This is a genomic window from Leucobacter chromiireducens subsp. chromiireducens (assembly GCF_016758255.1).
GTDB lineage: Bacteria > Actinomycetota > Actinomycetes > Actinomycetales > Microbacteriaceae > Leucobacter > Leucobacter chromiireducens.
Window position 1 is genome coordinate 173015 of record NZ_QYAD01000003.1, and the last position, 56981, is coordinate 229995.

Annotated in this window: 51 protein-coding genes (2 of these 51 running past the window's edge); 22 read left to right on the forward strand and 29 right to left on the reverse strand. The window is 67.6% G+C overall.

Annotation, left to right across the window (positions count from 1 at the left end):
• A protein-coding gene (locus D3226_RS09570; RefSeq protein ID WP_337248960.1) for a M20 family metallo-hydrolase crosses the window boundary here: on the forward strand, nucleotides 1-1217 show its 3' portion. It extends 67 nt beyond the left edge of the window; the window shows 1217 of its 1284 coding nt (coding positions 68-1284); its start codon lies off the left edge, out of view; its stop codon occupies nucleotides 1215-1217.
• A 44-nt stretch (nucleotides 1218-1261) separates the two neighbouring features.
• Complete coding sequence (locus D3226_RS09575; protein ID WP_202382320.1) at nucleotides 1262-2749, forward strand: amidase; 1488 nt, start codon at nucleotides 1262-1264, stop codon at nucleotides 2747-2749.
• Nucleotides 2750-2757: 8 nt separating this feature from the next.
• On the opposite strand, the gene D3226_RS09580 is transcribed toward D3226_RS09575, so the two are convergent.
• The 3 genes from D3226_RS09580 to D3226_RS09590 all read right to left on the reverse strand — a co-directional run bounded on the left by D3226_RS09580 (nucleotide 2758) and on the right by D3226_RS09590 (nucleotide 5200).
• Nucleotides 2758-3162: a plastocyanin/azurin family copper-binding protein gene (locus D3226_RS09580; RefSeq protein WP_202382321.1), complete on the reverse strand. Its 405-nt coding sequence runs from the start codon at nucleotides 3160-3162 to the stop codon at nucleotides 2758-2760.
• A gap of 46 nt (nucleotides 3163-3208) precedes the next feature.
• Nucleotides 3209-4648 carry an NAD(P)H-quinone dehydrogenase gene (locus D3226_RS09585; protein ID WP_202382322.1) on the reverse strand — a complete coding sequence of 480 codons (1440 nt, stop codon included), beginning with the start codon at nucleotides 4646-4648 and terminating at the stop codon, nucleotides 3209-3211.
• Between the two features lie 75 nt (nucleotides 4649-4723).
• Nucleotides 4724-5200, reverse strand: a complete 477-nt coding sequence (locus D3226_RS09590; RefSeq protein ID WP_202382323.1) for an SIP domain-containing protein — start codon at nucleotides 5198-5200, stop codon at nucleotides 4724-4726.
• A 207-nt stretch (nucleotides 5201-5407) separates the two neighbouring features.
• Here D3226_RS09590 and D3226_RS09595 point away from each other — a divergent pair, with 207 nt between their 5' ends.
• From D3226_RS09595 to D3226_RS09605, 3 genes are all read left to right on the forward strand, one after another.
• On the forward strand, nucleotides 5408-8248 hold the full coding sequence (locus D3226_RS09595) for an aminotransferase class I/II-fold pyridoxal phosphate-dependent enzyme (RefSeq protein WP_420029092.1): 2841 nt from the start codon (nucleotides 5408-5410) through the stop codon (nucleotides 8246-8248).
• Between the two features lie 74 nt (nucleotides 8249-8322).
• Nucleotides 8323-9696, forward strand: a complete 1374-nt coding sequence (locus D3226_RS09600; RefSeq protein ID WP_202382324.1) for an amino acid permease — start codon at nucleotides 8323-8325, stop codon at nucleotides 9694-9696.
• A gap of 10 nt (nucleotides 9697-9706) precedes the next feature.
• On the forward strand, nucleotides 9707-10513 hold the full coding sequence (locus D3226_RS09605) for a purine-nucleoside phosphorylase (RefSeq protein ID WP_202382325.1): 807 nt from the start codon (nucleotides 9707-9709) through the stop codon (nucleotides 10511-10513).
• On the opposite strand, the gene D3226_RS09610 is transcribed toward D3226_RS09605, so the two are convergent.
• On the reverse strand, nucleotides 10510-10704 hold the full coding sequence (locus tag D3226_RS09610; protein ID WP_202382326.1) for a hypothetical protein: 195 nt from the start codon (nucleotides 10702-10704) through the stop codon (nucleotides 10510-10512). The genes D3226_RS09605 and D3226_RS09610 overlap by 4 nt on opposite strands.
• Between D3226_RS09610 and D3226_RS09615 the strand changes: the two genes are divergently transcribed.
• The gene (locus D3226_RS09615) at nucleotides 10703-12007 is read left to right on the forward strand and encodes a flavin monoamine oxidase family protein (RefSeq protein ID WP_202382327.1); all 1305 of its coding nucleotides are present in this window, start codon (nucleotides 10703-10705) and stop codon (nucleotides 12005-12007) included. The two genes, D3226_RS09610 and D3226_RS09615, sit on opposite strands and share 2 nt — an antisense overlap.
• A 111-nt stretch (nucleotides 12008-12118) precedes the next feature.
• Here the strand turns inward: D3226_RS09615 and D3226_RS09620 are convergent, their stop codons facing one another.
• The 8 genes from D3226_RS09620 to D3226_RS09655 all read right to left on the reverse strand — a co-directional run bounded on the left by D3226_RS09620 (nucleotide 12119) and on the right by D3226_RS09655 (nucleotide 20112).
• Entirely contained in the window at nucleotides 12119-13732 is a 1614-nt protein-coding gene (locus D3226_RS09620; RefSeq protein ID WP_202382328.1) for an amidohydrolase, read from the reverse strand.
• Nucleotides 13733-13745: 13 nt separating this feature from the next.
• Nucleotides 13746-14108 carry a cupin domain-containing protein gene (locus D3226_RS09625; RefSeq protein WP_202382329.1) on the reverse strand — a complete coding sequence of 121 codons (363 nt, stop codon included), beginning with the start codon at nucleotides 14106-14108 and terminating at the stop codon, nucleotides 13746-13748.
• Between the two features lie 71 nt (nucleotides 14109-14179).
• Complete coding sequence (locus D3226_RS09630) at nucleotides 14180-15550, reverse strand: NAD(P)/FAD-dependent oxidoreductase (protein ID WP_202382330.1); 1371 nt, start codon at nucleotides 15548-15550, stop codon at nucleotides 14180-14182.
• Between the two features lie 110 nt (nucleotides 15551-15660).
• Entirely contained in the window at nucleotides 15661-16689 is a 1029-nt protein-coding gene (locus D3226_RS09635; protein WP_202382331.1) for an ATP-binding cassette domain-containing protein, read from the reverse strand.
• Nucleotides 16673-17479, reverse strand: a complete 807-nt coding sequence (locus D3226_RS09640) for an ABC transporter permease (RefSeq protein ID WP_202382332.1) — start codon at nucleotides 17477-17479, stop codon at nucleotides 16673-16675. The genes D3226_RS09635 and D3226_RS09640 overlap by 17 nt, the downstream gene beginning before the upstream one ends.
• Complete coding sequence (locus tag D3226_RS09645; RefSeq protein WP_202382333.1) at nucleotides 17479-18360, reverse strand: ABC transporter permease; 882 nt, start codon at nucleotides 18358-18360, stop codon at nucleotides 17479-17481. The genes D3226_RS09640 and D3226_RS09645 overlap by 1 nt, the downstream gene beginning before the upstream one ends.
• 3 nt (nucleotides 18361-18363) lie before the next feature.
• Entirely contained in the window at nucleotides 18364-19479 is a 1116-nt protein-coding gene (locus D3226_RS09650; protein ID WP_202382334.1) for an ABC transporter substrate-binding protein, read from the reverse strand.
• Nucleotides 19480-19527: 48 nt separating this feature from the next.
• Nucleotides 19528-20112, reverse strand: a complete 585-nt coding sequence (locus D3226_RS09655; RefSeq protein ID WP_202382335.1) for a helix-turn-helix domain-containing protein — start codon at nucleotides 20110-20112, stop codon at nucleotides 19528-19530.
• A gap of 368 nt (nucleotides 20113-20480) precedes the next feature.
• Here D3226_RS09655 and D3226_RS09660 point away from each other — a divergent pair, with 368 nt between their 5' ends.
• A complete protein-coding gene (locus D3226_RS09660; RefSeq protein WP_202382336.1) occupies nucleotides 20481-21887 on the forward strand; it encodes an MFS transporter in 1407 nt (468 codons plus the stop codon).
• Nucleotides 21888-22043: 156 nt separating this feature from the next.
• Here the strand turns inward: D3226_RS09660 and D3226_RS09665 are convergent, their stop codons facing one another.
• The 4 genes from D3226_RS09665 to D3226_RS09680 are packed head-to-tail and all read right to left on the reverse strand — an operon-like array spanning nucleotide 22044 to nucleotide 26084.
• Nucleotides 22044-23225 (reverse strand): ABC transporter ATP-binding protein, encoded by a 1182-nt coding sequence (locus D3226_RS09665; protein WP_202382337.1) that lies wholly within the window; start codon nucleotides 23223-23225, stop codon nucleotides 22044-22046.
• 5 nt (nucleotides 23226-23230) lie between these two features.
• Nucleotides 23231-24016, reverse strand: coding sequence for an ABC transporter permease (locus D3226_RS09670; RefSeq protein WP_202382338.1), 786 nt, complete (start codon nucleotides 24014-24016; stop codon nucleotides 23231-23233).
• Nucleotides 24016-24933, reverse strand: coding sequence for an ABC transporter permease (locus tag D3226_RS09675; RefSeq protein ID WP_202382339.1), 918 nt, complete (start codon nucleotides 24931-24933; stop codon nucleotides 24016-24018). The genes D3226_RS09670 and D3226_RS09675 overlap by 1 nt, the downstream gene beginning before the upstream one ends.
• A 5-nt stretch (nucleotides 24934-24938) precedes the next feature.
• Nucleotides 24939-26084: an extracellular solute-binding protein gene (locus D3226_RS09680; RefSeq protein ID WP_202382340.1), complete on the reverse strand. Its 1146-nt coding sequence runs from the start codon at nucleotides 26082-26084 to the stop codon at nucleotides 24939-24941.
• A gap of 303 nt (nucleotides 26085-26387) precedes the next feature.
• On the opposite strand from D3226_RS09680, the gene D3226_RS09685 reads away from it, so the two are divergent.
• Nucleotides 26388-27614, forward strand: coding sequence for a flavin monoamine oxidase family protein (locus D3226_RS09685; protein ID WP_202382341.1), 1227 nt, complete (start codon nucleotides 26388-26390; stop codon nucleotides 27612-27614).
• 28 nt (nucleotides 27615-27642) lie between these two features.
• On the forward strand, nucleotides 27643-29112 hold the full coding sequence (locus tag D3226_RS09690) for a helix-turn-helix domain-containing protein (protein ID WP_202382342.1): 1470 nt from the start codon (nucleotides 27643-27645) through the stop codon (nucleotides 29110-29112).
• A 45-nt stretch (nucleotides 29113-29157) separates the two neighbouring features.
• Here D3226_RS09690 and D3226_RS09695 read toward each other — a convergent pair whose 3' ends face one another.
• Complete coding sequence (locus D3226_RS09695) at nucleotides 29158-30297, reverse strand: AAA family ATPase (RefSeq protein WP_202382343.1); 1140 nt, start codon at nucleotides 30295-30297, stop codon at nucleotides 29158-29160.
• Nucleotides 30298-30640: 343 nt separating this feature from the next.
• On the opposite strand from D3226_RS09695, the gene D3226_RS09700 reads away from it, so the two are divergent.
• Entirely contained in the window at nucleotides 30641-32440 is a 1800-nt protein-coding gene (locus D3226_RS09700) for a phospho-sugar mutase (RefSeq protein WP_202382344.1), read from the forward strand.
• Nucleotides 32437-33357 (forward strand): ADP-dependent NAD(P)H-hydrate dehydratase, encoded by a 921-nt coding sequence (locus tag D3226_RS09705; RefSeq protein WP_202382345.1) that lies wholly within the window; start codon nucleotides 32437-32439, stop codon nucleotides 33355-33357. Before D3226_RS09700 ends, D3226_RS09705 begins: the two co-directional genes overlap by 4 nt.
• A gap of 21 nt (nucleotides 33358-33378) precedes the next feature.
• Here the strand turns inward: D3226_RS09705 and D3226_RS09710 are convergent, their stop codons facing one another.
• The 6 genes from D3226_RS09710 to sdhC form a co-directional block, all read right to left on the reverse strand.
• Nucleotides 33379-34680, reverse strand: coding sequence for a thymidine phosphorylase (locus D3226_RS09710; RefSeq protein ID WP_202382346.1), 1302 nt, complete (start codon nucleotides 34678-34680; stop codon nucleotides 33379-33381).
• A gap of 167 nt (nucleotides 34681-34847) precedes the next feature.
• The gene (locus D3226_RS09715) at nucleotides 34848-35825 is read right to left on the reverse strand and encodes a YihY/virulence factor BrkB family protein (RefSeq protein ID WP_202382347.1); all 978 of its coding nucleotides are present in this window, start codon (nucleotides 35823-35825) and stop codon (nucleotides 34848-34850) included.
• Between the two features lie 38 nt (nucleotides 35826-35863).
• Nucleotides 35864-36628, reverse strand: a complete 765-nt coding sequence (locus tag D3226_RS09720; RefSeq protein ID WP_202382348.1) for a succinate dehydrogenase iron-sulfur subunit — start codon at nucleotides 36626-36628, stop codon at nucleotides 35864-35866.
• Between the two features lie 3 nt (nucleotides 36629-36631).
• Complete coding sequence (sdhA, locus tag D3226_RS09725) at nucleotides 36632-38464, reverse strand: succinate dehydrogenase flavoprotein subunit (protein WP_202382349.1); 1833 nt, start codon at nucleotides 38462-38464, stop codon at nucleotides 36632-36634.
• Between the two features lie 44 nt (nucleotides 38465-38508).
• Nucleotides 38509-38952, reverse strand: coding sequence for a succinate dehydrogenase hydrophobic membrane anchor subunit (locus D3226_RS09730; protein ID WP_202382350.1), 444 nt, complete (start codon nucleotides 38950-38952; stop codon nucleotides 38509-38511).
• Between the two features lie 15 nt (nucleotides 38953-38967).
• Nucleotides 38968-39384, reverse strand: coding sequence for a succinate dehydrogenase, cytochrome b556 subunit (sdhC, locus tag D3226_RS09735; protein WP_202382351.1), 417 nt, complete (start codon nucleotides 39382-39384; stop codon nucleotides 38968-38970).
• Nucleotides 39385-39583: 199 nt separating this feature from the next.
• On the opposite strand from sdhC, the gene D3226_RS09740 reads away from it, so the two are divergent.
• The gene (locus tag D3226_RS09740) at nucleotides 39584-40714 is read left to right on the forward strand and encodes a mannose-1-phosphate guanylyltransferase (RefSeq protein ID WP_202382352.1); all 1131 of its coding nucleotides are present in this window, start codon (nucleotides 39584-39586) and stop codon (nucleotides 40712-40714) included.
• On the opposite strand, the gene D3226_RS09745 is transcribed toward D3226_RS09740, so the two are convergent.
• Nucleotides 40711-41427 carry a PDC sensor domain-containing protein gene (locus tag D3226_RS09745; RefSeq protein WP_337248961.1) on the reverse strand — a complete coding sequence of 239 codons (717 nt, stop codon included), beginning with the start codon at nucleotides 41425-41427 and terminating at the stop codon, nucleotides 40711-40713. The genes D3226_RS09740 and D3226_RS09745 overlap by 4 nt on opposite strands.
• 35 nt (nucleotides 41428-41462) lie before the next feature.
• Nucleotides 41463-42269 (reverse strand): GntR family transcriptional regulator, encoded by an 807-nt coding sequence (locus D3226_RS09750; RefSeq protein WP_202382353.1) that lies wholly within the window; start codon nucleotides 42267-42269, stop codon nucleotides 41463-41465.
• Nucleotides 42270-42450: 181 nt separating this feature from the next.
• Between D3226_RS09750 and D3226_RS09755 the strand changes: the two genes are divergently transcribed.
• From D3226_RS09755 to D3226_RS09770, 4 genes are all read left to right on the forward strand, one after another.
• Nucleotides 42451-43530 (forward strand): ABC transporter ATP-binding protein, encoded by a 1080-nt coding sequence (locus D3226_RS09755; protein WP_202382354.1) that lies wholly within the window; start codon nucleotides 42451-42453, stop codon nucleotides 43528-43530.
• Between the two features lie 88 nt (nucleotides 43531-43618).
• Entirely contained in the window at nucleotides 43619-44797 is a 1179-nt protein-coding gene (locus D3226_RS09760) for an ABC transporter substrate-binding protein (RefSeq protein ID WP_202382355.1), read from the forward strand.
• A 167-nt stretch (nucleotides 44798-44964) separates the two neighbouring features.
• On the forward strand, nucleotides 44965-45849 hold the full coding sequence (locus D3226_RS09765; RefSeq protein WP_202382356.1) for an ABC transporter permease subunit: 885 nt from the start codon (nucleotides 44965-44967) through the stop codon (nucleotides 45847-45849).
• A 28-nt stretch (nucleotides 45850-45877) separates the two neighbouring features.
• On the forward strand, nucleotides 45878-46687 hold the full coding sequence (locus tag D3226_RS09770; RefSeq protein WP_202382357.1) for an ABC transporter permease: 810 nt from the start codon (nucleotides 45878-45880) through the stop codon (nucleotides 46685-46687).
• A gap of 33 nt (nucleotides 46688-46720) precedes the next feature.
• Here D3226_RS09770 and D3226_RS09775 read toward each other — a convergent pair whose 3' ends face one another.
• A complete protein-coding gene (locus D3226_RS09775; RefSeq protein WP_202382358.1) occupies nucleotides 46721-47503 on the reverse strand; it encodes a TetR/AcrR family transcriptional regulator in 783 nt (260 codons plus the stop codon).
• Nucleotides 47504-47651: 148 nt separating this feature from the next.
• On the opposite strand from D3226_RS09775, the gene D3226_RS09780 reads away from it, so the two are divergent.
• The 3 genes from D3226_RS09780 (at nucleotide 47652) to D3226_RS09790 (ending at nucleotide 52278) form a co-directional block, all read left to right on the forward strand.
• Nucleotides 47652-49061 (forward strand): amino acid permease, encoded by a 1410-nt coding sequence (locus tag D3226_RS09780; protein ID WP_202382359.1) that lies wholly within the window; start codon nucleotides 47652-47654, stop codon nucleotides 49059-49061.
• A gap of 135 nt (nucleotides 49062-49196) precedes the next feature.
• Nucleotides 49197-50822 (forward strand): amidohydrolase, encoded by a 1626-nt coding sequence (locus D3226_RS09785; protein WP_202382360.1) that lies wholly within the window; start codon nucleotides 49197-49199, stop codon nucleotides 50820-50822.
• A gap of 40 nt (nucleotides 50823-50862) precedes the next feature.
• On the forward strand, nucleotides 50863-52278 hold the full coding sequence (locus tag D3226_RS09790; protein WP_337248962.1) for an APC family permease: 1416 nt from the start codon (nucleotides 50863-50865) through the stop codon (nucleotides 52276-52278).
• 76 nt (nucleotides 52279-52354) lie between these two features.
• Here D3226_RS09790 and D3226_RS09795 read toward each other — a convergent pair whose 3' ends face one another.
• Nucleotides 52355-53188 carry a biotin--[acetyl-CoA-carboxylase] ligase gene (locus D3226_RS09795; RefSeq protein WP_202382362.1) on the reverse strand — a complete coding sequence of 278 codons (834 nt, stop codon included), beginning with the start codon at nucleotides 53186-53188 and terminating at the stop codon, nucleotides 52355-52357.
• Between the two features lie 248 nt (nucleotides 53189-53436).
• Here D3226_RS09795 and D3226_RS09800 point away from each other — a divergent pair, with 248 nt between their 5' ends.
• From D3226_RS09800 to D3226_RS09810, 3 genes are read left to right on the forward strand one after another with little or no spacing between them, the layout of a single operon-like run.
• Complete coding sequence (locus tag D3226_RS09800; protein WP_202382363.1) at nucleotides 53437-55044, forward strand: carboxyl transferase domain-containing protein; 1608 nt, start codon at nucleotides 53437-53439, stop codon at nucleotides 55042-55044.
• Nucleotides 55041-55355 carry a hypothetical protein gene (locus D3226_RS09805; protein ID WP_337248963.1) on the forward strand — a complete coding sequence of 105 codons (315 nt, stop codon included), beginning with the start codon at nucleotides 55041-55043 and terminating at the stop codon, nucleotides 55353-55355. The genes D3226_RS09800 and D3226_RS09805 overlap by 4 nt, the downstream gene beginning before the upstream one ends.
• A gap of 39 nt (nucleotides 55356-55394) precedes the next feature.
• The gene (locus D3226_RS09810; RefSeq protein ID WP_202382364.1) at nucleotides 55395-56081 is read left to right on the forward strand and encodes an NUDIX hydrolase; all 687 of its coding nucleotides are present in this window, start codon (nucleotides 55395-55397) and stop codon (nucleotides 56079-56081) included.
• A gap of 16 nt (nucleotides 56082-56097) precedes the next feature.
• Here D3226_RS09810 and D3226_RS09815 read toward each other — a convergent pair whose 3' ends face one another.
• The gene (locus tag D3226_RS09815) at nucleotides 56098-56625 is read right to left on the reverse strand and encodes a hypothetical protein (protein ID WP_202382365.1); all 528 of its coding nucleotides are present in this window, start codon (nucleotides 56623-56625) and stop codon (nucleotides 56098-56100) included.
• 159 nt (nucleotides 56626-56784) lie between these two features.
• A protein-coding gene (dgt, locus tag D3226_RS09820; RefSeq protein WP_202382366.1) for a dGTP triphosphohydrolase crosses the window boundary here: on the reverse strand, nucleotides 56785-56981 show its end. The gene runs 1417 nt beyond the window's last position; 197 of the gene's 1614 nt are visible here — the last part of the coding sequence; its start codon lies beyond the right edge, outside the window; it ends in the stop codon at nucleotides 56785-56787.

The window sequence follows — 56981 nt, forward strand, 5'->3', positions numbered from 1 at the left end:
ACTTCCACGAGGTTGCGACGATCGGCGCGACGCCCAACAACGGCGTTGACCGCCAGGCAGCAACACCCGAGGATCGTGAAACTCGCGAGTGGTTCCGCGCTTTCGCCGAGCAGCGCGGCTGGGAGGTGCGCGTCGATGGCATCGGCAACCAGTTCGCCCTCATCGAGCTCGTGCCCGGTGCGCCCTACGCGCTGCTCGGCTCTCACCTCGACTCGCAGCCACTCGGCGGACGTTTCGATGGGGCATACGGGGTGATCGCCGGGCTGCACGCGGCCGACCGTCTCGCCACGCGCCTCGCAGGCGACGCGGGCGCTGCGCCCAGCCTCAACCTCGCCGTCGTCAACTGGTTCAACGAGGAGGGCGGACGTTTCGCCCCCTCCATCATGGGCAGCTCCGTCTTCGCGGGGCTCAAGGACGAGGCCGAGATGCTCGCGGTGCAGGATCTGCGCGGCGTCACCGTCCGCGACGCCCTCGAGTCCATCGGGTATCTCGGTTCCGATGCGCGCCCGGAGATTGCCGCCTACGCCGAGATCCACATCGAACAGGGGCGCATCCTCGAGCGCGAGGGCCTGCCCATCGGCGCGGTCGATGCGAGCTGGCACACGCAGAAGCTCGACATCGAGGTGCTCGGTGAGCAGTCGCACACCGGCGCAACGCTGATGGGTGATCGCCACGACGCCCTGCTCGGCGCCGCGAAGGTGATTCAGCGCGTGCACGAGGTGACCGATCTCTTCCCGCCGGAGACCCTCGTCTCCTCCGTGGGCCAGCTGACCCTCGAGCCGAACTCGCCCATCGTCGTTGCGCGGCGCGTGCACCTGGTGGCCGATCTGCGCGCGGATGAGCGTGAGGTGGTGCTCGCCGCGCGGGAGCGGATCCTGAGCGACATTCGTGAGATCGAGGCAGAGCACGGGCTGGTCATCCACGCGCGTGACTTCGATGTGCGCGAGAACCAGTTCTACCCCGAGGCGGGCTTGGCCCTCGCGGAGGACGTCACCGCCGCGCTCGGCCACGACGCCCGTCGCATTCGCACGATGGCGGGCCACGACTCGGTCGCGATGAACCGTATCGCGCCCACCGTGATGCTGTTCATCCCGTCGGTCGACGGCGTGAGCCACTGCGAGCGCGAGTTCTCCCGCGACGAGGACATGGCGGTAGGTGTTGAAGTGCTCACCGAGGTCGCGTGGCGCCTCGTCCACGGGGCGCTCCCCCGCAGCTAATCGCCCCGCCCGCTTCCTCGCTCCCCCACGTTTCGGAGAAACTCATGTCGCTCACCGCTTCTGATCAGGCCCTCACCACGCTCGACGCCCAGGCCGCCCGCGCGCTCTTTCGCTCGGGTGAGTTGCGTCCCAGCGAACTGCTCGACGCAACGCTCGAGCGAATCGCTGGAGCGAATGGCGACCGAGAGAGCGGGATCAATGCCTTCACCGAGGTGCTCGCCGATGAAGCACGCGCGCAGGCAGCGCGAGCCGATACCCAGTGGGCGGAGGCGCGTGCGGCGGGGGTGGAGCCGCCGGCGCTTCTCGGGATTCCCGTGGCCACGAAAGAGAAGCACGGAATCGCGGGGCGCACAGTGAGCCAGGGACTCGCGGTACACCGGGGGCAGCTTGCTGCCGCGCATCATCCCGTGGTCGAGCGTGTGCTCGGTGCTGGCGGGATCATCCACGCGCGCACCACGTCGCCCGAATTCTCGTGCGCCACGGTGACGCACTCACCCGAGTGGGGTGTCACGCGAAACCCGTGGAACCTTGCCGCGTCGCCCGGCGGGTCCTCCGGCGGTGCCGGGGCCGCCCTTGCCGCCGGGATGGCGACTCTGGCAACCGCCTCCGACATCGCAGGGAGCACCCGCATCCCCGCAGGCTTCACGGGGACCGTCGGCTACAAGGCACCCTATGGTCGGATTCCCGGGCTGCCGCCGCTCGCCGGCGACTGGTACCGCGGAGACGGGCCGATGGCGCGCACGGTCGCGGACACGGCGCTTTTCGCTGGCGTGCTGAGCGGACGCCATGCCGTGGACCACGGTTCGTTCGGGGAGTCGCGTCCTCCCGTTCCCGCTGGCGGACTGCGCGGTGCCGCGGGGGTGGCCGGGCTGCGCATCGGGCTCAGCGTCGAGCTGGGCGACTATCCGGTTGCGGCCAGTGTGCGCGCGAACACAGAACGCGTCGCGGCGGCGCTCGAAGCTGCCGGAGCGGTGATCGTGCCCGTCGCGCTGCCCTGGACCACCGAGCGTATTTCTGCGACCACGTTTGCGCACTTCGGTCACATTCTCGGCCCGGCAATGGCCGAGATCACCGCGGGCACCGAAGACCTGCTCGCCGCGTACACGGGCCAGTTCATCGCCGATGCGGCCCGGGCAAGCGCCGGGATTTCCCTGCCGCAGTCGCTCGCACTCGATGCGACGCTGCAGGCAGAGCTCGCGTCGGCCATGCAGGGGCTTGATGCACTCCTTACCCCGACGCAGGCCGTCGAGATGCTCGACGCCGCCGGTGACTACCTGAATGGCATCGACACCGTCGACTCGGCGGGCCGCACTGTGCACCTCGCGCACTACTGGGAGGCGCACATGACGAGCCCGTTCAACGTGGCGAACCGCTGCCCGGTGCTCTCGGTGCCGAGCGGCATCTCGTCCGTGGGAGTGCCCACCGGCGTGCAGGTCGTGGGGCACCCGTTCGACGAAGCGACCGTGTTTGAGGTCGGTGCGGCGATCGAGGAGCTCACGGAGATGCCGGAGTTCCCGGCCCTCAATCGCTGACCCCAGTCCTAGGGCGCGACCGCCACCCGCACCACGCCCGTCATCTCGGGATGGATCGAGCAGAGGTAGTCGTAGTCGCCCGCCTCCTCGAAGAGGTGCGTGTAACTGCCCGTCTGCTGCAGCTCGGAGACGAAGCTGCCGTCTTTCGCGACCACGTCGTGCTCCATGCTGCCCTCGAACACCCAGCGCACCGCCTGGCCCGGCTCGATCTCCACCTCGCGCGGCTCGTAGCGGTTGTCGATCGCGCGCACCGTGATCGCGGCCTTCACCTTTTCGTCGGAGGGCACCACCTCGGGCTTCGACGGCGCACAGCCGCTCAGTGCGCCCGCGGCGCCCAGCCCAATGAGGCCAGCAACCCCGCCGAGCAGCCGGCGGCGCGAAACCGTGGTCGTTCCGATCGAGGTGCGTGACATGCGTGATCCTTCTCGTTCGTGGGTGGTGCCGCGGGCAGCGCCCCGGCTAGTGGCGGTGCAGAGCGCGCGCGGCGTCGGTGATCGCGCCCGTCATCGACGGGTATACCGCGAACGCGGAGGCGACCTGGTCGACGGTGAGCCGGTGCTCAACCGCGAGCGCCAGGGGGAAGATCAGCTCGCTCGCGCGGTGCGCAACGATCACGCCACCAATCACCGTGCCGGAGGCCTCCCACGCGAACAGCTTCACGAAGCCGTCGGTGAAGCCGATCATCTTCGCACGCGGGTTCACGCTGAGCGGGATCGTGTGCGAGATGGCCTTCGCCACATCCGCGTTGTCGGCCAGCGTGCGCTCGTTCCAGCCCACCGTCGCGATCTCGGGGTACGTGAACACGTTTGCCGCGACATTGCGCAGGTCGATCGGACGCACGAAGTCACCGAGCGCGTGCATAATGGCCGTGCGGCCCTGCATCGAGGCGACCGAAGCCAGCGGGTAGAAGTCGGTGCAGTCACCGGCGGCGTAGATCGACGGGACCGCGGTGCGCGCCACCTTGTTGACCTGGATGTGGCCGCTGTCGGTGAGCGTCACGCCGGCTTCTTCGAGTCCGAGCCCCGCAGTGTTCGGGATCGAGCCGACCGCCATCAGGCAGTGCGAGGCCTCGATCGTACGGCCGTCCTCAAGCTCAACGAGCACGCCCGCATCGGTGCGCGTCACGGTGGTGGCGCGCGACTTTGACATCACGTTCATGCCGAGTCGTGCAAACTCGCGCTCAATCACCGCGGCGGCGTCTGGGTCCTCGCCGGGGAGCACCTGCTCGCGGCTCGACACGAGCGTCACTTCAGCGCCAAGCGTGCGGTACGCGTTGGCGAACTCGGCCCCGGTGACACCGGATCCGACCACCACCAAGTGCTCAGGGATCGCGTTCAGGTTGTAGAGCTGCTTCCAGGTGAGGATGCGCTCACCGTCCGGCTTCGCGGAGTCGAGTTCGCGCGGGCTCGCACCCACCGAGACCACGATCGTGTCGGCTTCGATCCGATCGAAGTCCGTGCCTTCGCCCGCGGCGGCCGTCGAGACGAGCACCGCGTTCGGCCCGTCAAGGCGCCCCTCGCCCTGCACCACGCGCACGCCTGCGTCTTCGAGTGTGCGCAGCATGTCGACCGACTGCGAGCCGGCCATCGCGAGCAGGCGCTTATTCACTGCGGCGAGATTGACCGCGATCTCGGGGCGCACGGGCTTCCCGTCGCCGCCCGGCACGAACGCCTGCACGCCGAGCTTGCCCGAATCGCGCACCGCCTGCACCGCGCCGGCCGTGCCGATGAGGCTCTTCGAGGGCACCACATCGGTGAGCACCGCGGAACCGCCAACTCCGGCCGCTTCGATCAGCGTGACCTCGGCGCCGAGCTGCGCGCCTGCGAGCGCCGCCTCGTAGCCGCCGGGACCCCCACCCAGCACCGCGATCCGATGCTTCCGTTCATACGCTTTCGCCATGCCCTCAGTCTACGACCCGGCGGAGGCTTCGTGGCCACCGCGGTCAGTGAGCAGGGAGCCGCGATCCGCCCGCGCTCAGGCTTCTGCGCGCGCGCAATCCTGCGAGCAGGATCCGGGCCACCGCTTCTCCACGCGCCGGTCGAGCGCGGTCCAGTAGTTCTGCATCACGGGGCTGGTGCGTGCGCCAGTCCAGAGCTGGATGTTGCGCACCGCTTCGCTGTCAGCCCAGAGCCACTCGTCGAGCCACGCGTCGACGGCTGCGGCGAGCGCCTCTCCGCGGCGGCGGCCAACGCCGGGCCGGGGGCTCTCTTCGCGCTCTTCGCGACACAGCCAGGTGACGCCCACGTGTTTGGGGAGTGGGAGATCCACAATCTGGATCGGCGAGAACACCTCGACGAACACCTGCCCGTAACTGGACTCGGGGAGGGCGCGCAGCCAGGTGCGCAGCGCCGGCAAATCAGACGCATCACCCGCGGCGAGCACGCAGTCGATGCCGGCGGGGTCGACAACCGTCACCGCGTTCGGGCGGTCGGCAGGATCAGAAACACTCACACGCACTAGCTTAGGGCATCCTTACCAACATCGGGTGATCTCTCGGCGAACGGTCAGCCCGAAGGATCCCAGGCTGGATGACGCCCCGCGACACCCACGTTCCCGCCCCGGCATCCGGAAGCGCCTATGATCGACGGTCAAGGGCGCGCCAGGCAGCGCCCCGCCCCTGAGGCTCGCACAATGAAGTCAGTAAGGACAGGCACACCGATGACGAGGACCGAATCTCCCTACGACATGTCAGCGGACGCGTTCCGGCGCGGCCTCGGAACCATTGACATGGCGATTACGGGATCGATTCCCCTGCCCGGCGCCGACGCGGCGGGCCCGAGTTCTCAGATCGCACCGGCCCACGGCTCCTCGGGCCCCGTGCTCGAGCGGGATCCCGGTATGCCCTCCAGCACCTGGCGCATGCGCAGCGATGCATGGGAGTACCTACGCTTCGCGGTGAAGCGACTCGTCTACGGTGCCGACGAGAACACTGACCTTCTCGCGGCGGACGGCGAGATCCAGCGCTCGCTGCGTTCCCTCGAGACCGTTGAGATGTACTGGGCCGGCTTCGGCCAGCGCTACGTGATTGCGATCGGCGAGCTCCTCGAGGCCGGCGACTACCGCACGGCGCTCGAGCGCATCGGCCGGGTGGTCAATCGCCTGCGTGGCGACACGATCATCGATGAGCCACGCGACGAGTTCGGGGAGGATCAGGATCGCGCGGAGTTCGCGAGCGACCTCGATCCCCGTCCGCGCTTCGAAGTGCTCGTGATTGACGAGACGACGCCGGGCGACCGGGACGCAATGCGCGCCGAGGGGCTGCGACTCCGCAGCGCGGCGGACGCGTTCATCTACGAATTTGTCATCGTGCCGTCGGCGGACGACGCGGTCGCGGCGATCCTCACCAACCCCAACATCCTCGCCTGCGTGGTGCGCCCGGGCTTCAGCGAGCGCACGCGCCAGCGCCTCAGCCGAGATCTGCGCGAAACCATCGAGCTCGCCCGCGCCGAGGTGGCACCCGGTCCGGCGCCCTCACGCAGCTCGCTCGCATCCGTGCAGCGCGTGCTCGGCATCGCGGACACGCTTGCCGCGCTGCGCCCCGAGCTCGACCTGTACCTCATGGCGGGCGCGCACATTGAGGATCTCGCGGGCGCGCTGACCCGTCGCTTCCGCCGCGTGTTCCGCCGCGAGGACCAGCTCGAGCTGCACCTCTCGCTGCTGCGCCGCGTCTCACACCTGTACGACACCCCGTTCTTCACCGCGATTCAGGATCACGCGCGCCGCCCCGTCGGCGTCTTCCACGCACTCCCCGTGGCGCGCGGTGGCTCGGTCGTCTCCTCCAAGTGGATCCGCGACCTTGCCGACTTCTACGGCCTCAACCTGCTGCTCGCGGAGACCAGTGCGACATCGGGCGGGCTCGACTCTCTGCTCGCCCCGGTGGGTGCGATCAAGAAGGCGCAGGATCTCGCCGCCCGCGCGTACGGCGCAAAGCACACCTTCTTTGTGACGAACGGCACGTCGACCGCCAACAAGATCGTGCACCAGGCGCTTGTCGCCCCCAATGACGTCGTGATGGTGGATCGCAACTGCCACAAGTCGCACCACCACGCCGTCATGCTCACCGGAGCGCGCCCCGCCTACCTCGAGGCGTACCCGCTGAACGACTTCGCCTTCTATGGCGCCGTGCCACTCGACCGCATCAAGCAGCTGCTGCTCGACTACCGCGCACAGGGCCGCCTCGACGAAGTGCGCATGATCACGTTGACGAACTGCACGTTCGACGGCATTGTGTACGACCCGGAGCGCGTGATGGCCGAGTGCCTCGCGATCAAGCCCGATCTTGTGTTCCTGTGGGACGAGGCCTGGTTCGCGTTCGCCGCGTTCCACCCGGTCACGCGTCGCCGCACGGCAATGGCCGCCGCGAAGCGCCTCGAGCAGCGACTCGGCAGCGCGGCGCACGCGACCGCCTACCGCGAGCAGCAGGCCCGCCTCACAAGCGCCGACGGCAGCCCTGCCCCCGACGCCGCCTGGCTCGAGGAGCGCCTCATCCCCTCCCCCGACGCGCGGATTCGCGTCTACGCCACGCAGTCGACGCACAAGACCCTCACCGCGCTGCGCCAGGGCTCGATGATCCACGTCTACGACCAGGATTGGGTGCGCGAGGCCGAGGAGCCGTTCCACGAGGCGTACATGACGCACACCTCGACCTCACCGAACTACCAGATCCTCTCCTCGCTCGACATCGGCCGCCGCCAGGTGGAGCTCGAGGGCTTCGAGCTTGTGCAGCGCCAGCTCGACCTCGCGACGAGCCTCGCGCAGGCCATCGCACGCCACCCGCTGCTGCGCCGCACATTCCGCGTGCTCACCGCACACGACCTCGTGCCGCGTGAGAACCGTGGCGACGGTCGTCCCATGCCGCTCCGCGACGGCCTCTCCTCGATGTGGGAGGCGTGGGCCCACGACGAGTTCGTCGTCGACCCCAGCCGCATCACAATCGAGATCAGCCGCACCGGCGTCGACGGCGACACGTTCAAGCACGAGCACCTCATGGATCGCTACGGCATCCAGGTAAACAAGACGAGCCGCAACACCGTGCTCTTCATGACGAACATCGGCACCTCGCGCAGCGCAATCGCCTACCTCATCGAGGTGCTCGTGAAGCTCGCCGAACGGTTCGAGGAGATTCAGGCGCAGCGCGATCCCGATATCCCGCTCCCCGAGGAAGCGGAGATGCCCCCGCTGCCCGACTTCAGCTCGTTCTCCCCCGGCTACGCCACCGACGCGGTGCTGCCCGATGGTGACATGCGCGCGGCGTTCTTCCGCGGCCAGCAGCGGGGCGCGGTCGAGCACGTGCGCCTCGCAGATCTCAGCGAACGCGTGGCGCGGGGCGCCGCCCCCGTGTCCGCCGGGTTCGTCACGCCGTACCCGCCCGGCTTCCCCGTGCTGGTACCCGGCCAGGTCATCACCGCCGAGGTGCTCGATTTCATGGCGGTGCTCGACACCCGCGAGATCCACGGCTACGACCCGCGGCGGGGCTTCCGCATCCTGCGCGAGCAGTAGCCCCCGCCCGGAAGCGCTACCCTGGGGTCTTCCCCCGCGTGCATCCTGCGCGGGGGTCGATCCCGGAGTACCGCATGACCGATTCACCGCCGCAGGCCCTGCGGCGCACTCTCAAACCGCGCCACATCCAGATGATCGCGCTCGGCGGCGCCATCGGCACGGGGCTCTTCTACGGTTCCGCCGAGTCCATCGGGCTTGCGGGCCCCTCGGTGCTTCTCACGTACCTCATCGGCGGCGCAGTGATCTTCCTCGTCGTCCGAGCGCTCGGCGAGATGTCGGTCGACGACCCCGTGTCTGGGGCGTTCAGCCACTACGCGAACGTGAACTGGAGCGCGCGTGCCGGCTTCGTCTCGGGCTGGAACTACTGGTTCAACTACATCGCCGTGTCGATGGTTGAGCTCTCGGTCGTCGGTTCCTTCGTGAACTACTGGCTGCCCGACGTGCCGACCTGGGTGAGTGCAACGATCTTTCTCGTGCTCATCACCGGGGTGAACCTCGTTGGGGTGCGCGTGTTTGGTGAGACCGAGTTCTGGCTGGCCTGCGTGAAGGTCGCCGCCGTGATCGGCCTGATCGTGCTCGGCATTGTGGTGGTCGTGCTCGGGATCAACCACAGCGCTGACCTCCCCGATCCGAGCTTCGCGCACCTCTGGGATCAGGGCGGCTTCTTCCCGCTCGGCGCCGGGGGCACGCTGTTCGCCCTCGTCGTCGTGATGTTCTCGTTTGGCGGCACCGAGCTCATCGGCATCACCGCCGGCGAGGCCGAGCGGCCCGAGCGCACGATCCCGCGCGCCATCAACCAGGTGGTGCTGCGCGTACTGATCTTCTACGTCGGTGCGCTCGCCGTGATCATGGCGGTCGTCCCGTGGAACCAGCTCGACGGCTCGACCAGCCCGTTCGTGCAGATCTTCGACCGCATCGGCGTCCCCGGGGCCGCGCACATCCTCAACCTGGTGATGCTCACCGCCGTCATCTCCGTCTACAACTCGGGCCTCTACGCAAATGGGCGCATGCTCTACGCGCTCGCCCTCCAGGGCAATGCGCCGCGCTACCTGCGGCGCGTGTCACGCTCCGGGATCCCCATCTCCGGGGTTCTTACCTCCTCCGCAGTCACCGCGCTCGCCGTGGTCGTGGTGTTCCTGTGGCCCGAGTTCGCGTTCCAGATCCTCATGTCGGTGGCGCTCATCGCGGCGATTATCAACTGGTCGATGATCATGATCACGCAGCTGAAGTTCCGAGCGCGCATCGGGCCCGCGGGCGCCGCCGCACTCACCTTCCGGCTGCCGTTCGCCCGAGTGACGCCGTGGCTCGTGCTCGCGTTCTTCGCGTGCCTCCTCGTGCTCATGTGCTTCCACCCGGGGTACCGCACCGCCGTGCTTGTCGGCCCGATCTGGCTCGCGGTGCTCCTCGTCGCGTTCGAGGTGCAGCGGCGGCGGCGAGCGGCCGCGTAGGCTTGTCGGTATGAGCCAGGATCAGGATCCCATCGCCCTCGCCGCCGACGCCGCACGCGAGCTCGCTCGCCTCACCGGGGTGGAGCGCCACGACATTGCGCTGACGCTGGGCAGCGGGTGGGGTGGCGCAGCCGACGTGATCGGCGAGACGATCGCCGAGATTCCCGCGGAGCAGGTTCCCGGCTTCCACGCCTCCGGTGTCGCCGGCCACTCGGGCACGCTGCGCTCGATCCGGCTCGAGAACGGCACGCACGCGCTCATCATTGGGGCGCGGACGCACTTCTACGAGGGACGCGGCGTGCGGGCGACTGTGCACGGCGTGCGCACGGCAGCCGCTGCGGGCGCGAAGATCATGGTGCTCACGAATGGCGCCGGCGGCGTTGATCCGGCGTTTAAGGCTGGTGAGGCCGTGCTGATCAGCGATCACCTGAACCTCACCGCGACATCCCCGATCGAGGGCGCCAACTTCGTTGACCTCACCGATCTGTATGCGTCACGGTTGCGCGATGTGGCACGCAGCGTCGAGCCATCGCTTCAGGAGGGCGTGTACGTGCAGCTGCCCGGCCCGCACTACGAGACGCCCGCGGAGATCCACTACCTTCGCACGATCGGCGGCCAAATCGTGGGCATGTCGACCACGCTCGAGGCGATCGCCGCGCGCGAGGCCGGCATGGAGATCCTTGGCCTGTCGCTCATCACGAACCCGGCCGCGGGCATGGGCGAGGATCCGCTGAACCATGAGGAAGTGCTCGAGGCCGGCCGCGCCGCGGCTCCGCGCCTGGCAGACCTGCTGCGCCGCGTGGTCGCCGCACTCTAGGCAGCGCCCCGCCCCGCCGGCGTGCGCTCCCTCGGTGGGGAGCCCGCGCCGCGCAGCTCGGGCACCGCGGCCTCATATTTTCGTATGAGGGCTCGGGCGAACTGGGTGGGATCGTCTGCTGCGGCAGCGCCGCCCGCGCCGATACGCTGGAAATCCACGGGGGCAACGAAGCCTTGAAGAGGAGAAGACATGCAGTCGGTTGACGTCGTCGTCATCGGTGCCGGGTTCGCGGGGCTCACTGCCGCGCGCGAGCTCGGGCACGCCGGGTTCGAAGTACTCACGCTCGAAGCGCGCGACCGCGTGGGTGGGCGCACCTGGACGGAGAAGCGCCTGGGGCACGAGCTCGAGCTCGGCGCGAACTGGATCCACTGGGTGCAGCCCCATGTGTGGGCCGAGATGACCCGGTACGGGCGGGAGATGATCCGCAGCCCGCGCGCTGACGAAGCGTATTGGCGCGGGGCCGACGGTTCCGCGAGGCAGGGCACGCTCGACGAGTTCATGGCGCTCATCGATGAGGGGCAGCAGCTGCTCATCGATGACGTGCGAGAGGCGATGCCGCGGGGCTCGGAGCCAACGGTCGGCACCATTCAGGAACTTGATTCGCTGAGCATTCAGGATCGCTTTGACGAGCTGGGGCTCGACCCCGAGGCGCGCGCCGCGAACGAGTCTGTCTGGGTGGGGCATGTCAACGCACCGCTCAACCAGGTGGGACTCTCGAGCGCTCTCCGGTGGGTGGCGGCAACGGGTGGCCACTGGCAGCTCATGCACGAAGCCTCGTCCACGTATCGCGTGGTGGACGGCATGCGGGCATTCACCGACGAGATCGCAAAGGATGTGCCGGGCGAGATTCGCCTGGGCGCCACCGTTGTGTCGGTCATCCAGGAGGACGCAGGAGTGATCGTCAGGACGGCCGACGGCGCGCAGATTCGTGCACGTCGCGTCGTGAGCACGCTGCCCGTCAACGCGATCGCCGGTATCGAGTTCACCCCGACGCTCCCACCAGTGTGGGATCGTCAGTCCACCGAGACCGTCGCGTCACAGGGCACGAAGGTGTGGATGCGCGCCACCGGGCACGTGCCGCGCTTCTTCGCGTACGGCACCCAGCACGACGCGCTCTCGGTGCTGAAGGCGGAGTTCTACCTCAGCGACGAGCGGGGGGACTACACGCTGCTCGTGGGCTTCGGGCCGGAGCACGCGCGGGTTGATCCGGATGACCTCGCCGGGCTGCAAGCCGCGGTTGACGCTGTGCGCCCGGGGCTCGAGATCACCGAGGCGACCGCGCACGACTGGATGACCGATTCACTCGCCCAGAACACCTGGATGACGCACCGCCCAGGCCAGCTCACGCGCGATCTTGCCGAGCTGCAGGAGCCCGCTGGCGCCGTGCACTTCGCGACAACCGACAACGCAAACCTCTGGGGCGGGTTCATCGACGGCGCCATCGAGAGCGGCCTCCGGGAGGCCCGCCGGGTGGCGGCCGCCCTTCGCGCATAGCAGCGCCCCCTCACCACGCGAATCGGGGTCACTTCGGCAGGGTGTTGCGCACGTATGGTGTGCGACACCGTGCCGAAGTGACCCCGATTCGGGTGCAGGGCGGCCGGGCGACTACGCCTCGTGGACCACGCGTCCCTCGACCACGGTGAGGCGGATCGGCAGCTCGGGCAGCTCGTCCGGCGTCGCCACAACCGGGTCGGCACCCCACACCGTGAGATCGCCGACCGCGCCCACGGCCAGCACGCCGCGGTCTGCGTGGCCGCGCGCCTGGGCCGGCCACAGCGTGTACGCGAGCACCGCCTCTTCACCCGTGAGCTGCTGGTCCGGCTCGAAGACGTGGGCGTGCGCATCGCCCGGCGTGCGCCGGCCGCGCGCCCAGGCCATGCCCAAACGCGGGTCGTACTGCGCCACCGGCCAGTCCGAGCCCAGCGTCAGCTGCACGCCAGCGTTCAACACATCGCGCACGCGATAGCCGGTCGCGTCGCGTCCCTCGCCGAGGCGAACCGTCCAGTTGTCGCTGTGGTCGGCCGCGCGCCACTGCATGTGCAGGGGCTGCATCGACGCAGTCACGCCCGAGCCGCGCAGCTGCGCCACATCCTCATCCGACAGCACCTCAAGGTGCTCAATCGAGTGGAACGGCAGGCCGTCGCGCTCCGGCAGGGTGGCGTACACGTCGAGCACCTGGCTCACCGCATAGTCCCCCACCGCGTGCGTCGCAATCAGCATGCCCGCATCGTGGTACGCGCGCACCACCTCGCCGTAGCGCTCCCAGCTCGGCCAGAACGGCACCCGACCATCGCCGCAGGCATCAACGCGGTGCAGCCACGCGGTGCCCGTGTCGATCACCCCGTCGCTGAAGAGCTTGATCGCGCCGGTCTGCCACAGGCGTCCCGCCCGATCCTTCCCTGAGATCACGCGCGCCACGTCCTCATCGGTGTCGCTCACGGCGTGCCAGTGGTGCACGGTAACGCGATGATCCAACTCGCCACGCTCTTCGAGCTCACCGAGCAGCTCGACGGTGCGATCCTTGCCGTCCATGATCGCGCCACCCGTAAGCCCCACCGCCGCGAGCGTGCGGAACATGTCGCGCAGCCCCTCACGCTCTTCCTCGTGGCTCGGCTTCGGCGCAGCATCAAACAGAATTTGGTACGCGGTCGGCTCACGAAGCTCGCCGGTGGGCGTTCCGTCCGCATCCACCACGATCTCGCTGGCGTCCTCGAACTCACGCGCCCCGGTGATCCCCGCTGCGGCGAGCGCCGGGGCGGTGCCGAGGCCGGTGTGCAGGTCGTAGCAAATGAGCGCGACCGGGCGACCGGGCGCCGCGTCGGCGAGCAGATCACCACGCAAACCGGTCTCTTCAAACGGCTCGTACTCGAGGTTCCAGCCGCGCACCCACGCCCCCTCGGGGAGACGTGCGTGCTCTGCCGCAATCGCCGCTCGCAGCTCGTCGATCGTCTCGAGCCCGCCCAGGTTGATCCCGGCGGTCACCTCAGCCGCCCAGTGCGGGTGCGTGTGCGAGTCAAAGAAGCCCGGCGTGATGGTGGCGCCTGCAAGATCCCGCACCGCGATCCCACGCTCTTCGGCCGCCGCACGCACCGTGGCGTCGTCCCCGATGAGCGCGATCCGCCCCTCCTGAATGAGCAGCGCCGTCGCGTCCGCGCCGGTCTCCGTGTTCGTGCGCAGCCGCGCGCCAACCAGCGCGAGATCGCCTCCGAGCTGTGCCATGTTGCTCCTAGCCTTAGTCCTGGATCGTGGTGAAGTGCTTGCGCAGCGGCTCGTGCACATGCCAGGTGCCCGCCCAGCCGGACGGCATCACCATCACGTCACCGGGACCGAACTCCTCCGGCGCTGCGCCGGCCACCTCAATCGTGACACGACCGGACAGGATCGTGCAGATCTCCGTGTACCCGATGCGCTCCGCCGTGAACGAACCCGGCGTGCACTCCCACAGTCCGGTGTCGATGCGATCGGCAGAGCCACCCGTCCACACCGGAAGCGAGGCCTCAGTGAGGCCCGGGGTCGTTGCGGTCGGCTTGGGTGCGTGCGCTCCCAGATCGGCCGCGGCCGTATCGTGCACAGCAAGCGTGGGGATCGTGGTCATTCGTGGTCCTCCTGAAACTGATGGGAAATAGTTGCCGACCCAGCTCGGCCGGGCCGGCAGATCGGGATCGGCTAGCCGCGGCCCGTAATGACGTCGGCGATGTGCGCGATCGGTGAGGTCTTCTGGCGGCCAGCAAGCTCACTGCGGTCAGCAACGCCGTACGCGGCGTACAGCCCCTTGGTTGCAATCCAGCGGAGCGGCTCCGGCTCCCACTTGCGCACGCGGTGGTTCACCCAGGGCAGGCTAGCGATCTCGCTGTCATTGCCCAGAATCAGGTCGGTGATGGTGCGACCGGCGAGGTTCGTCGAGGTCACGCCGGTGCCGACGTAGCCACCACCCCAGGCGATCCCGGTCTGCCGATCGAGGCCGACGGTCGCAGCCCAGTCACGCGGCACACCGAGTACGCCCGACCATAGGTGTTCGACCGCGGCGCCACGCGTCGCCGGGAAGAAGCGGTGCAGGATCTCGCTGAGCGTCTTCGCCGTCACCTCAGGGGTCTGGCCATCGGTGTCCGTCTTCGAGCCGTACTTGTAGGGCACGCCGCGGCCGCCAATCGCAATGCGGTCATCGGCGGTGCGCTGCGCGTACATGTAGACGTGCGCGAAGTCGCCAAGCACCTCGCCCTGGCTCCAGTTCAGCTCGTCCCACACGTCCTTCGAGAGTGGTTCGGTGGCGATGAGGGAGGAATTCATGGGCAGCCACAGGCGGTGCAAGCCCTTGAGGTTGGCGGTGAACCCCTCCGTGGCGCGCACCACGTACTGTGCGGACACGGTGCCGTGCGTGGTGCGAACCGTGTGCGGGCTGATCTCCACTGCGCGAGTCCGCTCGTAGATCTCAACGCCCAGGCGCTCCACCGCGTCGGCGAGGCCGCTGGCAAGCTTTGCGGGTTGGATCCGCGCGCTGTGCGGGTGCCACACTGCCGCCCGCGTATTCGCCACATTGATCTTGGCCATCGCCTCGGGGGCTTCGAGCAGCTGCAAGTCCGCGCACTTCCACTGCTGCTCGGCTGCCGCGTAGGAGCGAATGCGCGCTTCCTGGGCCGGGGTGTACGCGACGTTGAACTCGCCGCCCTTCTTGATGTCAGCGTCGATGCCTTCGGCGGCGGCAACGCGAATCACCTCGTCGACGGTCTCGTTCATGGCGCGCTGGAACCGCTCCGCCGCATCACGGCCGTGCGTCTTCACGTACTGCTCGCGCCCACCCGTGATCGCGGAGGTGAGCCAGCCACCGTTCCGACCAGAGGCCCCATATCCCACGTGGCGCTGCTCGATGATCACCACGCGCAGGTCGGGCTGCGCCTGCTTGAGGTAGTACGCGGTCCAGAGGCCCGTGTAGCCGGCACCGACGATGGCCACGTCGGCGCTGAGGTTACCCGGCAGTTCAGGTCGCGTCTTGGGGGCGCCAATCTGCTGCCACCAGTGGGACACGTTGCCGTTGATCATGATGCTTCTTTCTGTGAGGGGTGGGGTGATGCAAGTTCAGAAGGGGACGCATCCGCGGGTGCGGGTACGCGGTGCCGGGCGGTTGGCCTCGCCCGGCACCAGTGTCGAAGTCAGGCGGGCAGTGTGGCCACCTGGTCGGGGTGCCATGCGAGGACTGCGGGGCCACCAGTAGTCCCGAGCCACTCGAGTTCTTCAGCGCCGCGAATCACACCGGCGATCGGTTCGGGGATCCCTGTTCCGCTCAACTCGATCTCGTGCTTCCAACCGGAGCCAAGGTAGACCGACTGCCGGACTGTGACCTGAGCGCTCTGCATCCCAAACGGGACCTCTGAGCCGGGCCGCAAGAGTTCGCCGTGCTCGGGACGAACCACCGTAGTGGTCACCCCATCTTCGCTCGGCACCATCGTCGACTCCCCAATGAACCCAGCGACGAAGAGCGATGCCGGACGCTCGTAGAGCTCCTTTGCGGTGCCAACCTGCTCGATTCGACCGTTGTTGAAGACGGCGATCCGGTCCGAGAGCGTGAGCGCTTCTTCCTGGTCGTGCGTGACGAACACAAAGGTTCGGCCCACCTCGCGATGGATGCGACGCAGCTCAAGCTGCAGGCGCTCCCGCAGGTTCTTGTCGAGCGCGCCGAGCGGCTCGTCGAGAAGCAGAACCTTCGGCTGGAACACCAGAGCGCGAGCAAGCGCAACACGCTGCTGCTGCCCGCCCGAGAGCTCGGCCGGGTAGCGATCTTCATACCCCGAGAGGCCGGCCGTCTCGAGCGCTTCGTGCACCAGAGTTGCGGTCTCCGATTTCGAGACCTTCCTCCTGGCGAGCGGGAAGGCAACGTTGTCGAACACACTCATGTGCGGGAAGAGCGCATAATGCTGAAACACGATCCCCAGATCGCGCTTGTGCACGGGGACGTCCGCCATCTGCTTCCCGTCGATGCGCACATTCCCGGTGGTGAGGTCGGTGAAGCCTGCAATGAGGTTGAGCGTCGTCGTCTTGCCAGAACCCGACGGGCCGAGGAACGTCATGAACTCGCCAGGCTCAACGGTGAGACTCACGTTATCGAGCGCGATTGACTTGGGGTAGTGCTTGGAGACTCCGTCGAGGCGGATCTCTGCGCCGCGGTTACTTGGCTCGGGCACGGGTTTTCCTTCCGGAGAGGGTGAGTCCCAGCACGACGAGCGCGGTCGTGATGAGGAGAATGACGGTTGCCGCTGCGGCAAGCGTCGGATCGGTGTCACGTGTGACGCTGGAGTACATCAGCACGGGAAGCGTGTTCAGGTACGGGCTCTTGATGAAGAGGGACAGCATCACTTCATCGAACGAGGTGACGAACGCGAAGAGCGCACCCGAGATCATGCCGGGCACAATGTTCGGCAGTGTCACACGCATGAATGTGGTGAACCGATTCGCGCCGAGGCTCATCGCAGCCTGTTCGAGGCGCGAGTCGAACCCAGCAAACCCGGCGGTGATCGCCACCACCGTGAACGGGAGAGCAAGTACAGTGTGCGCGAACACGAAACCGAGCAGTGTGCCGACGAGCCCAGCTTTGAGGAAGACCGCGTACAAACCGATCGCCACAACGATGCCGGGCACGACCATGGGTGAGAGTAGACCGAAGGTCAGACCTGCAATCAGCTTCTTGTTTGCCATCTGCCGCAGGCCCAACGCTGCGAGAAGGCCAAGCAGTGTCGCCAGTGCCGCGACCAGCAGCCCGATCAGCAATGAGTTGCCGAGTGCAGCCGTCCACTGAGGGTTTGTGAAGAACGACTCGTACCATCGCCAGGACCACCCGGTGGGAGGGAAAACAAGCGATGCTTTGTCAGTGAAGCTCAGCGGAATCACAATCAGGCTGGGGGCGACGAGCCAGATCGAGACGAGCGCGGCGACCACCCAGAGGATGGTCTTTGTAACTGGATGAGTTTTCAGCATTACAGCACCTTCACCTTGATGCCCTTGCGGCTACTGAGCTTCGCAATCAGGCCGATGATGCCCAGCAGGATCACCGTGATGACGAGCAGGATCACGCCCAGCGCGCCACCACGACCCCATTCGAGCAGGCCGGAAACCTGTGCGTAGATGGATTGTGCAAGCATGCTGTCGGACGGGGATCCCAGGAGCGCCGGAGTGACGTAGAAGCCGAGCGCCTGAATAAAGACCAGCAACGAGCCTGCGGCAACACCTGGCATACTCAGCGGCACGAAGACCTTCAGAAATGCAACCGATGGCCGGGCACCGAGTGATCGCGCCGCGGTCACGAGGCGCAGGTCGATGCCGCTCATCACTGCGTAGAGCGGCAGCACCATGAACGGCATGAGCACGTGGCTCAGGCCGATGACCACTCCTGTGTTCGTACGCAGCAGCTCGAGGGGACCGATCCCGATCAGGCCGAGCAAAGAGTTCACCACGCCGCCGTCCTGCAGCAGCACGATCCAGGCAAAGGTTCGGATCATGAGTGAGGTCCAGAACGGGATCAGTGCGATCACGACGAGCACGGTTCGAGCTTTCGCCCCCACAATCGTCATGAGGTAGGCGTAGGGGTAGGCGAGCGCCAGACAAATCACCGTCGCGAGGAGCGCGTTTCCAAAGGTACGCGCGATCACCGCGAGGTTGTTGGGATTGGTCAGCGCCCAAGAATAGTTCTCTAGGCCGAGCGTCGGCTCGCTGAAGCTCCGCCACACGCTCTCGAGCAGCGGGTATGCGAACACCCCAATCAGGAGGGCGTACGCAGGGAGCAGCAGAAGCCACGCCCGACCGGAGGGGCGAGGAGCTTTGGGCTCCCTGCCGCCTCCGATCAGTGCGGTCTCAGCCATGGTTTAGCCCTGCATCCAGTCGAGCCAGCGGTTCAGCTCGGTGTCGTAGTTCTTTGCCCACCAGCCGGCGTCGGTCGCCACCATCTGCTCGGCAATAGCCGGATTGGTGGTCAGGTATTCCGCACCAAGCTCAGAGAGCTTCGGCTGAGCGTCCTTGTGCACGGGCGAGTAGGACGTCAGCTCGGAGAGCTTTGCTTGCTGCTGCGCACCCAAGTAGTAGTTGATGTAGGCGAATGCCGCATCAGGGTTCTTCGCGTTCTTCGGGACCGCGAGTGCGTCTGCAATCACCAGGGACTGGTTCCAAATCGGCTTGTAGTTTGCGCCGTTCTCGACCGCGGCAAAACCTCGACCGGACCAGACGAGCGCCATGTCGGCTTCGCCAGACTCAATCATCTGCTGCGACTCTGCGCCGGTCTTCCAGTAGATGAGACTGTCACGGATGCCATCGAGCTTGTCGTATGCCCGATCCATGTCGAGCGGGTAGAGCTTGTCGGCAGCAACGCCGTCGGCGAGCAGGGCTCCCTCGTAGACACCGGGGCCAATGTCTTCGAACCCAGCAATGCCTCGCTTGCCCGGGAACTTCTCCGTGTCAAAGAAGTCGGCCCAGCCTGTCGGGGCGGTGGAGTACTTGTCGGCGTTGTACATGATGACGTAGCCGTACTGCATCGCGGGAACGTAGCACTCACCGACAAGGCTGCTCGGGGCGTTGGACACATCGACAATGCTGGTGTCGAGATCCATGAGAAGTCCGTCTTCCCCACACTGCATATCAGCCCAGATGACGTCGGTGTCCACGACGTCCCAGGTGACCTGCTTGCTCTCCACCTGCGCCTTCACCTTCGCGTACTCGGTGGGGCCGTCATCAAGCATCGTCGCGCCCGACTCCTTGGCAAACGGAACGGACGCCGCTTCGACCTGCCCCTCCTGGTAAATGCCGCCCCAGGAGGCGAGTGTGAGGGTAACGCCGTCAAGCGCGTTTTCTTTAACGGTGCCGGCAACTGCGGGGCCGTCGCCCAGGTCAACTTCGACCGGAGCGCTGCCACCGGAGCAACCGACGAGGGATACAGCCAGAGCGAGGCCACCGACAGTGGTGAGCACAGTTCGCTTGCGGTTGATCATCGTGATCTCCTTGCGTGGGGATGGGTGTGGTGGGAGGTCTGGGTGGCGCTAGACGGCAGCGTCGGTGGGGTGAAACTCTTCGGCGGCAGTCGGCGGGCTGTTGATCCACAGCACCTCGGCTTCCGCGTCGGACTCGTTCACGATGCGGTGCGGCACAGAACTCAAAAACTCAATCGAGTCGTCCTTGTGCATCTCGTACCGCTCACCCGCGAGTTCAAGCACCACGGTGCCCGCAACCACGATCAGGAATTCCTGGGCGTTGCCGTGACTGTAGGGGTCGGAGCCGGTGCTTCCGCCCGCGGGGAAGGATCCCGAGTAGATCTCAAGGTTTCGCAGAGGTTCTTGCGAAATCACAAACTTCTCGGCGCCTGCCAGGGGCAACGTCGGCCGGTCGGCGGCGCGCAAGACGCCCCGGGTGTGCCCATTCGAAGCATCGAGGAGATGCGCGGGTGTGACCCCAAGCGCTGCAGCGATCTTTCGCAGGGAGGCGACAGAAGCGTTAGTACGGCCGTTCTCAAGCTGGCTGAGAAAGCTCGAGCTCACGCCCGCCGCTGCGGCGAGCGCGCGCAGGCTGAGACCGCGCAGTTCACGAAACTGCGCGACGCGCTGGCCAAGCTCTTGATCATCGGTCATTCGGAACCCCCGTTGCTTCCGAGCGGAGTTCCTGCTACACGCACTGGGCGTGATTCTGAACACCACTGTTCTTGTCACTGAACACAATGTTCAGTGATGCGCCCAAGCTACCGGGCTATTTCGACAAGCGCAAGCACGTGCGCCGCCGTAGCAGAGAAACCACTGGTCACCCTCCGAAAACTCGGCACGGTTCCCAGCGCGGACACTTGATTCGCTTCCAGCGCGACACATCGCGCAATGTGGCCGCCGGTGAGGCGTACCATGGTGCTACGGATTCCCACAAAGGACTCCCGGTTTCCTTGGCGCAAGCCGACTCACACCACACCGACGTTTTTGGGCTGGCGCTTCGTCCCACCCGAAAGCCCCACATGAGTTCCTCCGCAGTCGCCTCAGCGACGCCCGCCACACCCCGCAATTCGCCGTCTCGCGTGATCCTCGCCAGCCTCATCGGCACGACGATCGAGTTCTACGATTTCTACGTCTACGCAACCGCGGCCGTGCTCGTTTTCCCGCACCTCTTCTTCCCCACCGGGAATGACACCACCGCGCTCCTCGCCTCATTCGCGACGTTCGGCGCCGCAATGCTCGCGCGCCCCATTGGTGCGGTGTTCTTCGGCCACCTCGGCGACCGTTTGGGTCGCAAGACCACGCTTGTCGCTTCACTCATCACCATGGGCGTCGCGACCTTCCTCATCGGCGTGCTGCCGACGTACTCGCAGATTGGCGCGTGGGCTGCCGTTCTCCTCCTCCTCATGCGCCTCGCGCAGGGCTTCGCGATCGGCGGCGAGTGGTCTGGCGCCGCTCTCGTCGCAACGGAAAACGCTCCAGAAGGCAAACGCGCCTGGTACGGCACGTTCCCACAGCTCGGCGCCCCGCTCGGCTTCATCATCGCGAACATGTTGTTCTTTGTGATCAACGTCGCACTCGCTGATCCTGATCAGCCCGGGATCGCATCCGAGGCCTTCCTCAGTTGGGGCTGGCGGATCCCGTTCCTCTTCTCCGCGGTGATGGTGATCGTGGGCCTGTGGGTGCGCCTCAAGCTCGTCGAGTCGAGCGCGTTCGAGCGCACGAAGGCGAGCGGCAAGGTGACGCGCATGCCGCTCGCCGTGGCGTTCCGGGATCACTGGCGCGCGCTCATCCTGGGCACGTTTGCGATGCTCGCCACCTACGTGTTGTTCTACCTGATGACGTCGTACACGCTCACGTTCGGCACACGTCCGGGGCTCGAGGCCGCCCAGCAGGCAGCCGCGGAGGCCGGCACCGACTTCGACGCGTCGAGCTACGTTCCCGGTCTCGGCTATGCGTACAACGACTTCATTCTGATGCTGGTGTTCGGAGTCGTCTTCTTCGGCATCTTCACGCTCGTGTCCGGGCCGCTCGCAGATCGCTTCGGGCGGCGCCGCACGCTCATCTGGGTAACCGTGGCCATCGCGGCCTTCGGCTTCCTGTTCGTGCCACTGCTTGCGGGCGACACCGCGCGCGTGATGTTCTTCCTCGCGCTCGGCTTCACACTGATGGGCCTCACGTTCGGCCCGATGGGCGCCTTCCTGCCCGAGATGTTCCCCACCCACGTGCGCTACACCGGGTCGGCGATCGCCTACAACGTGTCCTCGATCCTGGGCGCCGCGCTCGCCCCGATCATCGCGGTGTGGCTGTGGGGGCTCGCTGATGGCAGCCCCGTCTACGTGGGCCTCTACCTCACGGGTGCGGCGATCCTCACGCTCGTCTCGCTCATCCTGACGCCGGAGACCAAGCACATCGACATGGAGGCGTAGCCCACACCCCGTTCGACCCCGCACAAGGGCAGGTTCCCGCCGGGAGGGCACGAAATCTTGCGAGATTCGATGCCCTTCCGGCGGGAACCTGCCCGTGCGGGGTTGTGGTGTGGGTGGTGTGGAGTGGGGTCGGGATGAAGACCCCTGCGAACCGGCCTAGGTGGCCGACTCGCCCGCCTCACCCGTGTCGACGAGCAGCACGCCCGAGTCGATATCCCACATCATCGCGACCTCATCGCCGCGGTTGTGAATGCGCGCCTCCTGCCCGAGACGAACCGCACCCTCTGTACCATCGGGCAGCCGCACCGTGTAGCGCCGCGATGCTCCCAGGTAGGTCACATCGAGGATCCTCACGGGGATCGCGTTCTGCGTCTCGGTGGGGGCCGTGCCCGCCGGCTCGAGCCGCAGGTTTTCGGGTCGGATCAGGATCGCGAGGTCCGAATGAATCGACTGCCCATCGGCAACGACGCGGTGCCCGGCAACATCGATCGCAGTCTGTCGCTCCCCCACCGCGGTGCCCCTACCGAGCAGCACGGTCGATTCACCGAGGAAGCGCCCCACGAAGAGCGTCTGCGGCGCCTCGTAGAGATCCTCGGCGGTGCCCACCTGCTCGATCTTGCCGTTGTTGAAGACCGCGATGCGATCCGACATCGACAGCGCTTCCTCCTGATCATGCGTCACGTAGACGAACGTCGAGCCGACCTCGCGGTGAATACGCTTAATCTCGGTCTGCAGCCACTCGCGCAGCTTCTTGTCGAGTGCGCCGAGCGGCTCGTCCATGAGCAGCACGCGGGGCTCGTAGACCAGCGCGCGCGCGAGTGCCACACGCTGCTGCTGGCCTCCGGAAAGCTCCGACGGGTAGCGATCCCCGTACTCGCCCATGCGCACCATCGCGAGAGCCGCCGACACCTTCTCCTGCTGCTCGGCCTTGCTCAGCTTGCGGCGCTGCAGCGGGTACGCGATGTTCTCGGCCACCGTCTTGTGCGGGAACAGCGCATAGTTCTGGAACACCATGCCGATGTCGCGCTTGTGCGGCGGCAGCTTCGCTACGGGCTTGCCATAGATGTGCAGGTGCCCCTCGGTGACACCGGTGAACCCGGCAATCATGTTGAGGGTAGTGGTCTTGCCCGAACCCGAGGGGCCGAGGAAGGTCATGAACTCGCCGGGTTCGATCACCAGATCGATCTCGTCGACCACAGCCTTGTCGCCGTAGCGCTTCGTCACCTGGGCGAGGCTAATGCCCGCCTCGCCGATCGTGTGGATCGTCTGGGTGTTGAGTCCCTCGGAGCGGAGTTCCGCCTCGTGCCCCTCGGGCACCGGGATGTCGTTGTGAGTCATAGCGTTCACGCTACCGGTCGCTTTCTCTTCCGCGTGGCGAACTGGGCGATGAGCATCACGACCACCGAGGTGAGCATCGTGATCACCGCCACGGCGGCCACCGTGGGGTCATTGGTCTGGGTGACGCTGTTAAAGATTTTCACCGGCAGCGTTTGCAGGGAGGGGCTCTGAATAAACAGCGACAGGATCACTTCGTCGAATGAGGTGACGAAGGCGAACAGCGCGCCGGCGGTGACGCCGGGGGCGATGAGCGGCAGCGTAATGCTGAAGAAGGTGCGTACCCGGCCGGCGCCGAGCGACGCGGATGCCTGTTCAAGCCTGGGATCGAGCCCCTGCAGTGACGCCATCACGTTCGTGATGACGAGCGGCATAGCGACGATCGTGTGGGCGAGGATGAAGCCGGGCAGGGTGCCCAACAGGTTCATCCGCAGGAACAGGGAGTACAGACCCACCGCGAGAACGATGCCCGGCACGATGAGCGGTAGCAGGAAGTAGCCTTCCAGGAGCCCCTTGCCGCGGAACTTCACCTTGGACAGGCCGAGTGCTGCAAGCACGCCCACCGCGGTCGCGACGATCATGGTGAGCAGCGCGACCTGCAGTGACGAGAAGAGCGACTTCATCCAGCTCGGATCAGTGAAGAAGTTCTCGTACCAGCGGGTCGAGAAGCCCTTCGGCGGGAAGTTGAACGAGGGGGCCTCGTTGAACGACATCGGCACGATCACGAGCGTGGGCAGGATCAGCCAGATCACGATCAGCACGGCGAAGACGCCGAGTACACGCTTGAACGTCATTAGCGATTCACCCCCGGGAACAGGCTGCCGCCCTTATTGAGCCGTGACACGACCACCAGGATCAGGATCGTGCACACCAGCAAGAAGATGCCGAGTGCGGTGCCCTGGCCCCACATGAGGAAGACGCTGATCTGCTGCTGAATCATCGCGGAAATCATGATCTCCTTCGACGAGCCGAGCAGGGCGGGAATGATGTAGAAGCCGAGGCCGAGGATGAACACCGTCACGCCACCCGAGAAGATCCCGGGCTTCGACAGGGGGAGGTACACCGTGAAGAATGCAGTGACGGGGTTCGCGCCAAGGTTTGAGGCCGCCGGCAGGAGTCGCTTGTCGATCTTCGACATCGACGAGTAGAGCGGCAGCACCATAAACGGCAGCAGCACCTGGCTCATACCGAGCGCGACACCGAAGGTGGTGCGGATGAGCGGGATCGGCCCGATGCCGAACCATGCCGCGAGAATACCGTTGATCGGCCCCGTGTCCTGCAGGAGCACCATCCACGCGAGGGTCCGCACGAGGATCGAGGTCCACAGCGGCATCATGATGAACAGCTGCATGAGGTTGCGCGTGCGGTCGGACACGATGGTCATGAGGTACGCGTACGGGTACGCGAGCACGAGACAGACAATCGTCACGATGATCGCGGTGCCGAAGGTGCGCAGCACCACGTTGAGGTTTGCCTCGGTCGTGAACAGCCAGACGTAGTTCTGCATGCCGGGCTTCGGGTCCGTGACCGAGCGGATGAACACATCGATCAGCGGCGCGAGGAAGAACAGGGAAACGATCACGAACGCCGGGACGAGGAGGAGGAGCGGACGCCAGTTCTTTGGCCCCCGCTTCTTCGCGGCCCCGGGGTCCGCACCGAGGGCGATCGCACGTGTCGACGTATCGCCCTCGGTGACGGTGTGGTCAGTCATGGTGATCAGTTACCGGTCGCCCAGCCAGCCCACGCAGCGGCGAGAGCGTCGTAGTTCTCGACCCAGAAGTCGACGTTCGGCGCAATGCCGGTGTCGAGGTGCTCGGTCGTCATCCAGGTGGTGAGCTGCTCATCCATCTTCGGCTTCGCGTCGATGTTGACGCCACCGTACGAGGTCTCTTCGGTCATCTTGGCCTGCTGCTCAGCGCCCAGCGAGTAGTTCACCGCGGCGAACGCTGCCTGCTTGTCCTTCACACCCTTGGGGATGCCGTTCGAGTCGACCATGATCATCCACTGATCCCACATCGGGGCGATCGGTGCACCCGCGGAGGCGGCGCCGTAGCCGCGGCCCGACCAGACGAGACCCATCACGGCCTCACCGGACTCGAGCTGCTGCTGTGCAGCCGCGCCGGTGGTCCAGCCGATCACGTTGTCGCCGAGCTCCTTGTACATGTCGAACGCGCCCTCGATGTCTTCGGGCTTCAGGTTCTTCACGTCCTTGCCCTGCGCGGTGAGCGCGAACTCGACCGTCTGCGGGTCGACATAGGTCGACTGGCTGACCGTGCGCTTACCCGGGAACTTCTTGGTGTCGAAGAAGTCTGCGGCGCTCGTTGGCGGGTTGTCGCCGAAGGCTTCGGTGTTGTACGCAACGACCAGGCCGTAGAGGATCTGGGGAACCATGCACTTGTCGGTGATGGTGCCCTCGGGGATCTTCGAGATGTCGATCTGCGAGTAGTCGTACTCCTCGTACAGGGTGCCGCAGCCGCGCGCCGTGTCGAACTGCGTCGTGTTGACGATGTCCCAGCTGACGTTGCCGCTGTCGACCATGGCCTTCAGCTTGCCCGCGTCGAACGCGTCCTGGTTGAAGGTGGCCCCCGATGCCTCAGCGAAGGGATCCCAGAGGGCGGCCTTCTGGCCGTCCTGGAAGACGCCGCCGGAGCCGGCGAACGTGAGCGTGGTGCCCTCGAGTGCGCCCGCCTTGATCTCGCCGGCGACCGGGGTGCCGAGGTCGCGCTCGGGCGCCGCCTCGGGCTCAGCGCCGCCGCTGCAGCCGACAAGTGTCAGCGCGAGCGCGGCGGTGCCCGCGGCGAGCGCGATGGCTCGGCGGGCGGCAGGGCGACGGGCCCCCTGCAACGTGTTCAGAGTGGACATGTGTTCCTCACTTCGTCGTGATCGTGGTCCTCATGATCGTGGTGTGCCAGGCTGATTCGCCCCGCGAACGGGGAATCGGACGACCCCGGCGACCCCGAAGCTAGCAGCCATTCGCGCCCGCACCCCCCGCCCTGTTACCTGTTCGTTACCGCCTGCCGCATGTTTCATAGCTTCGTACACCACCCCCGGGCGGGGGTGTACAAACATAAGCAATCGGGCGCGAGAGCCGGATCGAGACCCACGAGTGCGCAATGGATCCCTACGATGGGAGCCACACGCAAAGCTGTTCAAGGAGGAACACGCATGGACGTCTTGGTCGTTGGAGCAGGTCTCGCCGGGCTCACCGCCGCCTGGGAGCTCGAGAAGGCCGGGCACCGTTGCACGGTGCTCGAGGCGCGAGATCGCGTGGGCGGCCGCACCTGGTCGGAACGCCTCGGCAACGGCGAGGTCACCGAGCGCGGCGGCGAGTACATCTTCCCGACCGAGTTCGCGATCCGGCGGCTCGCCGCTGAGGTCGGCGTGCCGATCATGTCGCACAACGTGCGCTATGGCCGACGCACGGTTACCGGCCGCATCATCTCGTTTGCCGAGCTCAGTGAGACGAGCGAGCGCGTCCGCGCTACCCTGTCCACCATGATCGCCGACGGCGAGAGAGAGGTGTCGCTCGAGCGCGCGTTCGCCGAAGCGCTCGGCACCAACTACCGCCTCGACCCCGTGTACCGCCGTACCACCACGTCTGCTGCGGCAGATCCCGCGCGTGTGAGCGCCGAAGCCGTGCTGCTGCACGAGTCCTCCACCGTAGACGGGTACATCGAGGATGGCGGCCGCTTCGTGGGCGGCAACCAGGCACTGTCCATCGAGCTCGCGCGGCGTCTCGGTGACCGCGTGCGGCTGGAGAGCCCGGTGCAGGCGGTTGATCAGAGCGAAAGCGGCGTGCAGGTCACGCTGAGCGATGGCACGCGGCTTGAGGCCGACGCCGCCGTGATCTCCGTCCCCCTCCCACTGCTGCGTGAACTCGAGCTCGGCTTCGCGCTCCCGGAGGCACAGCAGCGCGCCCTCGACCACCGCTTCATGGGAGTCGCAGCGAAGCTCGGCATCCCGTTCAGCCGCGTCGACGATGACATCGCCCTGCAGAACCCCGAGCACACGTGGTGGTCGTGGCGTTCGCTGAGTATCGACGGTGTCAGCCGAATCAACGCGCTCTCCTCTTTCGCCGGCGGCCCGTTCGCACTGGACGCCCTGAACGTGACCGCGGGCTCCGACGGCTGGGTGGCCGCGCTTCGCGCGATGCGCCCCGAACTTGAGATCGACGGCGATGTGCTGCTCACCACCTGGGCGGACGACCCGTGGGCGCGCGGTTCATACTCCGCTCCCGGGCTCGAGTGGGCCGCCGCCGACGCGACCGCATTCAACTCCGCTGCCGGCCGCGTGGCCATCGCGGGCGAGCACACGGGCCTCGCCCAATCGCTCTCCGGCGCTGTCGCCTCGGGTGTACGTGCCGCTGCCGCGCTCATCCAGATGGAGAGATGATGCTCCCGCACCGACGACCGCACGCCCGATGACGTTCACCGTCCGCTCACTCCTCACGACCCCCGCCGCGGGAACCCGCTCGCTCACCCCCGGCGTGGGTGAGGAGCGCCTGATCGCCTGGGCGCACGTGTGCGAGCTGGCGGAGCCGTGGGAGTGGCTCGGCCAGGACGCACTCGTCATGACCACGGGCCTCGGTGTCCCCGCCCAGTCGGCCGCACAGATCGCCTACCTGGACGGCATGCACCGGGCCGGGATCGCGGCCGTCGCGATCGACGCCGAGATGCCCGCACACCCGTTCACGGCCGAGGCACTTGCCCATGCGGCGCGCATCGGCTTCCCCGTGCTCGAGACCGAGTACGACGTGCGGTTCGTCTCGCTCGCCATGCTCGTCGCCGAGGCGGTGCAGCGCGAACGCGCCGAGCGTGTGCAGCAGACGGAACGGATGTACGCCGCGCTCAGCGAGCACGCGGTCGACGATGGGATCGACGCTCTGCTCGACGAACTCGGTCGGATCCTGCGCGCCGCGCTCAGCCTCGCCCCGCGCGACTCGAGCGTGGGGCCGGGCGCACTGCACCAGCTGGCGCCCGGTACCTGGGCGGTGCCCATGCTCTCACCGGGGGAGATCGAACTCCGTGTGGCGCACGCCGGGCCCATCGACCGGGCGCAGCTGCGGCATGCCGCGGGCATCGTCGACAACGCGCTCTCGGTGAAGGTCGCGGCGCGGCGCAGCGACTGGCTGCACGGCTCCCTACTCCTCACCGACCTCTGCGACGAGTCGGTCGCCTCGGCGCCCGCAGATCACCTCATCGCGGCGTACGGCCTTGAGCCGCCGTTCCAGCTCGCCGTCTCGCAGCGGCCGGATGCCCGCGCCACGCTCGACGAGGTGCACGCATCCTTCGGCACGGCGCAGGTCCCCGCTCTCGCCACGGTGAAGGACAGTCAGGTGCTCGTGCTCGCTGCCATGGGGGCCGACGTCGAGCCCCTGTTCGAGGCGCTCGCCGGCAGCCACGCGGGGCTCGGAGTGAGTGCCCCCTTCACCGACCTCGATGCGCTCCCCACCGCGCTGCGCCAGGCACGCAGCGCGCTGATCCGCGCGCACCAATCCGGCAAGCTGCTCCGCTTCGAAGAGCAGGCCAACACGTCGCTGTTCCTCCCCTCCGATCCTGATCAGTTGCGCGAAATTGCGCGCCAGGTGCTGGGTCCGCTCCGCACCTACGACGAGCAGCGCGGCACCTCGCTCACGCACACACTGCGCGTGTTCCTTGAGGAGAACCGGAGCTGGGTGCGTGCCTCCGAGCGATTGTTCGTGCACCGGCAGACCCTCATCGCGCGCATCTCTCGCATCGAAAAGATCATCGGCCGCGACCTCTCCTCGATGGAGGACACGGCAGAGTGCTGGCTCGCCGTGCAGGCCGCGATCCGCAGCGGGGATCTCGCGCCCAGCGATCCCCCGGCCGATGACCCCGAGCGCGTGGACCCCGCGGGTTCTGGCGGGTAGCTCACCTGTCTCGATCGGGATCGCAACCGCGCACCGGCGCGGCGTCTACCGCTTCGGCCACACCCAGGCGGGCGCATCGAGGAGTCCCTGCCCGCGCACCTGGGTGCCCCAGCCCGCAGACTCGAGCTCGATCTCTGAGCCCGCCGCAGCGAGCGCCCGGCGGAGCGGAGCGGCGTGTGTCACGACGAGCACCTGTGTGCGCCGGGCTGCCCGCGCGATCAACGCGCCCAGCGGTTCGAGCAGCCCCGGGTGGAGCGAACCCTCCGGCTCGTTCAACACGATGAGGGGAGGCGGCTCCGCGGGCAGCAGTGCGGCGCAGAGCAGCAGGTAGCGCAGTGTGCCGTCGGAGAGTTCGGCCGTGCCGAGCGGGCGCAGAAGCCCCGGCTGGTGCAGCAAGAGTTCGAACACCCCGTCGGTCACCGCAATTTCCACGTGCGAGCCAGGGAAGGCATCGGCCACCGCCTCCCGGAGCGGCCCGTCCTGCCCCGCTTCAATGGCGGTCGCCCACACGGACGCGAGATCCGAGCCATCATCGCTCAGCCAGCGGGTGCGCGTGCCCACCTGCGCCTGGCGGGCGGGCGCTGCTCGATCGGTGCGGAAGTGGTCGTAGCACCGCCAGTCAGACATGCGGGTGCGTAGCCGCAGCGTGTCCGCGAGCGTACCCGCGTCGTCGAGGTCGCGCAGCACGCTCTGATCGGGCCGCAGGGTCTGCGGCACCGCACGCCACCCGTCCTCCCGCACGCGCACGGCCCCGCGCGTGCGGTCGATGAACACCGCCGACGGCCGGGCCATGCTGCCGGTAAACACCTGCTCGCGCTTGATCTCGGGGTCGTGCAGAAAATAGCTGCGACCGGGATCCACCTGCGGCTGGCCGAGATCGAGCAGGTACCCGTACTCATCTGCGCCGATGCCGAGCCGCAGCGAGATGGGGCCCTTCCGCACGGTGCCCTGCGCGCCTGGCCCGCCCGGCCGCTCGGGCCCCGCCCACAGCGCGCTCGCAAGCCCGCCCTCGCGCGCTACCGCGCCAATGATCTCGCCTGCCCCCGCCGCAGCGAGGAGCCGCAGCGCCCGGTACAGGCTGGTCTTCCCCGTGCCGTTGGCGCCAGACACGACCGTGAGCGGGCTGAGCGGCACGACAAGATCAACGAGCGAGCGATACCCGGAAACCGCGAACGTGGTGATCATGCGGCCAGTGTGGCACGCACCCCTGACAACGCAGGAGCGGCCGCCCCACGGGTGGGGCGGCCGCTCCTGCGTACGTCACTCGGTCAAGCTAGCGCGGGCACACGCAGCGCTCAGCCGTCGGGACGCCCGCAAGGGCCTCCTCGATGTGCTCGCCGCAGCCGGCCCAGGTCATCTTGCTGCACTCATCGCAGCGTACAGAAGCGCACATGGGCGATCCTCTCTCAGAGCGTTCAGGTGCCGAGCGCGACACCCGACGGCCAGCCTACCCCGGCTGCGGGCGGGTCGCTGCCTGGGGTGGTAGCTTGAAATTACTTCGGCATCAGCCGGGGAGGGAGCATACGTGATGGGACAGCGAGTGACGACAACCCCCGGACGTGACGCAGAACCGTTGCTCGACATGGCGCTCGCCTGGGCCGAGCAGGATCCCGACGCGGAGACGCGGGAGGAGACGACCACACTCGTCGCCCGGGTCCGCGCGGGCGACGAGGCCGCGCGCGTAGAGCTCACCGCGGCCTTCGACGGGCGCCTCGCGTTCGGCACCGCGGGCCTCCGCGGCCCGCTTGGCGCTGGCCCACTGCGGATGAACCGCGTAGTCGTCTCGCAGACAAGCGCCGGCTTCGCCGAATACCTGCTCGACCGCGCAGCCCGCGGCGAGACGGAGACCCCGCCGTCCATCGTGATCGGCTACGACGGCCGCGTGAACTCTGATGTGTTCGCGCGCGACACCGCCGAGATCATGGCCGGCGCAGGCATCCGCGTCTTCCTCTTCCCCGAGCCTGGCCCCACCCCGCTCACCGCCTTCGCGGTGCGGCACCTCGGTGTCTCTGCCGGCGTCATGGTCACTGCGAGCCACAACCCGCCGCGGGACAACGGCTACAAGGTGTACCTCGGCGACGCCGACGCGGGATCCCAAATCGTGCCACCCGTCGACGGTGACATCGCCGAGCGCATCGATCGCATCGCTGCGCGCCCGCTCAGCGAGCTGCCGCGCAGCTCCGAGTACACGGTGCTCGGCCCCGAGGTCGCCGACGCGTATGTCGCAGACACCGCCGCTGCCCTCGTCGCGGGCTTCCCCCGCGACGCTGCGGGAGCAGTCGCTGCGGGATCCGAATCTGATTTGCGGATCGTGTACACCGCGATGCACGGTGTTGGCTCCGATCTCGCGCGCCGCGTCTTCACTGCCGCGGGGCTGCCCTCGGTGACGGTCGTTCCCGAGCAGGATCGCCCGGATGGCGCCTTCCCCACGGTCGCGTTCCCGAACCCCGAAGAGCCCGGCGCGCTCGACATTGCGTTCCGAGTCGCCCGCACCGTGGACGCGGAGCTCATCGTTGCGCACGACCCCGATGCGGATCGGCTGGCAATCGCGCTGCCCGACGCCACCGCTGCCGAGGGCTACCGCCGCCTCACTGGCAACGAACTTGGCCTGCTGCTCGGGTGGCGCGCCGCCGAGCGCGAGCGTGTGCGCGCCGAACTGCTCGGCACCGAGGCCGCCGGCGCACTCGCGTGCACGATCGTCTCCTCCCCCGCGCTCCGCGCCGTTGCCGCTGAGTACGGGCTCGACTACGCCGAGACGCTCTCAGGGTTCAAGTGGGTGTCGCGCGTACCCGGCCTCATTTTCGGCTTCGAGGAGGCGCTCGGCTACCTCACCCACCCCGCAATCGTGCGCGACAAGGACGGCATCTCTGCGAGCGCCGACGCAATCGCGATGGTGCGCGAGCTTGCCGCGGCCGGCCGCACCGTGTGGGACCTGCTCGACGACGCGGGAGAGCGCTTCGGGCACTTCGCGAGCACGCAGATCACCCTGCGCCTCGACTCGATGGCCGCGGCATCCGCGCTGTCCGCCCGCATTCGCGAGGAGCCGCCCACCGCGTTCGGCGAGGTGGCCGTTGCCGAGCTGCAGGATCTCCTCACGCCCGGTCTCGCCGAGGTGCCCGCCGATGTGCTGCGCTTCGACCTTGCGGACGGGGCGCGCGTGATGATTCGCCCGAGCGGCACCGAGCCCAAGCTCAAGGTCTACCTCGACACATTCAGCGCCAAGGGTACGGCCGCCGAGCGGCGAGAGGCCGCGCAGAGCGCGCTCGACACGCTCGCCGCTGCGCTCCGGGACACGCTGGCCGCGCTGCAGGAGCCCGTGGCGTCATGATCTTCGAGCGCCCCCCGAGCGACGTGGCCCATTGGCTGCGGCGCCCGGGTGCGCGCGACGACAAGTATCGCCGCGGTGTGCTCGGCGTGCGCACCGGATCGGCACTGTACCCGGGCGCCGCCGTGCTCGGGGTCGGGGCCGCCTGGCGCACCGGGCTCGGTCTGCTCCGCTACGTGCCGCCCGTCGACGACGCGGCATCGCCGTGGGGCTTGCCCTCCCCCGCGGCTGCCGTCCTCGCGGCGCACCCCGAGACCGTGTTCGGCCCGGCACCCGAGGGGGCACGGCCCTGCGATGCCTGGCTCATCGGTTCGGGCACCGACCCCGCTGCCCGCGCTGCCGCGGAGACCGCTGCGCTTGCTGCGCTCCTTGCAGGTTCGGCGCCCGTTGTTGTCGACGCTGGCGCGCTCGGCCTCGCCGCCGCGCTGAGCGCCGCCGAGCGAACGGTTGCTGCGCCCCTCATCCTCACTCCGCACGCAGGCGAGTTCACCCGGCTGTGGCAGGCGGCGGATCTTGGCGCCGTTCCCGCGGCGCTGCGTTCACCGGAAGATGTCGCGGGGCGCGGGGTCGCCGCCGCCGAACTCGCGGCGGTGCTCGGCGTCACCGTACTGCTGAAGGGGTCACGCACGATCGCCGCGACACCGCACGGACACCAGTTCGTCGGCCCCGAAGCAACGCCCTGGCTCGCCACTGCTGGCACGGGCGATGTGCTCGCCGGCGTACTCGGGGCGCTCGTCGCCGCGCAAACGGAGGCCGTGCGCCAGGATCCCGATCTGCTTGCAGAACTCGGCATCGCCGCTGCGCAGCTGCACGATCGCGCAGCCCGCATCGCGGCCGGAGGCACCGGCGTGCAGCGCCCCATCACCGCTGGAGACGTGGTGAGCGCCCTCCCTGCGGCATACGCGGAGCTCGCGGCGTAGAGATTCTCGCGGCGGGCCGAGTTAGGCGACCACGCGCCCTGCAACAAGCGGACGCACGGTCGGGGCGGCCTCACCCAGCTCAACCGCGGTTGCAAGAGACTCGAGCCCGCGGGCCAGTCGGCCCGGCGTATCGCAGCGCACCTCGAAGAGCGGATCGCCCGCGCGCACAGTGTCACCCGGGCGCACGAGCACCTCAACCCCCGCGGCATGGTCGACCGGGTCACCCGGCCGCGCGCGGCCCGCGCCCAGCCGCCACGCACCGACGCCCACGGCGCGCGCGTCGACTCGCTGCACGATGCCGTCGGTGGCAGCCCGAACGATCTCGGTTTCACGTGCAACGGGGAGCTCCGCGTCGGGGTCGCCGCCCTGCGCTGCGATGAGGCGCCGCCACGAGTCCATGGCCCGCCCGTCGGTAAGCGCGGGGGCGGGGTCGACATCGGTGAAGCCGGCGAGGTCGAGCATCTCGCGGGCCAGCGCAAGCGTCAGCTCGACCACGTCTGCGGGGCCGCCGCCGGCCAGCACCTCGACCGACTCGCGCACCTCGTTCGCGTTGCCCACCGAGCGGCCCAGCGGGGCGTCCATGTCGGTGAGCAGCGCCACCGTCTGCAGGCCGGAGTCGGCGCCGAGCTGCACCATGGTCTGTGCGAGCTCCTGCGCGTCCGTCAGGTCGGGCAGGAACGCCCCGGAGCCGAACTTCACATCGAGCACGAGACCGTCGGCGCCCTCAGCGATCTTCTTGCTCATGATGGACGACGCGATGAGCGGCACCGCTGCGACTGTCCCCGTGACGTCGCGAAGCGCGTACATCGCGCGGTCAGCAGGGGCAAGGCCCGATCCTGCGGCGCAGATCACGCCGCCCGTGTCCCGCAGCACCGCGTACATTTCCTCGTTCGAGAGGGCGGCGCGCCAGCCCGGGATCGATTCGAGCTTGTCGAGCGTGCCACCCGTGTGGCCCAGGCCGCGCCCCGACAGCTGCGGCACGGCGACACCGAGCGAGGCGAGGAGTGGCACGAGCGGCAGGGTGATCTTGTCGCCGACGCCGCCCGTCGAGTGCTTGTCGATGGCCGGGCGGCCGAGGCCTGTGAACGAGAGGCGCTCGCCGCTCGCGATCATCGCCGCGGTGAGCTCGCGGATCTCGCGGCGCCCCATCCCTTGAATCACGATGGCCATGAGCAGCGCGCTCATCTGCTCGGGGGCCACGACGCCGCGCGTGAAGGCGTCGACCACCCAGGCGATCTCGTCGGGGCGAAGCTCCCCCGCGTGGCGTTTGGTGTTGATCAGATCGACAACGTCGTGGGGCTCGGTCACGTGCGCGTTCACCATGCCGCCAGCCTAAGCCCCTCGGCTCTGCGCCACGCCGACCTCTCCCCACACCCACAGCTTTCAGGGTCACTTGGGCAGGGTGTCGCCGAGCACCTGAAAGCGACACCCTGCCAAACTGACCCCGATTCGGCGGGAACGTGGGCTGGCAGGCCGCAGCGCGGCGCAGATCAGGCAGCGTGCGGGGGTGGGGCGTCGGGCAGGCCCAGGGTGCGGTCTTGCCCCGTCGCGATCCAGCACGAGGTGAGCAGCAGCGCGCGGCAGATGAAGTTGAACCAGAGGAGCAGGCCAACGAACACCGCGAAGGTGGCGAGGAGCGGGTTGCTCGTCGCGCCGCCCAGCAGCGCGGACCCGAGAATCTTCAGTCCGAGCAGCGCCGCACCGCCGAGCGCGCAGCCGGTGAGCAGCGCCCAGCGCGGCACGCGCACTTCAGCGAGCAGGCGGTGCATCGCCATGAGCACGAGCACGTCAAACACGAACATCGCGCCGTAGCGCACGAGCGTGCCGAGCCAACCGAAGAACCAGCTGTCGCCGTCCGCGCCGATGAGTCCGAGCAGCCAGTCTGCGAGGCCCGAACTGAGCACGGTGAGGCCCGCGGACACGAGGATGGCGACAAAGAAGCCGACCGCAAGCGCGAGGTCGCGCAACTTCAGCAGGAGCGCGTTGCGATACTCCTTGACCTCGAGGCCGAAAATGATGCGAATGGAGCGACGGGTGCCGGTGAACCAGTTGAGGGCCACCCAGACGAGCGCGCCACCGGCAACGATGCTGCCCCAGTTGAAGGTGCGCCCCTGGAGCAGCATGCTGATGTCGACCGCGTAGCCGTGGCCCGGCCCGACGAGCCCGGGCACAAACGTGTTGAGCTGATCGACGAGCGTGTCAACGAGCTCGGGCCGGCCACTCAGCACGATCCCGAAGATGCCAAAGCCGAGCCAGAGCCCCGCGAACACGGCGAAGAGTGCCTGGTAGCTCATGCCGCCGGAGAGCACGCTGCCGCCCACGTTCGTGAAGTGTGAGAAGGTGCGCACGGGGTGCAGGCGCTGCGCACGCTGCCACAGGGTCATCCCCTGGCGCACCACCTCAGACACACGAGACGCCCCGGTCGTTTCCTCAGCGGCGGCTGGAGAAGCGTCACGGGGCGTCGTCATGATGCCATGCTAGCGGGCTTGCGGCCCGCAGCCGGGACTTAAGAGGTCTTGCCGGTGCGGATCGCAGCCTTGACCTCGGCAATTGCCTTGGTCACCTGGATGCCACGCGGGCAGGCGTCGGTGCAGTTGAAGGTGGTGCGGCAACGCCACACGCCCTCGGTGTCGTTCAGCACGTCGAGGCGGACCTGAGCGTTGTCATCGCGCGAATCGAAGATGAAGCGGTGCGCGTTGACGATCGCGGCGGGGCCGAAGTACTGACCGTCGGTCCAGAACACGGGGCACGAGGTGGTGCACGCCGCGCAGAGGATGCACTTGGTCGTGTCGTCGAAGCGCTCGCGATCCTCGATCGACTGAATGCGCTCCTTGCCGCCCTCGGGGGCCGAGTTCGACACGAGGAAGGGCTGCACCTCACGGTATGCCGCGAAGAACGGCTCCATGTCGACGATGAGATCCTTCTCGAGCGGCAGGCCCTTAATCGCCTCAACGTAGATCGGCTTCGAGATATCGAGGTCCTTGATCAGCGTCTTGCAGGCCAGGCGGTTGCGACCGTTGATACGCATCGCGTCCGAGCCACAGATGCCGTGCGCGCACGAGCGGCGGAAGGACAGCGTGCCGTCCTGATCCCACTTGATGCGGTGCAGGGCGTCAAGGATTCGGTCCGTCGGATACATCTCGACGTCGAAGTCCTCCCAGTACGCCTCACGCCCGGACTCGGGCAGGTAGCGACGCACCAGCAGGGTGACGGTGAACGGCTTGGGGGCTTCCTCGACCTGTGCGGGAGCCTCGGTGGTAACGGTGCTCATGGCCTAGTACTTCCTCTCCAGCGGCGGGTACCGCAGTTCGCCCTGCTCGTTCTTCGTCATAACGACGGGCTTCCAATCCAGACGGATGTGGTCCTCGGGGTTCGCCGAGTGCGGGTTGCCCGTGAGGTACGCCATCGTGTGCTGCATGTAGTTCTCGTCGTCGCGCTTCGGGTAGTCGTCGCGCATGTGGCCGCCGCGGCTTTCCTTGCGGTTACGCGCAGCGAAGACGAGCACCTCTGCGAGGTCGAGCAGGAAGCCGAGCTCGATCGCCTCGAGCAGATCGGTGTTATAGCGCTGGCCGCGATCCTGCACGCCAACGTTCTGGTAGCGCAGGCGCAGCTCGTGAATCACACCGAGCACCTCGGTGAGCGACTCCTCGGTGCGGAACACCTGAGCGCCGCGGTCCATGGCCTCCTGCAGCTCCTTGCGGATGTCTGCGACGCGCTCGGTGCCGTTTCCGTTGCGGAAGCCCTCGACCATGTCGCGGACGAACGCTGCGGGGTCCTCGGGCAGCGGCGTGAAGTCAACCGTCTGCGCGTAGTCGGCAGCGTGGTTGCCCGAGCGCTTGCCGAACACGTTGATGTCAAGCAGCGAGTTGGTGCCGAGGCGGTTCGAGCCGTGCACCGAAACGCACGCGCACTCGCCGGCGGCGTAGAGGCCGGGAACGACGGTCGTGTTGTCCGAGAGCACCTGCGCGTCGTTGTTCGTGGGGATGCCGCCCATCGCGTAGTGCGCGGTGGGGAACACGGGAACGGGCTCGGTCACCGGGTCGACACCCAGGTAGGTGCGCGCGAACTCGGTGATGTCGGGGAGCTTCGTCTCGAGCACCTCGGCGCCCAGGTGGGTGCAGTCGAGGTAGACGTAGTCCTTGTGCGGGCCGGCGCCGCGGCCGTCGAGCACTTCCTGCACCATCGAGCGGGCGACGATGTCGCGCGGCGCGAGGTCCTTAATCGTGGGCGCGTAGCGCTCCATGAAGCGCTCGCCCGAGGCGTTGCGGAGGATAGCGCCCTCACCGCGTGCGCCCTCGGTGAGGAGGATGCCAAGGCCGGCAAGGCCGGTCGGGTGGAACTGGTAGAACTCGATGTCCTCGAGCGGCAGGCCCTTGCGCCAAACAATGCCGACGCCGTCGCCCGTGAGGGTGTGTGCGTTCGACGTCGTCTTGAACACCTTGCCGAAGCCACCGGTGGCGAAGACGATCGACTTGGCCTGGAAGACGTGCAGCGCACCCGTCGCGAGCTCGTACGCGACGACGCCCGAGGGCTTCTTCACGCCATCGACCTCAGTCATGACGAGGTCGAGCACGTAGTACTCGTTGAAGAAGTTGACGCCCAGCTTCACGCAGTTCTGGAACAGCGTCTGGAGGATCATGTGGCCCGTGCGGTCTGCTGCGTAGCAGGCGCGGCGCACCGCAGCCTTGCCGTGATCGCGGGTGTGGCCGCCGAAGCGACGCTGGTCGATCTTCCCGTCCGGCGTGCGGTTGAAGGGAAGGCCCATGTTCTCGAGGTCGATGACCGCGTCGATGGCCTCCTTCGCGAGGATCTCAGCCGCGTCCTGGTCGACGAGGTAGTCGCCGCCCTTGACGGTGTCGAAGGTGTGCCACTCCCAGTTGTCGTCCTCGACGTTGGCGAGCGCCGCGGCCATGCCGCCCTGCGCCGCACCGGTGTGCGAACGGGTGGGGTACAGCTTCGTGATGACCGCGGTCTTCGCCTTGGGGCCAGCCTCGATGGCAGCACGCATGCCCGCGCCACCGGCGCCGACAATCACCACATCGAACTGGTGGTAGGTGACGCCGTCCTTGACGGTAACTTCTTCGCCCTGGTGGGTATCTGTAGTCACGTGATTCCTATTCTCGTTTCAGAAAACCTGTGCCGGAGACCCGGTTATGCCTTGCAGAAGGACGCGACCAGCGCCGGATCCGCGCCCGCGGGGCAGGGATCAAGCGTGTAGATCACGAAGGTGCCGAGCAGGATGAGCAGCGCGGCCGACAGGAACAGGGCAACCTTGAACGCCTTCGCGAGCCCGGGACGGGTCACGTAGTCGTTCACGATGGTGCGCATGCCGTTCGCGCCGTGGATGAGTGCGAGCCAGAGCAGGAGGGTGTCCCAGATCTGCCAGAACGGGCTCGCGAGCTTGCCCGCAACGAAACCGAAGTTGATGGCGTGCACGCCACCCTCGGTGAGGAGCAGGTTGGAGGCCAGGTGTCCGAACACGAGAACCAGGAGGAGCACGCCGGAGACGCGCATGTAGATCCAGCCCCACTTCTCCCAGTTGGTGCGCTTCTTGGCGGGGGTCTGCGAGCGCGGAGCGTCAATCGTCATCGTCATGTCTCTACTCCTCGCTTAGTGACCGAAAACGTTCATCAGGTGGCGAGGCAGGAAGCCTGCCATCGTCACGACCCAGAGGCCGATGACGATCCAGAACATCACGCGCTGGTACTGCGCGCCCTTGCGCCAGTAGTCGACGAGGATGATGCGAATTCCGTTGTACGCGTGGAAGACGATGGCGGCGACCAGCGCGGCCTCGCCGAGCCCCATGATGGGCGTCTTGTACGTGCCCATGACGGCGTTGTACGCCTCAGGGCTCACGCGAATGAGTGCCGTATCGAGCACGTGTACGAGCAGGAAGAAGAAGATGGCAACGCCGGTGATGCGATGCAGCACCCACGACCACATTCCTTCATTGCCGCGGTAGAGCGTGCCGCCCGGGCGGCTCTTCTGCTTTACCGCGGGCGCGGCCTCTGCCGTTTGGGCTGACACGGGCTTCCTCCTTGGTCCTGCTTTGTCGGGTGATCCCCGGCAGCTGACTGTGCGGTCCCAGACACGGCTATCGCATTCGAGGCGCCCCCGGAAGCGTGCATGGCTGAGAATCCACTGCGTCCCCATTATGACACCATTCGCGTGCATGCTCGGCACCACGCCCGGAACCTCGCTCAGGGCACCCGGGTAGTCTGGCTGTATGACCGACGCACCCGCGCCCAGCCCCGCTATTGACCGGCTCACCTGCGTGATTCCCGCTGGCGGCGTGGGATCCCGGCTCTGGCCGCTCTCCCGCGCCAACGCCCCGAAGTTTCTGCTGGACCTCACAGGTTCGGGTGACTCGTTGCTGCGAGCTACCTGGGATCGCCTCACCCCGATCGCCCCGGCAGAGCGCCTCATGGTGGTCACGGGAGTGTCTCACCGCGAGTCGGTTGCGGAGCAACTGCCCGAACTGCTGAGCGAGAACCTCGTCACGGAGAGTGAGCCGAAAGACTCCTCGGCGGCCATTGGCCTCGCTGCGGCGCTCCTTGAGCTCCGCGATCCCGATGCGATTCTGGGCTCATTCGCGGCGGATCATGTGATTCGTGGCGATGTGCTGTTCCAGCGCGCCGTGACCACCGCGGTTCAGGCGGCGGACCAGGGGTACATCGCAACCATCGGCATCCACCCCTCACACCCGGCGACGGGCTTCGGCTACATCTCCTGCGGCCAGGCGCGCGGCGATCTCGCCCCGTTCGACGTGTACGAGGTCACCGAGTTCGTGGAGAAGCCGGACGCCACGAAGGCTGAGGAGTACCTCGCACACGGCGGCTACCTCTGGAACGCAGGCATGTTCATTGCGCGCGCCACGGTGCTGCTCGATCAGATGGCGCTCGCCGAGCCCGAGCTCGTTCGGGCGTTGCGCGAAATGGCCGCGAGCTGGGACACGGAGCAGGGCGCGGCTGCGCGCGAGCGGCTCTGGCCCACCCTGCCGAAGATTGCTATCGACTACACGGTTGCCGAGCCCGCGGCAGCGGCGGGCAAGATGGTGTGCGTTGCCGCACACTTCGATTGGGATGATGTGGGTGACTTCGCCTCCGTCGCGAACCTCCTCACCCGCGGGCGTGGCAGCGACCTCGCCGTGCTCGGCGATGGCGCGCAGGTGCTCTCCGATGCCTCGAGCGGGATCGTGGTGTCCGAAAGCGATCGGCTCGTCGCCCTCGTGGGCGTCGAGGACGTCGTGGTCGTTGACACCGCGGACGTGCTGCTGGTTACGTCGAAGCGCCGCGCGCAAGACGTGAAGAACCTGGTCAACCGCATGAAGGTGTCAGGCGGCGGCCACCTGCTCTAGTGTGACGCGACGAGCGCGAACGGGTAGCGCGCGGAGCCAGCCACGCGCACCGCGTCCGGCAAGCCCGCGAGCCCGCGCTCGGGGTCGACGCCCGGGAAGCGGTCGCCCGTTTGCCAATCGGCCTCGCTCGAGAGGATGACGCGGCCGCTCGCGTTGATCAGGGTGACCCCGCAGCTGAGTTCTGCGTGCAGGGCATCTTCGAGCGCGGAGACGAGCACGTCGGCACAGATCACGCCCACGAAGCCGGAGTCGAGCTCGACGGGCAGCGCGGAGGTGATGGTGATCTCGTTCGAGCACAGGTAGTCGACGAACGGGCCGGCGATGTGGCGCGACCCGGTTGCTTCGGGCACGCGGTACCACTCGAGGCGCACGAGGTCGATCGCGGCCTGCCCCGGCCCAAAGGTGGAGGAGGCAAGTAGACCGCGCTCGGCGCCCTGCCACCAGGCGAGCGGATTCCCCTCGGACACCACGGCGTCGCTCGCGCAGTAGCCCGCGCCATAGACGGGCCGATCAACGGTGTCGAGCACCGCGTGTGCGTCGGCCTCGACAAGCGCCGCCAGCTGCGGGCCTGTCATCCGGCCGTCGCGGAGCTGCTCGGCGAGCTGCGCGCGGAGCTGTGGCAGCCAGGCTTCCAGGGGCGCAAAGACGCCATCAAAGAACTCCTCAACGCGTGCGAGTGCGCGGTCAAGCTCGTGTTCCAGCAACTGCTGCACGTCGTTCCTCCTCTGCGTTGAGGCCTCCGCGACGATCATTCCCCGCGGCTGCGAGCTTCTAGTGTGTCATGAACGTCGTCACTCTGGGGACGCGCAAGCAGCTCGGTTCGAAACGAGACCAGCCAGCGCACCGAGGAGCGCACCGCGTCCCGCACGGCGGAGCGCGCCGCGGACACGTCCCCGGCCTGCGTCGCGGCAATCTGCGCGACAAGCCCATCGTGGGTGGCCATGCGTGCGGCCCGATCCAAATCTTGAAGCGCGAGCAGCGGGGTGAACTCGGTCTGCACACGAACGTGCTCATTCGTGAGTCGCACCGACTGGCTCAGTGCTGCGAGTTCGAGCTGCGCCTCGGTGATGCGGCGGCGCCAAGCCGCTCGGTCGAGCTCGCGGGCGTCCTCCAAGATGCCGGCAACAACGCCGAGCTCCTCTGGGGTGGCGCGCTGGCACGCGTACTCCGCGCAGGCCGCGGCAATCACCTCGTAGTGCACTCCCAGGTCGGCGAGCGCGACACGCGGCATCGCCATGAGCGCGCGGGCGTTCACCTCTTCGACCGCGCGGTGGCTCGGGCGCACGAAGCTGCCTCCGTTGCGCCCGCGGCGCGTCTCGATGAGCCCGCGGTGGCGCAGCGTGCCGAGCGCCTCGCGCACCGTCACCACGGCGACGCCAAGCAGCGCGGAGAGCTCGGTCTCGCTGGGTAGCCGCTCCCCCTCGATGAATGCGCCGACCGAGATGGCCTGCACGATGCGCGACTCGACGAGTTCGGTGCGTCCTTCCTCGCCGATCGGGGCGAAGGCCGCGGTGCGGAGGCGACTCGGGGGCGAGTCAAGCAGCGTTCCGCTCACGTGTCTCCTCCGGGTCGAGTTCAAGCTTCCGTCGAGTCTGTCACGCGAAACGTGAGGAATGGCTGTGCCGCTCCGTCATCGAATCGTGATCTTCGCGGTCTCACTCGGGTATTTAACCTATAAACCCATATGTTATGGTTCTTCTCATTGGTTCGACAACGACGTTGAGGAGCAGCGCACCATGCCCCACCCCACCCCACACGCCGACGGCGCAGACATTGCGGTTTCCGTCCAGGGCGTGCGCAAGCAGTTCGGTGATCTCGTCGCCGTCAACGAGCTCGACATCGACATCCGCGCGGGCGAGTTCTTCTCCATGCTCGGCCCTTCGGGCTCCGGGAAGACGACCGTGCTGCGGATGATCGCAGGCTTCGAAGAGCCGAGCGCGGGCAAGATCCTGCTGCACGGCGCCGACGTCACGAAGTCCGCGCCGTTCGACCGCGAGGTCAACACCGTCTTCCAGGACTACGCACTCTTCCCCCACCTCACGATCGCCGAAAACGTGGCCTACGGGCTGAAGGTTCGCGGGGTCGGCAAGGCCGAGCGCGCGGCCCGCGTCACCGAAGCACTCGAGCAGGTGCAGCTGGGGCACCTCGCCGAACGCCGCCCCTCGCAGCTCTCGGGCGGCCAACGCCAGCGCATCGCCCTCGCTCGCGCCCTGATCCTGCGCCCCAAGGTGCTGCTCCTCGATGAGCCGCTCGGCGCTCTCGACAAGCAGCTGCGCGAACAGATGCAGTTCGAGCTGAAGCAGATTCAGCGCGAGGTGGGCATCACCTTCGTGTTCGTCACCCACGACCAGGAAGAGGCCCTGACGCTCTCCGACCGCGTGGCGGTGTTTAACGGCGGCAAGATCGAGCAGGTCGGCAGCCCCCGCGAGGTGTACGAGTTCCCGCAAACCGAGTTCGTTGCGCGCTTCCTCGGCATCACGAACTTCCTCGCGGGCGACGCCGCGCAGCGCATCCTCGGCGTCGGCACCGCGCACAGCGTGCGGCCCGAGCGCGTGCAGCTCGCCGACCCCACCGCCCCCGCCGAGTCCGGCACCGTCGCGCTGCCGGGCAGCGTCATCGAGGCGGTGTACGCGGGTGCGCACACCCGCTACCTCGTCGAGACCGAAGGCGGCGTGCGGTTCATCGCCGAGAAGCAGAACTCGCACACCCCGCACCTCCACCCCAGCATCTCGCGCGGCGACACGGTGAGCTTGCGCTTCGCACGGGACCACGCGGTCGCCGTGCCGAGCGCCGCCGCGGTTCCGGCTGCAGCCTAAGCTCCGGGCGCCGGCCCACCCCCTGAAGCACACCCGGCGCCCGGCCCTGATCCACCCACCACACTCAATCGACAACACAGGAGTTCCGATGAATAAGAAACTGCTCGCTCCCGCGGCCCTCGTTGCCGCGGTCGGCCTGGCCCTCGCGGGCTGTTCGACCACCGATGGCGGCGGCGACAGCGCTGGCGGCGTCTCGATCGATGTCCCCGAAATCCCGGCGATGGACAAGCTGGGCGATACGGAGAAGGAGGTGAACATCGTCGCGTGGTCGGGCTTCGTCGAGCCGGCCTGGGCCGATCAGTTCACCGCCGACACGGGCTGCGTGGTCAACCGCAAGGTGGCCGCGACGAGCGACGAGATGGTGCAGCTCATGCGTACAGGCGAGTACGACCTCGTGTCTGCCTCGGGCGACGCGAGCCTCCGTCTCATCGTCGACGGCAACGTGCAGCCGCTCAACACCGAACTGATCCCCAACTTCGGCGACGACATTGTTGAGGGCATGAAGGGGCAGCTCTACGACACGCTGAACGGCAACGTCTACGGCATTCCGATCGGCCGCGGCGCGAACATCCTCGAGTACAACAGCGAGGTCGTCACCGAGGCACCCGACAGCTGGGACGTCGTGTGGGAGAAGGACAGCCCCTACGCCGGCAAGATCGCCGCCTACGACAGCCCCATTTACATCGCCGACGCCGCGATCTACCTGATGGAGCACCAGCCGGATCTCGGGATCACGAACCCCTACGCGCTCGACGCCGATCAGCTCGCTGCGGCGACCGAGCTCCTGAAGCAGCAGAACGCGATGGTCTCCGAGTACTGGTCGCCCGCCACGAACGTCACCTCGTTTACGGGCGGCAACTCGGTTGTCGGCACTTCGTGGGAGGTGCTGCGCAAGGCTACGCAGGACGACAAGTTCAAGAGCGTGCTCCCACAGGAGGGTGCAACCGGCTGGTCTGACGCTTGGATGCTTGCCACCGAGGCGAAGAGCCCGAACTGCGCGTACGCGTGGATGGACTACACCTCCGCTCCCGAGGTGAACGGCGCGATCGCCATGAACTTCGGCATGGGCCCGGCCAACGGCGCGTTCTGCGAGCTGAACGATGAGGCGAAGGCGCACTGCGACTACTTCAACGCCACCGACGAGGAGTACTACAAGCAGGTGTGGTTCTGGACGACCCCGATTGACCAGTGCCTCGACGGCCGCACCGACGTGAAGTGCACGAACTACCAGGACTGGACGAACGCCTGGGCCACGGTGAAGGGCTAACCGCCTCGAACCACACGTGGGAGGTGGATCCGCGCCGCGTCGCCGACGCGGATCCACACCCCATCCCATCCGGGGTGCGAGGCGCCCCTTCCCCCCCGCACAGTCACAACGCGCACCGCCGCGCGCTATTCCCCACCAGCCACCGTCTCTCGCAGCGAGGAAGCCCCGTGAGCACACACAACGTTCTCGAACGCCGCCGCAAGCCCCTGTCCACCGCGCTCGCGCGGCACCCCCGCGCACGCCTCGCCTCGCTCCTCGCGCTGCCGATGACGTGGCTTGTCGGGGTCTACATCTTGTCCCTTGCGCTGCTGCTCATCACTGCGTTCTGGACCACGGATCCGTTCACCTCGCGCGTGAAGCCCGGTTTCACGCTCGCGAACTTCCAGCAGCTGTTCACCGTGCCGGCGTACCTCGCCACGGCACTGCGCACGCTCGGCATCGCGCTCGCCGTGACCGCGATCTGCGCGCTCGTGTCGATCCCGCTCGCCGTGTTCATGGCGAAGGTGGCCGGGCCCAAGCTGCGCGCCACACTCGCGATCCTCATCACGCTGCCGCTCTGGGCGGGCTACCTCGTGAAGGTGATCGCGATGCGCCTCGTGTGGACCGACTCCGGCTTCTTCAACTGGGCGCTCTCGCCGCTCGGGATCGAGGGCCCCGGTTTCGGGGTGCTCACCGTGATCCTCACGCTCGTGTACCTGTGGTTCCCGTACATGGCGATCCCCGTGTATGCGGCGGTCTCGCAGATCCCGACCAACCTCTTTGACGCGTCCTCCGATCTCGGCGCGAGCGGTGCGCGCACGATCCGCACGGTGGTCGCTCCCCTGCTGCTCCCCTCTCTCATCGCCGGCTCGATCTTCACGTTCTCGCTGAGCCTCGGCGACTACATCTCCGCGATGTACGTGGGCGGCTCGACGCAGATGATCGGCAGCATCATCGCGCAGAACATCAACTTGAACCCGCCGCTCGCCGCTGCGTTCTCGGTCGTGCCGATCGTGCTCGTGGTCATCTACCTCACCGCCGTGCGCCGCACAGGCGCGCTGAACAATCTGTAGCCCGATCCGGCTCGACAAGGAGACCTCCATGCTTCGCCTGAACCGCGGGACCAAGATCGTTCTCGCCCTCGTCACGCTCATCGCGCTCGGTTTCATGTACATCCCGCTCTTCGTGATTGTCATGAACTCGTTCAACTCCGGCCGGGTGGCCGGCTGGCCCATCCCGGGATTCTCGCTCGAGTGGTGGCAGAAGGCGCTCGTCAACCCGGCGGTGCACGCAGCAGTGCTCAACTCGGTGGTGGTCGCGCTCATCGCCACCGCAATCGCCCTCGTGCTCGGCACGCTCGCGGCGTTCGCCCTGCAGCGCTTCCGCTTCTTCGGTCAGCAGACGGTCAACCTACTGATCGTGCTGCCGATCACGCTGCCCGGCATCGTCACGGGTGTCGCGCTCTCGAACACGTTCCACCAGGTGCTGAAGCCCATGGGGATCCACGTGGGCTACTGGGGCATGATCATCGCGCACGCCACGTTCTGTGTGGTGATGGTGTTCAACAACGTAATTGCACGCCTGCGCCGCATGAACCCGAACCTCGAGGAGGCCTCGATGGACCTCGGTGCCGGGATCGGCCAGACCTTCCGCCTCGTCACGTTCCCGCAGTTCCGCAGCTCGTTCATCGCGGGCGGCCTGCTCGCATTCGCGCTGTCCTTCGACGAGATCGTGGTGACGATCTTCACCGCGCCGCCCGGAGTGGAGACGCTGCCGCTCTGGATCATGAACCAGATGGCCCGCCCCAACGAGGTGAATCAAGTGAACGTCGTTGCGACGATCATGATTCTGCTCTCCCTCATTCCCGTGTACTTCTCGCAGAAGGCGTCGGCCGCGGGCGACGTAAAGTAGCCCGGAGTCACGGGCGGGGACGCGGGGCAGGGGTCAGTCTGATGACTCCGGCCCCGCGTTTTCGCGCGCGGAATCATGCGGCCGAAACCCGAGCGCCGTGTACTCGGCCCGGAAGCCGGTGAGGATCGCGCGGAGGCCGAGCTCAAACGCCAGGTCTGCGGCCCGGCCGCCCCGTTCGGCGAGGTGTGCCGCGCGTGCGGCATAGGCCGCGGAGAATTCGGGCACGTCGTCGCGCGGACCAGGATCGAGCATCGTGTCATCCGCCGCAAGGTCGAGCGCCGAGCCGAGGATGAACGACTCGAGCGCCACCATGAGCGACAGCGCACGGTCGCCCGGCCAGCCGGCGCGCACGAGCGCGGCGATCACCGCCTCATACATCTGCGAGGTAATCGAGTTCTCAGCGAGCGGCAGGGTGGCAAGCAGCGCAATTGTGGGGGGATGCGCCGCAAACGTGTTGCGGTAGTGCGTGGCCCAGCCGGCGAGCGCGTCGTCCCAGGGCTTGTCTGCGAACATGTCGACCGCGATGCGGTCGCTGATCAGCTCACGCACTCCGGCGATAAGCTCGGCCTCACCCTCAATGTGGTTGTACAGGGCCGACGGCCGCACGCCGAGCTCGCTCGCGATGGCACGCATACCGACGCCGTGCGCGCCGCGCTCGTCGATGAGGCGCAGCCCGGTTTCGAGGATGAGGCGGCGAGACAGGACACGGTCGCGCGGCCGCCCAACGCGCCGTTTGGGCGCGGCCGGTGCGCTCGTCCCCCCTCCGGTTCCGCTGGGATCGCGGGTGGGGGTGGGCTTCTTCGCCGGTGTCGACATCGTGTTCCTCCGCACCCAGCTTGCCACGATCCGACACGTGCGCGGGTTCAGAGTCGCGCTCGGGCGCGTTTCGTACTAGTCTCACTCCCGACCGTAAAAGAACCCTGTTCATTTACGAGTCCGCACGAACCGCATCAAAGGAGATCCAGTGACAGAACCCGCCGCACGAAACGGGCTGAAACGAGAGCTTGGCCTCGGAGGCCTCGTCCTCTTCGGCCTCGCGTACATGGCGGTCGCGACCGTATTCACCACCTACGGCATCGTGAACCAGATCACCGAGGGCAAGCTGCCCCTCGCGTACGTCATCGCCCTGCTCACCATGCTCTTCACCGCGAACAGCTACGCGGCGATGGTGCGCAAGTACCCCGTGGCCGGCTCGGCATACACCTACACGCAGCAGGCCTTCGGCGGCGGTGCAGGCTTCCTCACCGGCTGGGTACTGCTGCTCGACTACCTCTTCATCCCGATGATCAACTTCATGATCCTCGGCCTCTACGTGTCCACGCAGTTCCCCAGCGTGCCGGCCTGGATCGTCTCGCTCATCACGCTGATCGCGGTCTTCGTCTTCAACGTGCTCGGCATCAACCTCGTCAACAAGCTGAACATCGTCATTGTGAGCATCTCGGCCGCCGCGGTGATCATCTTCGCCGTGTTCGCGATCAAGACGGCCATCGCCGATCCGAACGCCCCGAGCTTCATCGAACCCTTCATCCCCGGTTCGGCGGGCTTCAGTCCCATCTTCACGGGCGCCGGCATCCTCGCACTCTCGTTCCTCGGCTTCGACGCCGTGTCCACGCTCTCCGAGGAGGCGAAGCACCCGCGCCGCGACATCCCGCGCGCCATCATCCTCACCGCCCTCATCGGCGGTGCGCTCTTCATCTTCGTGTCCTGGGTGGGAGCCCGCGCGTACCACCTCGACGACTGGAGCCAGGCCCCGCGCGAGCTGCTCGACGCGGCCGGCGTGGTGCTCGCTCACCACGTCGCGGGCGAGTGGCTGGGCATCCTCTTCGTCGTGTTCACGGTTGCCGGCTGCTTCGGCTCCGGCCTTGCCGGCCAGGTCTCGGTCGCGCGCATCCTGTACTCGATGGGCCGCGACGGAACGCTCCCGAAGCCGCTCGGCATCCTGTGGAAGCGCTTCGGCACCCCCGTGGTCGCCGCGGCAACCGTGTCGATTGTTGCCCTCGCAAGCCTCTTCCTCACGCTCGAGCAGGCCGCGTTTATGATCAGTTTCGGCGCGCTCGCGGCGTTCGCGATGGTCAACCTCTCCGTGATCCGCGTCTACCTCTTCCCGAAGCGTGGCGAAGCGGCACAGCGATCCGCCAAGGATCTGATCCTGCGCGGCCTCTTCCCGCTCATCGGCTTCGCCCTCACCATTTGGCTCTGGACCTCGCTCGAGTCGATGACCTGGATCGTGGGCGGCATCTGGTTCGTCATCGGCCTCATCATCCTGATGGCGAAGACGAACTTCTTCCGCAAGCCCGTGCCCCGCATGGACTTCTCGGAGGGCCCCGAGACCTCGGTGGTCGACGCCATGGGCGAGGCCGTCCCCTTCAAGTAATCTGAGCGCGGCGGGTGCGTCACTGCCCCGCCGCAGCTCACCCTCCCCTTCCATCGCTCCCCGGAGCGCTCCACCCCACCAGCACGGCACCGCAGCCACTGCGATTTGGCGCCGAGCAGCAAGGACGCAGAGACAATGAGCATCACCGTATTCACCGGCGGCACCATCCTCGTTGACCCCGCTCGATCGGGATCCCCCCTCACGAGCGACGCGATCGCCTTCGAAGACGGCGCGGTCGTTGCGCTCGGATCGGACGCCACCGCGCTTGCCGAGCGCGCGGGCGCGACGCTCATCGATCTCGCGGGCGGTACGCTCGCCCCCGCACCCGGCGACGGCCACGCGCACCCCATGCTCGGCGGCGTGGAGGCGCTGGGCCCGGCAATTCGTGCCGCGGCAGACAAGCAGGGCATCATCGACGCGGTCGCCGCGTGGAAGGCTGAGCACCCGGACGCAGAGTGGATCGTGGGCGGCAGCTACGACGCCACCTTCTCCGAGGGCGGGCTGTTCGATGCACGCTGGCTCGACGAGGTGACGGGCGACACCCCCACCATCCTGCGCGCCTGGGATTACCACACGGCCTGGGTCAACTCCGCGGCGCTCGCGGCAGGCGGCATCACGGCGGACACCCCCGATCCCGATCTGGGTCGCATCGTGCGTCGCGCAGACGGCTCACCGCTCGGCACCCTGCAGGAGGCCGCAGCGAACAACTTCCTCGCCGACGTCGTCCCCGCGTTCCCGCTCGAGCAGCGGCTCGACGCGATCGAGCGCGCAACGACGCAGTACGCCGCGCTCGGCATGACCTGGGTGCAGGATGCCTGGGTGGAGCCCGGGGACCTGCCCGTCTACCTCACCGCTGCGGAGCAGGGCCGCCTGCACACGCGCATCAACCTCGCCTTCCGCGCCGACCCCGCACGCTGGCGGGAGCAGCTCGCCGAGTTCACCTCGGGCCGCGCGAGTGTCCGTGCGCTCGGCGCCGACCGCCTGAGCGGCGAGACCGTGAAGTTCTTCGTTGACGGCGTCATTGAAAGCCACACGGCGGCGCTCCTCGCCCCCTACGCCGACCGCCCCACCGACACCGGCCTGCCCAACTGGGATGCGGCAGAGCTCACCGCCGCCGCAACCGCGTTCGACGCCGCCGGCTTCCAGCTGCACCTGCACGCAATCGGTGATGCCGCGAACCGCAGCGCGCTCGACGCGATCGAGGCGGCCATCGCCGCGAACCCTGCGCGGCAGCGCGACCACGTGATCGCACACGTGGCCCTCCTCGACCCCGCCGATGTGTCCCGTTTCGCGCAGCTCGACATCATCGCGAACTTCGAGCCGTACTGGGCCCAGTGCGACGCGGTGATGCGCGACCTCACGATCCCGCACCTCGGGCACCCGCGCGAAGACTGGCAGTACCTCATCGGCTCGGTGCACCGCAGCGGCGCGACAATCTCGTTCGGCAGCGACTGGCCGGTGACCACGATCGACTGGCGCCCCGCCGTGTCGACCGCGATCACGCGCCACAGCCACGAGGAGCCGGGCGCCGCTGCGTGGCTGCCCGACGAGCGCGTCGACGCAGCGACCGCCTACGGCGCGTACACGCGCGGCATCGCGCGCCAGGCACTCGCGGCCGACACGCGCGGAACGCTCGAAGTGGGTCGCACGGCCGATGCCGTCTGGCTCGCCGAAAATCCGCTCGAAATCGCGGCGGAAGCGATCGCTGAAGTCCGCGTGCTCGGCACGTGGCTCGCCGGAGACCGCACTTTCACCCCATAATCCACAAGTAAGAACGCTTCGTCGATTCAAAGGAGACATCGTGAGCGCATCGAATCAACCCCAACTGAAACGATCACTTGGCCTGGTCGGACTCACCCTCTTCGGGGTGACGTACATGACGGTGATTACCGTCTTCACCACGTACGGCATTGTCAACCAGGTCACCGACGGGCATCTCCCGGCCGCCTACGTGATCGCGGTGGTCGCGATGCTGTTCACGGCGGCGAGCTACGGTGCGATGGTGCGCCGATACCCGGTGGCGGGATCGGCGTACACGTACACGCAGCAGTCCTTCGGCGGCGCTGCGGGCTTCCTCACCGGCTGGGTGATGCTGCTCGACTACCTGTTCATCCCGATGATCAACTTCATGTTGATCGGCATCTACCTGAACACGCAGTTCCCCGCGATCCCGGTCTGGGTGTTCACGCTCGCGGCGCTGCTGCTCGTGCTGCTGTTCAACATCCTGGGCATCAACCTCGTCAACAAGGTGAACTTCGCGATCATCGCACTGTCGGTGCTGCTCGTGGTCATCTTCATGGTGCTCGCGTTCAAGCACGCGCTCGGTGGCAACACCGAAATCAGCCTGATCGAGCCGTTCACCTTCGGTGAGGGCGGCATCGGCGCGATCGCCTCGGGTGCCGCGATCCTCGCGCTCTCCTTCCTCGGCTTCGACGCGGTCTCCACCTTGTCCGAGGAGGCGAAGCGCCCCCGCAAGGACATCCCCCGCGCGATCGTGCTCTCCACGCTCATCGGTGGCCTGTTCTTCATCCTCGTGTCGTGGGCCGGCGCGGTCGCGTACGCCCCGGATTGGAGCTCGCTCAGCGACGCCGAAATTGAAGCGGCCGGCGTGACGGTGATGAACAACATCGGCGGCGAGGCGTTCACCGCCTTCTTCGTGGCCGTGTACGTGGTCGGCGCGTTCGGCTCGGGCATGACCGGCCAGGTGTCGGTTTCGCGCATCCTCTACGCGATGGGCCGCGACGGGATGCTCCCGAAGCCGCTCTCGCGTCTGCACCAGCGCTTCGGCACCCCAATCGTCGCCGCGGTGACGGTCTCCGTGTTCGCGCTGTCGAGCCTGTTCCTCTCGCTCGACACCGTGGCGTTCATGATCAGCTTCGGCGCGCTCGCCGCCTTCGCGATGGTCAACCTCTCCGTGATCCGCACATACCTGTTCCCGAAGGGCGGGCGCCGCGAGCCCGTGACCGCCACGCGGGTGCTGAAGTACGCGGTGGCGCCGCTCATTGGCTTCGCGCTCACGATCTGGCTGTGGACCTCGCTCGAGGCCCTCACCTGGCTCGTCGGCGCAATCTGGATCGTGGTGGGCATCGTGATCATCGCGATCGTCACGAAGGGCTTCCGCAAGCCCGTGCCCATGATGGACTTCTCAGAGGGGGATCCCACCACCGAGCAGATCGACGCGCTCGGCGAGGAGTACCCGCTCGAGGGCACTCGCTAACCACACACGACGGAGCCCGCCACCACGATGCAGCAATCGTGGTGGCGGGCTCCGTCGTGCGCCGTCCGGAGTGCGCTCAGCGGAGGTGCTCCACGTCGCCCGCCGAGACGGTCAGCTGGCCCCCCGTGGGCAGATCGACCACGAGCGAGCCGTCCGACGCGAGCTCGCGCGCGCGACCGTCCACGATCTCGTCGCCCGGCAGGTGTACGCGTACCTCGGTGCCGAGCGTCAGCGAGTTGCGAGCGGCGCGCGCACGTGCGGCCGCCGGATTCTCCGCAGCGAGCGCGAGCAGCTGCCGCAGCGCGGTCACGTAATCGGCGAGCACCTCGTCGATCAGCGCGTTCCCTGCCGGATCAAACACCGTCTCCGCGCCGCCCACATCTGCCCCGGCGGCGAGCAGCGAGGTGGCACGTCCCGTCGGCAGCTCGAAGTCGGGGATCAAGAGATTGATCCCCGTCCCCACGATCACCGAGCCGTCGGGCAGCAGTTCGCACAGGATCCCGCACAGCTTGAGCCCCGGCCGCCCGGCGATCGCGTCCTCCTCGTCGCGCACGTGCACGTCGTTCGGCCACTTCACGCCGACGCGCATGCCCTCGCCGAAGCGCGACTGCAGCGCCGAACTCATCGCCGCCCCGACGAGGAGCGGCAGCCAGCTGAGCGGAAGCCCCGCGCCCGCGCCGCGCACGAGGAGGGACGCCGCAATCGACTGCCCGGGTGGGGTCACCCAGCCCCGGTCCAGGCGGCCGCGCCCCGCGGTCTGGTCTGAGGTGAGCAGCAGCGTGCCGTCGGGCAGCGGCTCTCCCGCCGCCGCGCGCTCGCGCACGAGCTCGCGCAGTTCGGCGTTGGTTGAGGGGGAGCTCTCCCGCCACAGCACCCGCGGAAGGAGTTCGGACGTGCGCGTGAATTCCATGCCCCAACGCTACCTGCCATCCTCCCCTCCCCTCCGCGAATCGGGGTCACTTGGGCAGGGTGTCGCGGGGCGGGCCGGACCAACACCCTGCCCAAGTGACCCCGATCCGGAGGGGTGCGGGAGGGGTGCGGGAGGGGTGCGGGAGGGGCGCGGGAGGGGTGGGTTTGGTGGGATTCAACCAAGGTTTTGGGATTCCGTTGGAGGGGTTCGGAGGCTTCCGGCATGGGTGCCGCGCTAGGCTGGCTTCCGTGACTGCAGAGAACGCCACCTCAGCGACCCCCGGACCCGCCACGACCGCGGGTCGTATCGCCGACCACCGCCGGAAGTACCAGGAGGCCGTGGGCGACCGCGACGCCGCAGCCGCAGCGAAGCAGCACCCGCGCGGCAAGATGACCGCGCGCGAGCGCATCGCCGGCCTGCTCGACCCCGGCTCCTTCGTCGAGTTCGACAAGTACGTGAAGCACCGCAGCCAGGGCTTCGGCATGGAGAAGAGCCACCCGTTCGGCGACTCCGTCGTGACCGGCGCCGGCACGATCCACGGCCGCCAGGTCGTCGTGTACTCGCAGGATTTCACCACCTTCGGTGGCTCGCTCGGCGAGGTTGCCGGCGAGAAGATCGTCAAGGCCATGGAGTTCGCGCTGAAGACCGGCGCACCCATCCTTGGCATCCTCGACTCCGGTGGGGCGCGCATTCAGGAGGGCGTGGTCGCGCTCTCGAAGTACGCGAACATCTTCCGCCTGAACACGATGTGCTCGGGTGTCATCCCGCAGATCTCCATCGTCATGGGCCCGTCGGCCGGCGGCGCGGTGTACTCCCCCGCGCTCACCGACTTCGTGATCATGGTCGACAAGACGAGCCACATGTTCGTCACCGGCCCCGACGTCATCAAGACGGTCACGGGTGAAGAGGTGGGCTTCGAGGAGCTTGGCGGCGCACTCACGCACAACAAGACGAGCGGCGTCTCCCACTACCTCGCAAGCGACGAGCTCGACGCGCTCGACTACGCGCGCGCACTCATCAGCTACCTGCCGGACAACAACCTGGCTGAGGCGCCCGTCTACGACAGCGACACCGCACTTGAGATCACGGACGCTGACCGCCGACTCAACACGCTGATTCCGGATAGCCCGAACCAGCCCTACGACATGAAGACGGTCATCGAGGCGATCCTCGATGGCGGCGACTTCCTCGAGGTCCAGCCACTCTTCGCACCGAACATGCTGATCGGCTTCGGCCGCGTCGAGGGCCGCACGGTCGGCATCGTCGCGAACCAGCCGAACCAGATGGCCGGCACGCTGAACATCGACGCGAGCGAGAAGGCTGCGCGCTTTGTGCGGTTCTGCGATTCCTTCTCGATCCCGATCCTCACGCTCGTCGACGTGCCCGGCTACCTGCCCGGCACGGACCAGGAGCTGCAGGGCGTCATCCGCCGCGGCGCGAAGCTGCTCTACGCCTACGCTGAGGCGACCGTGCCGCTCGTGACGATTATCACGCGCAAGGCATACGGCGGAGCGTACATCGTGATGGGGTCGAAGCAGATGGGCGCCGACTTCAACATCGCGTGGCCCACCGCTGAGATCGCCGTGATGGGCGGCTCCGGCGCCGTCAACATCCTCTACCGCAAGGAACTCGCGGCCGCCGCCGAGCGCGGCGAGGACGTCGAGGCGCTGCGTGCAGAGCTCACCGCGAAGTACACGGCTGAGGTCACCTCGCCGTTCCTCGCGGCTGAGCGCGGCGAGCTCGACAACGTGCTCGAGCCCGCAGGCACCCGCCTCGCGGTGATCAAGTCCCTCCGCGGCCTCCGCGGCAAGCGCACCGAGCAGCCGGCCAAGAAGCACGGCAACATCCCGCTGTGAGCGCCGTGGATACGACGAACGACGACCTCGCTCGCCCCGCCGACTCGCAGCTGCCGCCCGATGCGGCGGCGCGCGATGCGGCGAAGCGCGAGGAGCTCGGCCCGCAGGACGACGCAATCTCCGGTTCGGACATCACGTTCGTCACCCGTCAGGTCAGCCCGGCAGAGCGCGCCGCGGTCATCGCGGTGCTCACGCAGGTGCGCGCAGAGGAGACGCAGAGCGTCAAGCGCGTGGCGCGCCGCGACCGCGAGCCGTGGGCGCGCTCGCAGCGCGTCCCGGAGGGTATCTCCGATCTGCTGATCGAGGGCTAGCCGGGCACCTGCCCAGCTGTCACGGCTAGGCTGGGCCGTATGGAACGCTCAGTCGCCGAGGCCGAGCGTGAGCTCCGGGCGCTCATGCACCGCGACCTCACGCTGCGTTTCCCACCGCAGGGGGCGCTCGCGGACACCCCGCTGCGCCACTCCGCAGTGTTAATTCTGTTCGGCGCACTCGACCGCGTACCCGCGATCTCCGGGCCAGCCACGGTACCGGCGGAGCTTGACGTGCTACTCACCCGCCGCGCGAACGGCATGCGGCACCATCCTGGGCAGATCGCGTTTCCCGGCGGGGGCGTCGACCCCGAGGACGTGGACTCGGTTGCCACGGCGCTTCGCGAAGCGAACGAGGAGACCGGCCTCGACCCCGCCGGCGTCGACGTACTCGGCTCGCTACCGCCCGTGCACATCCCGGTGAGCAACAATCTCGTCACCCCAGTGGTTGGCTGGTGGCGCCTCCCCAGCGCGGTTGCCGCAGACCATTCGGAATCGATCGAGGTATTCCGCGCGCCGGTCGCCGAGCTCCTCGAACCCGCTGCGCGCGGCACCTCCGTGCTGTCGCGGCCCGGGATCACGCACCGCGGGGCCGCGTTTCAGCTGAGCGAGCGATTCGGCTCGCACACGGTGTGGGGGTTCACCGGGATCTTGCTCGCCTCCCTATTCGACGAGCTCGGCTGGGCGCAGCCGTGGGACGCATCGCGCGAATTCCCCGTGCTCCCCTAGCTCGGTCGATTGAGGGCTACGCGCAGTTGCCGCACACGCCAGAGAGCGCCATCAGCATGAAGCAGTTCGGGCACACCGGCTGCACGCGCTCGGGCGCTGCTGCGGGCTTCGCCTTGGGCTCGGCCTTCGGCTTCGCGGCCGCCGTACGGCGCGATCCCGATCGCGCCTTCTTCGCACCGCCCAGCGGCTCCATGCTCTCGGTCTCGGCGGCGACGCCACGGCCGTGATCGGGGTGATCGACCGCCCAGGCGCCCGGGGTCCGCACACTGCGCCAGCGCGGTGCGGCCTCGCCCACGACGGCGATGATCTCTTCTTCGCTCTGGAATCCGACGGTGTACCCGCGGAAGATCTGCACCGCGGGCGCCCCATCCGAGCGCTCCACCAGGATGCCGCCCTCGGTGCGCATCAGGCGGTCGATCGGCATGCGGCTGAGCAGCCGACGGAGAAACACCCGGTTCGGCACACTCGCTTTGCGGTGCACGAGGGCTTCGTCAAGCGAGCCGTAGCGGTTCATGATCGAATCGCGTGCTGCCGGCTGCTCCATGCGTGCCCTCCCCAGGGTGTGTGGGCCCAGAATAGGCCATCTCCCAGTATCCCGCAGACTCCATTCCCGTGCGCGCACGCTGCATTCCGGGCGCGGTGCCGCGGCCGCTTTCGGACCCCGGCTCAAGACCCGACAGATTGGGATCGCGAGCGCTGCCCGCTACCCCCGCGTCAGCTCGCCGTGGGTGATGCGGGCCTGCTGGTCGCTCAGCGCGGCGACATAGTCGAGCACGGCGCGCGCCCTGCCTTGGCGGCGCAGGCCGGCGTCGCTCGTCTCCCCGGTGAGCAGCTCCGGGCGCTCGCGGCGCAGAGCGAAGTAGCCGGCAGTCGCCTCGTCTACCCACTCGAGCAGCCTGC

Coding starts and splice junctions, on each gene's coding strand:
- D3226_RS09575 (WP_202382320.1), top strand. CDS start 1,262: ATGTCGCTCACCGCTTCTGATCAGGCCCTCACCACGCTCGACGCCCAG.
- D3226_RS09580 (WP_202382321.1), bottom strand. CDS start 3,162: ATGTCACGCACCTCGATCGGAACGACCACGGTTTCGCGCCGCCGGCTG.
- D3226_RS09585 (WP_202382322.1), bottom strand. CDS start 4,648: ATGGCGAAAGCGTATGAACGGAAGCATCGGATCGCGGTGCTGGGTGGG.
- D3226_RS09595 (WP_420029092.1), top strand. CDS start 5,408: ATGACGAGGACCGAATCTCCCTACGACATGTCAGCGGACGCGTTCCGG.
- D3226_RS09600 (WP_202382324.1), top strand. CDS start 8,323: ATGACCGATTCACCGCCGCAGGCCCTGCGGCGCACTCTCAAACCGCGC.
- D3226_RS09605 (WP_202382325.1), top strand. CDS start 9,707: ATGAGCCAGGATCAGGATCCCATCGCCCTCGCCGCCGACGCCGCACGC.
- D3226_RS09615 (WP_202382327.1), top strand. CDS start 10,703: ATGCAGTCGGTTGACGTCGTCGTCATCGGTGCCGGGTTCGCGGGGCTC.
- D3226_RS09610 (WP_202382326.1), bottom strand. CDS start 10,704: ATGTCTTCTCCTCTTCAAGGCTTCGTTGCCCCCGTGGATTTCCAGCGT.
- D3226_RS09620 (WP_202382328.1), bottom strand. CDS start 13,732: ATGGCACAGCTCGGAGGCGATCTCGCGCTGGTTGGCGCGCGGCTGCGC.
- D3226_RS09625 (WP_202382329.1), bottom strand. CDS start 14,108: ATGACCACGATCCCCACGCTTGCTGTGCACGATACGGCCGCGGCCGAT.
- D3226_RS09630 (WP_202382330.1), bottom strand. CDS start 15,550: ATGATCAACGGCAACGTGTCCCACTGGTGGCAGCAGATTGGCGCCCCC.
- D3226_RS09640 (WP_202382332.1), bottom strand. CDS start 17,479: ATGCTGAAAACTCATCCAGTTACAAAGACCATCCTCTGGGTGGTCGCC.
- D3226_RS09645 (WP_202382333.1), bottom strand. CDS start 18,360: ATGGCTGAGACCGCACTGATCGGAGGCGGCAGGGAGCCCAAAGCTCCT.
- D3226_RS09650 (WP_202382334.1), bottom strand. CDS start 19,479: ATGATCAACCGCAAGCGAACTGTGCTCACCACTGTCGGTGGCCTCGCT.
- D3226_RS09655 (WP_202382335.1), bottom strand. CDS start 20,112: ATGACCGATGATCAAGAGCTTGGCCAGCGCGTCGCGCAGTTTCGTGAA.
- D3226_RS09660 (WP_202382336.1), top strand. CDS start 20,481: ATGAGTTCCTCCGCAGTCGCCTCAGCGACGCCCGCCACACCCCGCAAT.
- D3226_RS09665 (WP_202382337.1), bottom strand. CDS start 23,225: ATGACTCACAACGACATCCCGGTGCCCGAGGGGCACGAGGCGGAACTC.
- D3226_RS09670 (WP_202382338.1), bottom strand. CDS start 24,016: ATGACGTTCAAGCGTGTACTCGGCGTCTTCGCCGTGCTGATCGTGATC.
- D3226_RS09675 (WP_202382339.1), bottom strand. CDS start 24,933: ATGACTGACCACACCGTCACCGAGGGCGATACGTCGACACGTGCGATC.
- D3226_RS09680 (WP_202382340.1), bottom strand. CDS start 26,084: ATGTCCACTCTGAACACGTTGCAGGGGGCCCGTCGCCCTGCCGCCCGC.
- D3226_RS09685 (WP_202382341.1), top strand. CDS start 26,388: ATGGACGTCTTGGTCGTTGGAGCAGGTCTCGCCGGGCTCACCGCCGCC.
- D3226_RS09690 (WP_202382342.1), top strand. CDS start 27,643: ATGACGTTCACCGTCCGCTCACTCCTCACGACCCCCGCCGCGGGAACC.
- D3226_RS09695 (WP_202382343.1), bottom strand. CDS start 30,297: ATGATCACCACGTTCGCGGTTTCCGGGTATCGCTCGCTCGTTGATCTT.
- D3226_RS09700 (WP_202382344.1), top strand. CDS start 30,641: ATGGGACAGCGAGTGACGACAACCCCCGGACGTGACGCAGAACCGTTG.
- D3226_RS09705 (WP_202382345.1), top strand. CDS start 32,437: ATGATCTTCGAGCGCCCCCCGAGCGACGTGGCCCATTGGCTGCGGCGC.
- D3226_RS09710 (WP_202382346.1), bottom strand. CDS start 34,680: ATGGTGAACGCGCACGTGACCGAGCCCCACGACGTTGTCGATCTGATC.
- D3226_RS09715 (WP_202382347.1), bottom strand. CDS start 35,825: ATGACGACGCCCCGTGACGCTTCTCCAGCCGCCGCTGAGGAAACGACC.
- D3226_RS09720 (WP_202382348.1), bottom strand. CDS start 36,628: ATGAGCACCGTTACCACCGAGGCTCCCGCACAGGTCGAGGAAGCCCCC.
- D3226_RS09730 (WP_202382350.1), bottom strand. CDS start 38,952: ATGACGATGACGATTGACGCTCCGCGCTCGCAGACCCCCGCCAAGAAG.
- D3226_RS09740 (WP_202382352.1), top strand. CDS start 39,584: ATGACCGACGCACCCGCGCCCAGCCCCGCTATTGACCGGCTCACCTGC.
- D3226_RS09755 (WP_202382354.1), top strand. CDS start 42,451: ATGCCCCACCCCACCCCACACGCCGACGGCGCAGACATTGCGGTTTCC.
- D3226_RS09760 (WP_202382355.1), top strand. CDS start 43,619: ATGAATAAGAAACTGCTCGCTCCCGCGGCCCTCGTTGCCGCGGTCGGC.
- D3226_RS09770 (WP_202382357.1), top strand. CDS start 45,878: ATGCTTCGCCTGAACCGCGGGACCAAGATCGTTCTCGCCCTCGTCACG.
- D3226_RS09775 (WP_202382358.1), bottom strand. CDS start 47,503: ATGTCGACACCGGCGAAGAAGCCCACCCCCACCCGCGATCCCAGCGGA.
- D3226_RS09785 (WP_202382360.1), top strand. CDS start 49,197: ATGAGCATCACCGTATTCACCGGCGGCACCATCCTCGTTGACCCCGCT.
- D3226_RS09795 (WP_202382362.1), bottom strand. CDS start 53,188: ATGGAATTCACGCGCACGTCCGAACTCCTTCCGCGGGTGCTGTGGCGG.
- D3226_RS09810 (WP_202382364.1), top strand. CDS start 55,395: ATGGAACGCTCAGTCGCCGAGGCCGAGCGTGAGCTCCGGGCGCTCATG.
- D3226_RS09815 (WP_202382365.1), bottom strand. CDS start 56,625: ATGGAGCAGCCGGCAGCACGCGATTCGATCATGAACCGCTACGGCTCG.